At 42.7% G+C, this 57,671-nt stretch carries 50 protein-coding genes (2 of these 50 only partly in view); 44 read left to right on the top strand and 6 right to left on the bottom strand.

Annotated features, from left to right (window positions below):
• The 16 genes from AC0MXB_RS11010 to AC0MXB_RS10935 form a co-directional block, all read left to right on the top strand.
• Nucleotides 1-261, top strand: partial view of a 2-oxoacid:acceptor oxidoreductase family protein gene (locus AC0MXB_RS11010; RefSeq protein ID WP_474039727.1) — the end only. The gene continues 267 nt to the left of window position 1, outside the view; the window shows 261 of its 528 coding nt (coding positions 268-528); its start codon lies beyond the left edge, outside the window; the stop codon is at nucleotides 259-261.
• A gap of 125 nt (nucleotides 262-386) precedes the next feature.
• Nucleotides 387-1,547, top strand: a complete 1,161-nt coding sequence (locus tag AC0MXB_RS11005; protein WP_474039726.1) for an alpha/beta hydrolase — start codon at nucleotides 387-389, stop codon at nucleotides 1,545-1,547.
• Between the two features lie 27 nt (nucleotides 1,548-1,574).
• Nucleotides 1,575-3,014, top strand: coding sequence for an SLC13 family permease (locus tag AC0MXB_RS11000; protein WP_474039725.1), 1,440 nt, complete (start codon nucleotides 1,575-1,577; stop codon nucleotides 3,012-3,014).
• 93 nt (nucleotides 3,015-3,107) lie between these two features.
• Entirely contained in the window at nucleotides 3,108-4,238 is a 1,131-nt protein-coding gene (locus tag AC0MXB_RS10995; protein ID WP_474039724.1) for a metallo-dependent hydrolase, read from the top strand.
• A gap of 24 nt (nucleotides 4,239-4,262) precedes the next feature.
• Nucleotides 4,263-5,657 carry a DASS family sodium-coupled anion symporter gene (locus AC0MXB_RS10990; protein ID WP_474039723.1) on the top strand — a complete coding sequence of 465 codons (1,395 nt, stop codon included), beginning with the start codon at nucleotides 4,263-4,265 and terminating at the stop codon, nucleotides 5,655-5,657.
• 262 nt (nucleotides 5,658-5,919) lie between these two features.
• Complete coding sequence (locus tag AC0MXB_RS10985) at nucleotides 5,920-7,947, top strand: methyl-accepting chemotaxis protein (protein ID WP_474039722.1); 2,028 nt, start codon at nucleotides 5,920-5,922, stop codon at nucleotides 7,945-7,947.
• An 88-nt stretch (nucleotides 7,948-8,035) separates the two neighbouring features.
• Complete coding sequence (locus AC0MXB_RS10980) at nucleotides 8,036-8,236, top strand: ferritin-like domain-containing protein (protein ID WP_474039721.1); 201 nt, start codon at nucleotides 8,036-8,038, stop codon at nucleotides 8,234-8,236.
• Nucleotides 8,237-8,259: 23 nt separating this feature from the next.
• Nucleotides 8,260-8,574 carry a spore coat protein gene (locus AC0MXB_RS10975; RefSeq protein ID WP_474039720.1) on the top strand — a complete coding sequence of 105 codons (315 nt, stop codon included), beginning with the start codon at nucleotides 8,260-8,262 and terminating at the stop codon, nucleotides 8,572-8,574.
• A gap of 157 nt (nucleotides 8,575-8,731) precedes the next feature.
• On the top strand, nucleotides 8,732-9,157 hold the full coding sequence (gene perR / locus AC0MXB_RS10970) for a transcriptional regulator PerR (RefSeq protein WP_474039719.1): 426 nt from the start codon (nucleotides 8,732-8,734) through the stop codon (nucleotides 9,155-9,157).
• A gap of 151 nt (nucleotides 9,158-9,308) precedes the next feature.
• The gene (locus AC0MXB_RS10965) at nucleotides 9,309-10,187 is read left to right on the top strand and encodes a peptidase MA family metallohydrolase (RefSeq protein ID WP_474039718.1); all 879 of its coding nucleotides are present in this window, start codon (nucleotides 9,309-9,311) and stop codon (nucleotides 10,185-10,187) included.
• 113 nt (nucleotides 10,188-10,300) lie between these two features.
• Nucleotides 10,301-11,662, top strand: coding sequence for a phosphomannomutase/phosphoglucomutase (locus tag AC0MXB_RS10960; protein WP_474039717.1), 1,362 nt, complete (start codon nucleotides 10,301-10,303; stop codon nucleotides 11,660-11,662).
• Between the two features lie 51 nt (nucleotides 11,663-11,713).
• Nucleotides 11,714-12,487 (top strand): MBL fold metallo-hydrolase, encoded by a 774-nt coding sequence (locus tag AC0MXB_RS10955; RefSeq protein WP_474039716.1) that lies wholly within the window; start codon nucleotides 11,714-11,716, stop codon nucleotides 12,485-12,487.
• A gap of 25 nt (nucleotides 12,488-12,512) precedes the next feature.
• Nucleotides 12,513-13,613 (top strand): S1C family serine protease, encoded by a 1,101-nt coding sequence (locus AC0MXB_RS10950; protein ID WP_474039746.1) that lies wholly within the window; start codon nucleotides 12,513-12,515, stop codon nucleotides 13,611-13,613.
• Nucleotides 13,614-14,093, top strand: coding sequence for a 23S rRNA (pseudouridine(1915)-N(3))-methyltransferase RlmH (rlmH, locus tag AC0MXB_RS10945; RefSeq protein ID WP_474039715.1), 480 nt, complete (start codon nucleotides 13,614-13,616; stop codon nucleotides 14,091-14,093).
• Nucleotides 14,094-14,205: 112 nt separating this feature from the next.
• On the top strand, nucleotides 14,206-14,892 hold the full coding sequence (locus AC0MXB_RS10940) for a hypothetical protein (RefSeq protein ID WP_474039714.1): 687 nt from the start codon (nucleotides 14,206-14,208) through the stop codon (nucleotides 14,890-14,892).
• Nucleotides 14,893-15,253: 361 nt separating this feature from the next.
• Nucleotides 15,254-16,264, top strand: coding sequence for a serine hydrolase domain-containing protein (locus tag AC0MXB_RS10935; RefSeq protein WP_474039713.1), 1,011 nt, complete (start codon nucleotides 15,254-15,256; stop codon nucleotides 16,262-16,264).
• Nucleotides 16,265-16,825: 561 nt separating this feature from the next.
• Here AC0MXB_RS10935 and AC0MXB_RS10930 read toward each other — a convergent pair.
• Complete coding sequence (locus tag AC0MXB_RS10930; protein WP_474039712.1) at nucleotides 16,826-17,602, bottom strand: hypothetical protein; 777 nt, start codon at nucleotides 17,600-17,602, stop codon at nucleotides 16,826-16,828.
• Nucleotides 17,603-17,890: 288 nt separating this feature from the next.
• On the opposite strand from AC0MXB_RS10930, the gene AC0MXB_RS10925 reads away from it, so the two are divergent.
• The 6 genes from AC0MXB_RS10925 to catA all read left to right on the top strand — a co-directional run bounded on the left by AC0MXB_RS10925 (nucleotide 17,891) and on the right by catA (nucleotide 24,151).
• On the top strand, nucleotides 17,891-18,202 hold the full coding sequence (locus AC0MXB_RS10925) for a spore photoproduct lyase family protein (RefSeq protein ID WP_474039711.1): 312 nt from the start codon (nucleotides 17,891-17,893) through the stop codon (nucleotides 18,200-18,202).
• Nucleotides 18,203-18,538: 336 nt separating this feature from the next.
• Entirely contained in the window at nucleotides 18,539-18,967 is a 429-nt protein-coding gene (locus AC0MXB_RS10920; protein ID WP_474039709.1) for a pyridoxamine 5'-phosphate oxidase family protein, read from the top strand.
• A gap of 73 nt (nucleotides 18,968-19,040) precedes the next feature.
• Nucleotides 19,041-19,289 (top strand): TspO/MBR family protein, encoded by a 249-nt coding sequence (locus tag AC0MXB_RS10915; protein WP_474039708.1) that lies wholly within the window; start codon nucleotides 19,041-19,043, stop codon nucleotides 19,287-19,289.
• 738 nt (nucleotides 19,290-20,027) lie between these two features.
• On the top strand, nucleotides 20,028-21,845 hold the full coding sequence (locus AC0MXB_RS10910) for an AIPR family protein (protein WP_474039707.1): 1,818 nt from the start codon (nucleotides 20,028-20,030) through the stop codon (nucleotides 21,843-21,845).
• 307 nt (nucleotides 21,846-22,152) lie between these two features.
• Complete coding sequence (splB, locus tag AC0MXB_RS10905) at nucleotides 22,153-23,175, top strand: spore photoproduct lyase (RefSeq protein ID WP_474039706.1); 1,023 nt, start codon at nucleotides 22,153-22,155, stop codon at nucleotides 23,173-23,175.
• Between the two features lie 313 nt (nucleotides 23,176-23,488).
• Nucleotides 23,489-24,151 carry a type A chloramphenicol O-acetyltransferase gene (catA, locus tag AC0MXB_RS10900; RefSeq protein WP_474039704.1) on the top strand — a complete coding sequence of 221 codons (663 nt, stop codon included), beginning with the start codon at nucleotides 23,489-23,491 and terminating at the stop codon, nucleotides 24,149-24,151.
• A 130-nt stretch (nucleotides 24,152-24,281) separates the two neighbouring features.
• Here the strand turns inward: catA and AC0MXB_RS10895 are convergent, their stop codons facing one another.
• Both AC0MXB_RS10895 and AC0MXB_RS10890 read right to left on the bottom strand, forming a co-directional pair.
• Nucleotides 24,282-25,589 (bottom strand): SGNH/GDSL hydrolase family protein, encoded by a 1,308-nt coding sequence (locus AC0MXB_RS10895; RefSeq protein ID WP_474039703.1) that lies wholly within the window; start codon nucleotides 25,587-25,589, stop codon nucleotides 24,282-24,284.
• 163 nt (nucleotides 25,590-25,752) lie between these two features.
• The gene (locus AC0MXB_RS10890; RefSeq protein ID WP_474039702.1) at nucleotides 25,753-27,399 is read right to left on the bottom strand and encodes a Cache 3/Cache 2 fusion domain-containing protein; all 1,647 of its coding nucleotides are present in this window, start codon (nucleotides 27,397-27,399) and stop codon (nucleotides 25,753-25,755) included.
• A 214-nt stretch (nucleotides 27,400-27,613) separates the two neighbouring features.
• Here AC0MXB_RS10890 and AC0MXB_RS10885 point away from each other — a divergent pair, with 214 nt between their 5' ends.
• The 6 genes from AC0MXB_RS10885 to AC0MXB_RS10860 all read left to right on the top strand — a co-directional run bounded on the left by AC0MXB_RS10885 (nucleotide 27,614) and on the right by AC0MXB_RS10860 (nucleotide 34,836).
• Complete coding sequence (locus tag AC0MXB_RS10885; RefSeq protein ID WP_474039701.1) at nucleotides 27,614-28,960, top strand: sigma 54-interacting transcriptional regulator; 1,347 nt, start codon at nucleotides 27,614-27,616, stop codon at nucleotides 28,958-28,960.
• 287 nt (nucleotides 28,961-29,247) lie between these two features.
• Complete coding sequence (locus AC0MXB_RS10880; RefSeq protein WP_474039700.1) at nucleotides 29,248-30,495, top strand: hypothetical protein; 1,248 nt, start codon at nucleotides 29,248-29,250, stop codon at nucleotides 30,493-30,495.
• A gap of 104 nt (nucleotides 30,496-30,599) precedes the next feature.
• Entirely contained in the window at nucleotides 30,600-31,316 is a 717-nt protein-coding gene (locus AC0MXB_RS10875; protein ID WP_474039699.1) for a CoA transferase subunit A, read from the top strand.
• A gap of 38 nt (nucleotides 31,317-31,354) precedes the next feature.
• A complete protein-coding gene (locus tag AC0MXB_RS10870; protein WP_474039698.1) occupies nucleotides 31,355-32,047 on the top strand; it encodes a 3-oxoacid CoA-transferase subunit B in 693 nt (230 codons plus the stop codon).
• A gap of 172 nt (nucleotides 32,048-32,219) precedes the next feature.
• Nucleotides 32,220-33,224: a hypothetical protein gene (locus AC0MXB_RS10865; protein WP_474039697.1), complete on the top strand. Its 1,005-nt coding sequence runs from the start codon at nucleotides 32,220-32,222 to the stop codon at nucleotides 33,222-33,224.
• A gap of 334 nt (nucleotides 33,225-33,558) precedes the next feature.
• A complete protein-coding gene (locus AC0MXB_RS10860) occupies nucleotides 33,559-34,836 on the top strand; it encodes an MFS transporter (protein WP_474039696.1) in 1,278 nt (425 codons plus the stop codon).
• Between the two features lie 39 nt (nucleotides 34,837-34,875).
• Here the strand turns inward: AC0MXB_RS10860 and AC0MXB_RS10855 are convergent, their stop codons facing one another.
• Nucleotides 34,876-35,202 (bottom strand): hypothetical protein, encoded by a 327-nt coding sequence (locus tag AC0MXB_RS10855; protein ID WP_474039695.1) that lies wholly within the window; start codon nucleotides 35,200-35,202, stop codon nucleotides 34,876-34,878.
• Nucleotides 35,203-35,536: 334 nt separating this feature from the next.
• On the opposite strand from AC0MXB_RS10855, the gene AC0MXB_RS10850 reads away from it, so the two are divergent.
• From AC0MXB_RS10850 to AC0MXB_RS10840, 3 genes are all read left to right on the top strand, one after another.
• The gene (locus AC0MXB_RS10850) at nucleotides 35,537-36,826 is read left to right on the top strand and encodes an MFS transporter (RefSeq protein ID WP_474039694.1); all 1,290 of its coding nucleotides are present in this window, start codon (nucleotides 35,537-35,539) and stop codon (nucleotides 36,824-36,826) included.
• A gap of 697 nt (nucleotides 36,827-37,523) precedes the next feature.
• Nucleotides 37,524-39,503, top strand: coding sequence for a methyl-accepting chemotaxis protein (locus AC0MXB_RS10845; protein ID WP_474039693.1), 1,980 nt, complete (start codon nucleotides 37,524-37,526; stop codon nucleotides 39,501-39,503).
• Nucleotides 39,503-39,676 (top strand): hypothetical protein, encoded by a 174-nt coding sequence (locus AC0MXB_RS10840; RefSeq protein WP_474039692.1) that lies wholly within the window; start codon nucleotides 39,503-39,505, stop codon nucleotides 39,674-39,676. The genes AC0MXB_RS10845 and AC0MXB_RS10840 overlap by 1 nt, the downstream gene beginning before the upstream one ends.
• A gap of 185 nt (nucleotides 39,677-39,861) precedes the next feature.
• Here the strand turns inward: AC0MXB_RS10840 and AC0MXB_RS10835 are convergent, their stop codons facing one another.
• On the bottom strand, nucleotides 39,862-40,158 hold the full coding sequence (locus AC0MXB_RS10835) for a hypothetical protein (RefSeq protein ID WP_474039691.1): 297 nt from the start codon (nucleotides 40,156-40,158) through the stop codon (nucleotides 39,862-39,864).
• Nucleotides 40,159-40,480: 322 nt separating this feature from the next.
• On the opposite strand from AC0MXB_RS10835, the gene AC0MXB_RS10830 reads away from it, so the two are divergent.
• The 13 genes from AC0MXB_RS10830 (at nucleotide 40,481) to AC0MXB_RS10770 (ending at nucleotide 56,937) form a co-directional block, all read left to right on the top strand.
• Nucleotides 40,481-41,065, top strand: a complete 585-nt coding sequence (locus AC0MXB_RS10830) for a TetR/AcrR family transcriptional regulator (RefSeq protein ID WP_474039690.1) — start codon at nucleotides 40,481-40,483, stop codon at nucleotides 41,063-41,065.
• Between the two features lie 22 nt (nucleotides 41,066-41,087).
• Nucleotides 41,088-41,450, top strand: coding sequence for a response regulator (locus AC0MXB_RS10825; RefSeq protein WP_474039689.1), 363 nt, complete (start codon nucleotides 41,088-41,090; stop codon nucleotides 41,448-41,450).
• Between the two features lie 28 nt (nucleotides 41,451-41,478).
• Nucleotides 41,479-43,590 carry a chemotaxis protein CheW gene (locus tag AC0MXB_RS10820; protein ID WP_474039688.1) on the top strand — a complete coding sequence of 704 codons (2,112 nt, stop codon included), beginning with the start codon at nucleotides 41,479-41,481 and terminating at the stop codon, nucleotides 43,588-43,590.
• Between the two features lie 149 nt (nucleotides 43,591-43,739).
• Nucleotides 43,740-44,228 (top strand): chemotaxis protein CheW, encoded by a 489-nt coding sequence (locus tag AC0MXB_RS10815; protein ID WP_474039687.1) that lies wholly within the window; start codon nucleotides 43,740-43,742, stop codon nucleotides 44,226-44,228.
• Between the two features lie 57 nt (nucleotides 44,229-44,285).
• Nucleotides 44,286-46,538, top strand: coding sequence for a HAMP domain-containing methyl-accepting chemotaxis protein (locus AC0MXB_RS10810; protein ID WP_474039686.1), 2,253 nt, complete (start codon nucleotides 44,286-44,288; stop codon nucleotides 46,536-46,538).
• Nucleotides 46,539-46,588: 50 nt separating this feature from the next.
• Complete coding sequence (locus AC0MXB_RS10805) at nucleotides 46,589-48,301, top strand: methyl-accepting chemotaxis protein (protein WP_474039685.1); 1,713 nt, start codon at nucleotides 46,589-46,591, stop codon at nucleotides 48,299-48,301.
• A gap of 54 nt (nucleotides 48,302-48,355) precedes the next feature.
• Nucleotides 48,356-48,853: a chemotaxis protein CheW gene (locus AC0MXB_RS10800; protein ID WP_474039684.1), complete on the top strand. Its 498-nt coding sequence runs from the start codon at nucleotides 48,356-48,358 to the stop codon at nucleotides 48,851-48,853.
• A 15-nt stretch (nucleotides 48,854-48,868) separates the two neighbouring features.
• Complete coding sequence (locus AC0MXB_RS10795) at nucleotides 48,869-50,719, top strand: methyl-accepting chemotaxis protein (protein ID WP_474039683.1); 1,851 nt, start codon at nucleotides 48,869-48,871, stop codon at nucleotides 50,717-50,719.
• A gap of 14 nt (nucleotides 50,720-50,733) precedes the next feature.
• Nucleotides 50,734-51,549: a CheR family methyltransferase gene (locus AC0MXB_RS10790; RefSeq protein ID WP_474039682.1), complete on the top strand. Its 816-nt coding sequence runs from the start codon at nucleotides 50,734-50,736 to the stop codon at nucleotides 51,547-51,549.
• A 3-nt stretch (nucleotides 51,550-51,552) separates the two neighbouring features.
• On the top strand, nucleotides 51,553-52,590 hold the full coding sequence (locus AC0MXB_RS10785) for a protein-glutamate methylesterase/protein-glutamine glutaminase (RefSeq protein WP_474039680.1): 1,038 nt from the start codon (nucleotides 51,553-51,555) through the stop codon (nucleotides 52,588-52,590).
• A 42-nt stretch (nucleotides 52,591-52,632) separates the two neighbouring features.
• Nucleotides 52,633-55,329 (top strand): PAS domain S-box protein, encoded by a 2,697-nt coding sequence (locus AC0MXB_RS10780; protein ID WP_474039679.1) that lies wholly within the window; start codon nucleotides 52,633-52,635, stop codon nucleotides 55,327-55,329.
• 15 nt (nucleotides 55,330-55,344) lie between these two features.
• Nucleotides 55,345-55,749 carry a response regulator gene (locus AC0MXB_RS10775; protein ID WP_474039678.1) on the top strand — a complete coding sequence of 135 codons (405 nt, stop codon included), beginning with the start codon at nucleotides 55,345-55,347 and terminating at the stop codon, nucleotides 55,747-55,749.
• Nucleotides 55,750-55,833: 84 nt separating this feature from the next.
• Nucleotides 55,834-56,937: an HD-GYP domain-containing protein gene (locus AC0MXB_RS10770; RefSeq protein ID WP_474039677.1), complete on the top strand. Its 1,104-nt coding sequence runs from the start codon at nucleotides 55,834-55,836 to the stop codon at nucleotides 56,935-56,937.
• 86 nt (nucleotides 56,938-57,023) lie between these two features.
• Here AC0MXB_RS10770 and AC0MXB_RS10765 read toward each other — a convergent pair whose 3' ends face one another.
• Nucleotides 57,024-57,671, bottom strand: partial view of a substrate-binding domain-containing protein gene (locus AC0MXB_RS10765; RefSeq protein WP_474039676.1) — the 3' portion only. Its footprint extends 168 nt past the window's final position; only the last 648 of its 816 coding nucleotides appear in the window; its start codon lies off the right edge, out of view — the gene reads right to left on this strand; its stop codon occupies nucleotides 57,024-57,026.

The following is a 57,671-nucleotide window of genomic DNA, read 5'->3' as shown; positions in this document are numbered from 1 at the left end:
TTGATTACAGACAGCCTGTTTGTAACGGAATTACCGCAGAAACAGTATAAAAAAGTCTATGAACTTCCGATCACCCATACAGCCCAGGAAGGTTTAGGCAAAGTATTGTTTGCTAATATCGTTGCGCTTGGCGCTATGACGGCGATTACGAATGTCGTAACGAAAGAATCCTTAGTGAAAGCGGTTCTATCGCGTGTACCAAAAGGAACGGAAGCTCTGAATGAAAAAGCCATTGAACTTGGCTTTGCATTGATTAAATAAGAATGTATCCAGTTAAGGCTCATAACAGAAAAAGTAAGTATGGTTTTCTGGTATGAGCCTTTATAGGTGTATTTGTCTGCTGATAAAGTTTGTAAAGGCGTCTACGTAAGAGGAGGAAGGTAAATATGAATGTAAAAAAGATATTTTTCCCCTGTCTTGCCTTGGTGTTACTTGTTGTATTTGGAGGAAGTCTTGAAGCGAAGCAAAATGATTCTATTCCGCAGAACATTGCTGTTTATGAACAGAAAAATCTTAAGAGCCATGGGTACTTTTTTGTCGGAGGAGAGTACATTGGTCTGCCAGGAAAAGAAGTTATGGCAGGACAAATGTATGTAGAGACACTGGTGCCTAAAAAAGTAACGAAGCCATATCCTCTAGTTTTATTCCATGGAGCAGGACAGACGGCGCTAAATTGGATGAATACTCCCGATGGAAGAGAAGGATGGGCAGATTATTTTATTGAGCAGGGGTATATTGTTTATTTAGTTGATCAACCAGCGAGAGGGAGGTCTGCTTATCATCCTGAGGATGGAAAGCTAAAATGTTTCTCGGCACCTGTTATTGAAAAATTATTTACGGCAACTGAATCTTTAGGCGATTGGTCGCTAGCTAAAAAGCATACTCAATGGCCTGGAGAAGGCTCTGATAAAGGACATAAAGGCAATGCTGTTTTTGATTCTTTTTATGCAACTCAGGTTGAATTTTTAGCAAGTAATGCGGACACACAAAGACTAGTTCAAAAAGCTGGAGTGGCTCTTTTAGATCAAATTGGACCAGCGATACTCTTGACGCATTCGCAGGCAGGTGCATTCGGGTGGCTTTTGGCTGATATCAGACCGGATAAAGTAAAAGGAATTCTTGCTTTGGAGCCATTAGGGCCTCCTTTTCAAGATGCTGTTTTAGGAAATGGTAAGGCACGAGAATGGGGAGTTACGGATATTCCTATTACGTATGATCCTCCTGTAAAAGACGCTTCTGAATTAGTAAAAAAACGGGTTGAAGCAGATCGAACGGACTTAGTACCCGGCTGGTTACAGGAAGAGCCAGCGCGACAACTTCCTAATTTAAAAGGAATACCTATTCTTATTGTATCTACTGAATCGTCTTATCATGCTCCGTATGACCAATGGACAGCAAAGTATTTAGAACAAGCTGGTGTGAAAAACACTTATATCAGACTAGAGGATATTGGAATACGCGGAAACGGCCATATGATGATGTTGGAAAAAAATAATTTAGAAATTGCTGCTTTTTTAAACAAGTGGATGATCAAGAATATAAAATAAGTGATGTTTAAATAAGAGGAGGGGTCGATGATGAGTACAGTGCAAAAAGGGAAGATTGATGAGTTTCGTCATAGCTTTGGTGTTCCTATAGCAATTTTATGCACTTTGGTTGTTTGGTTTTTGCCAGGATTTGAAGGCCTTTCTCAAGTGGGGCATAGAGCCCTTGCGCTGTTTGCCGGGATTTTTATTTTATATCTGACAGAGGCATTGCCTCTGCCTGTTACAAGTATTTTAGTTGTGCCGTGTGCAGTACTGATGGGAATTGTGAATTTAAAAGGGGCGCTCGAAGGGTTTGCCTCGTCATCTGTATATTTACTGGTAGGCTCTTTCGTGTTAGCTGCTGCTATGGTTAAGACGAAATTGGCAGAACGAATTACGTATATGATTCTTTTAAAAATTGGCAGCTCTACGCGGCGAATTACATTAGGTGTTATGGTTGCCAATATCTGTCTTGCGTTTCTGGTTCCATCAAGTACAGCCCGTACGGCGATCCTACTTCCCGTTTGCTTGAGTATTATTCATATGCTTAAAGGGGAGGAGCAGGGACGGTCTAATTTTGCAGTCAATCTTTTGCTTACTTTAGCATTTACGAATGCAACGATTAGTGCCGGAATTATGACGGCGACTGTGCCAAACCCTGTTACAGTTGATTTCATTATAAAAGCAGGAGGGCCTGCAATTGGATATATGGACTGGCTGATCTACGGTTTTCCACCGGCATTGCTTATGACAATTGCGACATGGTGGCTAATTCAGATTCTCTTTAAACCGGAAAAAGAGGAACTGGCCGGAGGAAGTACGTTTGTCCAGGAACAAGTTGAAAAATTAGGTGCGATGAGCAGTGCGGAATGGCGGACTGCGGCCGTGTTTTTTCTGATTGTTGCTGCCTGGGCGACAGGGGCGGTCACAAAGATTGATGCGACAGTTGCTTGTTTAGCCGGGATCGTTCTTTTCTTTTTACCGAAGGTTGGTGTTTTAAACTGGAATGATGCTAATAAATCAATTTCTTGGCAGGTTGTTTTAATTTGTGGCGGAGGAATTTCGCTAGGTGATATTTTAATGAAAACAGGTGCAGCAAAATGGCTGGCAGTAACAGCGTTTCACTTTATGGGGTTGCAGGGAGCATCGACGGTTGTTATTTTAGTTATTGTGATGCTTGTCATTCAATATATGCATCTTGTTTTTGTCGGCACAACAGCCATGGCAACAGCGCTTCTGCCGATTGCACTGGGAATGGCGCAAACTGCTAACCTGAATCCTGCTGTCCTGGCTTTGCCTGTAGGGATGATTATTGGCGGATACCCATTACTCATGTTTTACAATACACTGCCTAATATTTTGGTATATGGTACAGGTGAACTGAAAATAGGCGATTTCCCTCGAATTGGTGTTGCCATTTGTACGTTGGCTTGCGTGATGTATTCGCTTTGTGCGATGACATATTGGCGTTGGCTGGGGATGTTTTAGAATCTGGCCGGATCTGAATAAAGAAGATTTTTGCTCATTAAATTCGAAATATTTGAAATTCGCTGAGAGGGTTGTGTTGGGATGTATGATCTTTTGATTAAAAATGGAACTGTTGTTGATCCTTATTCAGGATTGATGGCAATTCGTGATGTTGCAATTGAAAATAACAGGATTGCCTGTGTGGCAGAGTCAATAACAGAGAGTGCTTCAATGGAAATTGAAGCGGCGGGTTGTCTTGTGTTGCCAGGGCTGATTGATTTTCATGCACATACGTTTTATGGGGGAACAGATATCGGAGTTAATCCTGATGCGGCCTTTTTTCCCGTAGGTGTTACGTCAGCAGTAGATGCAGGCAGTGCCGGAAGTGCAAATTATGCTGCGTTTTCATCAAGCATTCTTTCTAAAAGTGCCGTTCGTATGAAAGCCTATTTAAATGTTTGTCCGGCAGGATTAGCAACAACGAAATACCATGAAGATGTGACCCCGAAATATTATGACGCAGCCAAAATGGCAAGAATTATAGATCGATATCACCATGAGATTCTTGGCCTGAAAATTCGTATGAGTAAAGAGATTGTCGGAAGTGAAGGTTTGGAGCCGTTAAAGCAGACGATTCTTCTTGCTGAAAGGTTTAACTTGCCGATTGCAGTCCATACGACAAATCCGCCGACGATCAGTAATGATATAGCCGGATTATTACGATCCGGAGACGTTTTTGCCCATATGTACCAAGGGACAGGGCAGAATATTATTAATGAGGAAGGCAAGGTCTATGACGAAATCAAGGCAGCACGTGAACGCGGTGTGGTTTTTGATGCGGCCAATGGCGGAAATCATTGGGTATTCTCTGTAGCTGAGGCTGCTATGGCCGATGATTTTTATCCTGATATTATTAGCACTGACATTACAACGAAAACACAATATAAGCCTCCTATTCACGGACTGCCTTATATTATGTCTAAGTATCTTAATATGGGAATGGCGCTGTCGGAAGTTGTTGCAGCGTGTACAAGCAAACCGGCAGAACTGATGAACATGAAAGGGAAGATTGGCACATTAGCTATTGGGGCTTTTGCTGATGTAGCTATATTTAAATTGATTCATAAGAAAACCGTTTTCACCGATACGAAAAAACAGACCAAGGAAGGAAAGCAGCTACTGGTTCCTCAGGCTACAATTCAAGACGGGCAGCTAGTGTATTCTTCTATAGAGTTTATGACTTAATTTAATTGAATGGGGAGATTTGTAATGTATTTACGTTGGTTAGTACTTGCTGCAGTTCCTGCACTGATTCTTGTATCTCCTATTCCAAACGGGCTTACCGATGAGGCATGGAGAATTTTTGCAGTTTATGTTGCGGCGATTTTAGGATTGATTCTCCGCCCGGCACAAGAAGCAGTTGTATTGTTAGCTGTGATTGCGTTTGGCTCCTTTATTCTGCCGATAGGCAAATTACTTGGCGGGTATTCGTCGACAACAGTCTGGCTTGTTTTTTCGGCTTTCTTAATCAGTCAGGCATTTTCTGATACGGGTTTAGGACAGCGGCTTGCTTATATTATGGTAGGGCGGTTTGGGAAAACGGCCCTGGGCTTAATTTATGGTCAGGCGATTACAGATTTAATCTTAAGTCCGGCGACCCCCTCCAATACAGCTCGGAGTGGCGGAATTGTATATCCGATTTTTCGCAGTGTTGCCGTTGCCCTTGGTTCGACGCCTGGTGTAACCGCCAGAAAACTTGGTGCTTATTTGACTCTATCAAGTTATGGGATCAGCATGTCAACTTCGGCACTTTTTATTACGGCTTGTGCTCCGAACGCGTTGATTGTTGGTTTTGCCAAGAGTATTTTTAAGGTGGAAGTGAGCTGGCTGCAATGGATGGTCGCTTTGCTTGTGCCAGGTATTCTGGTTTTAGTTGCAGTTCCTTATATTATTTATAAATTGTATCCGCCGGAAATGACACGTGTCGACGGTGCAGAGAAATTATCGCGAGAAGGTCTTGCTAAACAAGGTCCTCTTACCATAAAAGAAAAACTGTTGGCAGCCTTTTTTGTTTTAGCCGTCGCCGGTTGGGCCACAGGCAGTATGACAAAGTTGGATGCTACAGTGATTGCCCTCGTATTTTTCAGCTTGTGTGCTATTTTTAAATTGATTTCGTGGGACAATGTTTTAAATAATAAAGGTGCCTGGAGTACCCTGATGTGGTACGGTGGGATCATCGGCTTGGCAGACGCATTGTCTAAAGCGAACTTTTTTAACTGGTTGGCAAAACTGGCAGCAGCTAATTTGAACTTGGCAGGCTTCAATGTGTATCTTGTCTTGTTTATACTGCTTTTAGTCAGCTTGGTCGTCAGATATATTTTTGCATCTATGGGAGCGTATGTCGGTGCGTTTATTCCTGTACTATTTACAGTAGGTCTTGTTGCCCAAGCTCCTGTATTTCCACTTATACTGCTTATTGCATCTTCTGCTGCTTATGGCTGCTTACTGACGCATTATGGCGGTGCTGTCGGACCAATTTTATTTGGGACAGGCTATGTTGATCAAAAAACATGGTGGAAAATCGGTGCAATTCTGGCTGCTTTTAATGTTATTGTTTATATGATTATTGGACTGCCTTACTGGAAGCTGATTGGGCTTTGGTAGCCTTTTAAAAACTTAAGAAGGAATATATATGACAGCAGATAGGGCCCATCTATTAGTCGAGATGGGTCTTATCTTTTAATACATGATTTATGATTGTAGCGGCTGAGCTCATATAGCCGCCTTCGGCAGAGACTCGGCTACTAGACATCAGAAAAATTGCTCGATGTTTTTCTCGACAACCTTTATCTCGCGTGAGGTTGCTGAAAATTTACCACAATGTTCAATTTGCTATTTAGGATAATTATAAGGGGGAGTGACTAAAATGATCAGTATTAGAAAAAAGTTGTTTTTAATTATGCTCCCGCTCAGCTTTTTAGCTTTTAGCAGCTTAGTGGGAATTAGTTATCATTTTGCAAGTCAATCACTTTTCAATAGCATACAAAAAGAGGCAACTGCTATTAGTAGCGATTATGCACATCAAATTTCTGGTGATATAAATGAGAATATTTCTCGACTAGAGGAGATTGCTAAGAACCCTGCATTGCAAACACCAAATGATAAAGTTGCGCTTACTGCCGTACTAGCAGAGGCAAAACAACGCATTGGCAAATATGATAGTCTGTTTTTTATTTGGCCTGATGGGTCAGGAGTAAGGTCTGATGGTACAAGCAGTCAAAATAAAGGTGCTGATTACTTTGAAAAAGTTATGGAAACGAGAAAAACTTATATGGCGGATGTTCGAGTCGCTAAATCGACAGGAAAAATGTCTATTTTAATGGGAGTGCCTGTTATGCGTGACGGACAATTCGTTGGTGTGTTAGGTGTGTCTTATTCGTTAGATCGCTTTTCTGAAATGATTCAGCGACTTAAATTTAAAGAAAGCGGCTATGGCTTTGTTGTTGATCATACTGGACTTATTTTGACGCATCCGAACGAGGCCTCCTTTATTGGTAAATTGAATTTAAGAGAATCTACCGTGAATCAAGAATTAAAAGTGCAAAAAGCAGTGCTTGATGAACGGTTGATCAATTTAGTGAATCAGGCAATTGACGGTGATGTTGTGTCAGGCGGAGACTATACGTCTGTCCAGGGGATCGAACAAATTGGTGTATTTACGCCGATTCATCTTCCCGGCGGAGGACTCTGGCTTATGGGGGTTACCGCGCCAGAAATAGAGATGGTAAGCGTAATTAAAAAATTTGCAGTCATAATGTCTGGAATATCGGGTTTTTATATGATTTTATCGCTTTTTGTAATTTCGTTCTTAAGCAAACGGTTTGTACAACCGCTCAAGACAATTCGGGATTCTTGTGAGCTTTTAGCCCAAGGGAATTTGCAGGACCAGCAAATTTTAGCTTTGCCAAATGATGAAATTGGTCAAATGGCAGAATGTTTTAGGAAAATGCACAGCAATATGCGAGACCTTATCAGAAAAGTACAGACGCAGTCTGATCAAGTTGCTGCGGCAAGTGAAGAGCTTACTGCTAGTGCCGAACAGTCTTCGTTGGCATCAAATCAAGTTGCTGCATCTATTGGAAAGGTTGCTGAAGATACCGATTCTCAGCAAGCGGCGGCTGATCATACTTTAGTGGTTGCAAAGCAGATGGAAGGGCGTGTAACAGGCGCTTCAGAAATTATTCGACAAGTAACAGAGTACTCCAATTCGACGGCGGTTAAAGCTCACCAAGGGAATGAGTCGCTGGGGCAGGCGGTAAAGCAGATCGGTAAAATTGAAGCAGCGATCTATGGTCTAGCGGAGATTATTGAGAAATTAGGGGCTCGGTCGCAAGAAATTGGCGAGATTGTTCATGCCATATCAGCTATTGCTGGACAGACAAATTTATTAGCGTTAAATGCAGCGATTGAAGCTGCGCGAGCCGGGGAACAAGGAAGAGGATTTGCTGTTGTTGCAGAAGAGGTTCGTAAGTTGGCGGAGCAATCAGCGGCGGCTGCACAGAAAATAGTAGGCTTAGTTTCGATGATTCAGAAAGAAACGAAGGAAGCAATCCATTCGATGGAATTTGGTAAGATGGAAGTTAATGTTGGCTCAGAACTGGTAGTTATTTCAGGCGAGGCTTTTCGGGAGATTGCCGAGATGACAGAACTCGTATCAAGCCAAGTGCAAGAAGTTTCTGCAGTCGTAGATCATATTGGCGAAGGGAGCCGTTTTGTTGTAAAAGCTATTGAAGAAATTGACACTCTTTGCAAGAATACCGTTGATGGAGTCATGAGTGTTTCGTCAGCTACAGAAGAACAAATCGCTTCTTTAGCAGAAATTGCTTCAGCGGGACATTCTTTGGCTGATATGGCGCAGGAATTAAGGGAAGCAGTTGGCGTTTTTAAAGTATAAGAACAAAATAATATTATTGCTACAGTCGGCGCATAGATCTTTTTTATCTGATGCAAACTAGCTAAGTCGAAGCAGAAAGGAGGGATGAATGATGATGACAAGCAAGGAGTTAATGCATGTAGAAGACTTTCTTTCGATGACACAGACGAGCGCAAAAACCTTTCAGCATTTAGCGAGCGAAATGCAGGATTCGTCAGGCAAGCAGCTTTTGCAGCAATTAGCCCAGAAACAGCAGCAGCATACACAAACAATCGGAAAACATTTGAGCAATGCGCAGAGCTTGCAATAAGAAACAGCAAAGGAGGGATTCTTATGGCGCAAAATCAACAGCAGAATCAACAGCAAAATCAAATGCAGAGCGGCCAACAGGGGCAGTGCGGCGATCAAGAGCTTTTGAATCTGGCCTTGAATGAAATAAAATACACAACCCAGACGATTAACCTGTATATTACGGAAGCAAGCAGCAATCAGTTGCGGCAGGATTACATGACCGTTCTTGGCGATGTCTATGGTCAGCAAAAGCAGTTGTTTGACTTTATGCAGCAAAAAGGCTACTACCAAGTGAAGCAGGCCAATCCTCAGGAAGTGTCGCAGGTACAGTCAAAATTTAGTCAGCAAATGCAATAAAACATGATGAAATAAGAAGATTCCTGTCCGTTTATGGGGCGGGAATTTTCTTATTTTTTTATGCTTGACAGGGGCGGATTATTAGTTGTATTATTAATTTAAACTTAATCAATAAAAGTTATTAAGGAATAATTTCAATGTAAAGTAGGTGTTTTTTTTGGAAATCTGCGTCACGTCCATGCTCCGCGACAAAGGCTTCAAGGTAACCCCCCAACGATTGGCAATTTATAATGTGTTGGCTAACACGAAAGCTCATCCCAGTGCTGAAATGATTTTTGCTGAATTACAACCTTTATATCCCACGATGAGCTTAGCAACTGTATATAAGACGATCGAGATTCTAAAGGAAATCGGTTTGGTTCAAGTGTTGAACGCCGGTGAAGATAGTTTCCGCTATGATGCTCGTGTAGAATCACACAGCCATATTCGTTGTATGCAATGCGGTCGAGTAGACGACTTAGAAGATATTGATGCTAGCAAATTTATTGATGAAGTCAGTGCGTCTACCCCTTATAAAGTGACGGGACAGCAGTTCTATTTCTATGGAGTATGCCCTTCTTGCCGGGTACACGATATTAACTAATTCAAGCTTCATACAGTTCTTAAAGGACCCTTCTTGCGATAAGATATATCGTGAGAACGGTCCTTTTTGTTTACATAAAATAACGGTAGGCAGGAACTATGCCCTGTGCTATACTGAGAGTCCCTTAGTCTATAGAGAGGAGGGGACAGCCATGCAGACAGCAGGCAAAACAGAAATTACAGTAATCGCAGGGCTGCTGTTTATGGCAGTATGTTTTTTGCTTTTTACTCAGTTTTCCTTGCGGCCGCGGCTATGGCTTTACCCTCTGGCGAGGCAGGCGGCAGCCGCAAAGCTTTCCTATGAGGCTCGGCAATTTCAGCAGCAGGAAACAGAGCATTTTATTATTGTGTATCCGCTGGAGGATGCCGACCAGGTTCAACTTGTGGCAAAGGCGGCGGAAGCAGCTTATGAACCTGTTCGCAACTTATTAGCCTATAGTCGTTCGGAAAAATCCATTTTATATATTCAACCAGGACGCAGCGAGTTGCGTAAAGCGCTAGGGTGGTCTGGCGATGAAAGCGCTATGGGGGTTTATTACGGCGGATCCATTCAGATTCTGTCGCCTAAAGCCTGGATGCAGCCGGACGATGGTCCCGAGGTTTTCTGGCAAAACGGCCCTGTGGCTCATGAGTTTACCCATCTCTTGCTAGATTATCAAACAAACGGCAATTATACCCGCTGGTATACAGAAGGATTAGCGCAGTATGCGGAATATAAAATTACCCATTATGAATGGCTTACAGGCACCAACAAGCTTACTGGGCCGCTTTATTCCCTGAATGAACTTGATGATCATTTTGATGATTTAGACAATCAGTCACTGGCCTATCGGGAGGCTTTTGCCGCAGTTCGTTTTATTGCGGAACGACAGGGCGAGCAGGCGCTACAGGAAATCGACCGACAGTTAGCGCAAGGCGTAGCTTTTAAACAGGCCTTAACGGCAGTAACCGGTTTATCTTATAGCGACTACGAAACGGCCTGGAAAGCTTGGGCTGCGAAACTTGATGAAACCAGAGAGCGTCATTCTTGACAAAAGGGCTCTCTGGTTTTGTTTTTTCGGGACGAAACCGTGCATTGTCAGTGGATTCGGCGGCGCTTCTATGCTACAATAACAACGATAAACTGCCTAAAAGGAGACAAAAAATGGCTAATATTTTTCATGCCTGTGATATACGCGGTATTGCTGGAACCGATTTGACGCTGGATAAAGCAAGACAGATTGGACTGGCTGTCGGCACAAAATTAATGGGGAAAAAAGTAGTTGTCGGCGGTGATGTACGTCTGTCTACGCCAGAATTGCAGAGTGCGATGGTAGCGGCGTTAGCCGAGTCGGGGTGCGATGTCTTTAATATTGGAACCGTAGCCTCGCCTGCTTTTTATTATGCCTTGCAGGAACTAGAAGCCGAAGGCGGCGTTATGGTGACAGCTTCTCATAATCCAGCTGCCTATAATGGCTTTAAACTCGTCCTTGGCCCAGGGCCGGTGACGGAAGAAGAAGTGTCGGAAATTCGTGCAATCGTGGAAAGCGGCGAATTTTTGTCAGGGTTTGGCTGTCAGCGAGAATATCCGCTGCTAGCCGATTATATTGACCATACTGTAAGAAAGGCAGCTCCGGCGCAAGAACCGCTACGGGTTGTAGTGGATGCCGGCAATGGCGCCGCGGCCTTGACGGCGCCGAGGGTGTTACAATCGCTTGGATATGAAGTGATTCCGCTATTTTGCGAACCTGACGGCAATTTCCCCAATCGGGCGCCCAATCCCGCTCTCAGCGAAAATCTAACGGCGCTGGCGGCAAAAGTAGTAGAAACAGGCGCTGCTTTAGGCATTGCTTTTGACGGTGACGGCGATCGTTTAGGCGTTGTTGATGAAACAGGCCGCGTTATTTCAAATGATAAGATTATGGTTCTGTTGGCGCGGTATTATTTAGCGGCAAAACAGGGAAGGATTATTTATGATGCGAAGTGTTCTATGGTCGTGCCGGAAGAAATAAAAAAAGCTGGCGGCGAGCCAATTATGGGACGAGCTGGTCATACCTTTATAAAACAGGCTTTTCTAGAACAGCAAGCGCTCTTCGGCGGTGAATTGAGCGGACATTTCTTCTTTCAAGAGCTTGGCTATGATGACGGATTGTTCGCTGGATTAAAAGTATGCGAGCTCATTGCGGCTAATGGCAAGCTATCGCTGCAGGCTGACTCGGTGCCTGATTATCTCTTGACGCCAGATATTCGTGTTACCTATCATGGCTCCGATAAAGCGGCTGTAATTGACGAGATTGCCGCAAAATTGCAAACTTATCAGCCCAATCGAATTGATGGGGTACGCATTGAATTTGACGATGGCTGGGCCATGATTCGTTCCTCTGTGACGGAACCGCTGTTTACGCTGCGGTTTGAAGCGAAGACGCAAAGCCGCCTGAGAGAAATCGCCCAGATTTTGCTTGCGGCGCTGCCAGGGGAAGTTCGAGAGTCCGTGCAGACGAAGCTTACGGAAGTCGAAGGATTTTAGGAATCGGAAACGAACTACATAGGAAAAATGGATTAGTTAAAGGAGCTTTCTATGGATATACATGTTCTTGCCAGCGGTAGTACCGGCAATGCAACTTATATTGCCATGGGCGATGCCAAGATTTTGATTGATGCCGGTATCAGCACGCGGCGCATACAGCAAAGTTTAAAGAAGCTGGGGACAGATATTGCTGAGCTTGATGGTATTTTATTGACTCACGAGCACAGAGATCATATTTATGGACTGGAAACACTATTGAAACGCTATGAAATTCCTGTCTATGCTACAGTGAAAACCTGGGATGCTATGTATTTACGCGATAAGGTGCCGCAAACAGCTTTTCGCGAATTGATGCCGCAGGTTGCCGTAAAAGATATGCGGATCGAGCCGTTTCGTATTTCCCATGATGCAGCTGATCCTGTTGGCTACTGCTTATATGGCGAAGGCGCTAAATGCTCGATGGTGACAGACTTAGGCTTTGTCACAGAAGGCGTACAGCAGGCGCTCGCTTTATCGGATGTGCTCGTATTAGAATCGAATCACGATGTGGAAATGGTAGAAAAGGGTTCCTATCCGTGGCATTTGAAGCGGCGGATTTTAAGCAACCGCGGCCATTTATCCAATATGGATGCCGGTTGGCTCCTAACCCGTTTACAGCGAAAAACTCATACTCATGTTTTTCTCGCTCATATGAGCCAAGAGAACAATACGCCGGAACGAGCCAAAGAAACGGTAAAAAGTGTTTTGGAAAGCCAGAATATAGCTGGTGAATTTAGTCTTCATTTAACTTATCCTGATGCGATTTCTAGTTTAAATGCCGGGTGAACCGACAAAGGAGGAATGATCTGTGATGAATAAACGGATGACATCCTATGTCATTGTGGCTTTAATTGGAATTATTGTGGGAGCCAGCCTCATGGTGGGCTGTGGTAGCTTCTTTTCTAAACCGGGAGCGCAAAATAATGCGCCATCGTCGAATTTAAATGCTGTCAAAGCGGCCGATTTATCACCAGCCCGCAATACGGCCATCGTAAAAGCGGCGCAGATGGTGGCCCCTGCCGTGGTGGGGATCACGAATAAAGCCTATGCCCGCGATATCATCAATCGAAAAGTCCTGGTGGAACAGGGACAAGGCTCTGGCGTTATCATTGACGCCAACGGCTATATTGCGACGAATAACCATGTTGTGGAAGGCGCACAGGAAATCGTTGTATCTCTTGCGGATGGACGAACTTTTCCTGGCAAGGTCTTAGGCACCGATCCGGCGACGGATCTTGCTGTGGTGAAAATTGAGGCAACAAACCTGCCTGTTGCCGCTTTAGGTGACTCTGACAGTCTGCTTGTCGGCGAACCAGCGATTGCCATTGGCAATCCGCTAGGCCTTGAATTTCAGGGCAGCGTGACTGTCGGCGTAATCAGCGCGTTAAATCGATCTTTAGAAATCGGCGAAAGAAAGTTCAAGCTCATTCAGACTGATGCCGCCATCAATCCAGGGAATTCCGGCGGCGCACTCGTCAATGCGGACGGCGTTGTGATCGGGATTAACAGTGCGAAAATTTCCGTGTCAGGTGTAGAGGGAATTGGTTTTTCCATTCCAATTAATACAGCCAGACCGATTCTGCAGTCCTTGATTGAAAAAGGGCGCGTTATTCGTGCGTACTTAGGTGTAGGCGTACTTGATAAAAATACGGCACCACGCTATGGCTATACTCTCAACATTGATGCCGGAATTTATGTAGCTAATGTGACTCAGAACGGCCCAGCAGCCAAGGCTGGTATCCGTCAAGGCGATATTATTACGAAAGTTGCCGGGGCGCCTGTGAACAGTGTGCCTGACCTGCGGTCTGTTCTCGATAATCAAGCCATCGGTTCGACTGTCGATGTGGAAATCGTCCGCAATAATCAAACTAGAACCGTCAGTGTATTGATGGAAGAAATGCCGGTGCAATAGATGCATATTCAAATCGTTACAGTCGGAAAAATTAAAGAGAAATATTTGTCTGCCGGGATTGCTGAGTTTACCAAACGGTTGACGCCTTTTTGCAAGCTGCAGATCGTTGAGCTTGCCGAAGAGAAGATGCCTGATAATCCATCGGCAGCGGAAAAAGCGAAAACGTTAGAAAAAGAGGGCGAGCGCATTATTAAAGCGCTTCGCCCTGCTTCTTATGTGATTCTATTAGATGTAGTCGGCAAAGCTTTATCGAGTGAAGACCTAGCCGAAAAGCTGGAGCATCTTTCTGTGACCGGCCAAAGCGACGTTACCTTCATTATCGGCGGCGCCTTCGGCTTATCTGACGCGGTACGACAGGCGGCAGATGAGCGAATCAGCTTCTCGAAAATGACCTTTACCCACCAGATGATTCGCCTGCTGCTAGTAGAGCAGGTGTATCGGGCGTTTAAGATCAATCGAGGAGAGAAATATCATCTCTGAACCGTACCATTGGTAACGGATAAAATAGCCTCAACCCTTGTAGAATATAATGGTTGAGGCTATTTATTGTGGAGTTCTGAGAGGCAAAAGAGAGTATGGGAGTTGATTTTCAGTGATTTTGAATATTGTAAATGGTACAGAATTGAAACGATATTTAGTAGATAAACGTGCTGAGTATGGAGATATCATAGCTTTTAATGAGTCGATGATTACGGGAGAGTGCAGTAAAGAGATTTTTAGTGAAACCTTTTTTCAAATACGTGCAAAATCTTTAAATGTTACTTTTGAGCAATATCTCGAAATTACTGTTTCGGAATTAGATGAATTATTAAATAAACAATATTCTAAAATTATATTATGGTTTGATGAGGATATGTTTTGTCAGATTAATCTACTAACCTTACTTGCGTACTTAGACTATATTAACTATAAGGGAGTAATACAGTTAAATATTATTCGTCAGGATTATTGGAGTTACAATGATGTGCAAAGTATAGTAATTAAGTCTTATATATTGAACTCACAGGGTTATTATTTATTGTACCAAGATGTTATGTTGAGAAAGGTATTTGCAAAAAACGATTATCGTATATTCAAGGAACTCGAAGATGGCATTAAACTGTATGAGAACTATATTTCGGGCAATAATGAAATCATGTTATCCATAGCAGAATTGGTAAAAGCCAATATAAGTAAGGGAGATATAATTAAAGAAATTTGTAAAAGATATCGCAAATATGGTATAGGAGATTATAATATTGAACTACTTTATCATAAAGAAATGTCTAGACGTTCTTGAGTAATTTCGTTCAACTTTTATGCAAAAGCTTAATGGAAAACAAGGGATACTGATGAGTCTATTGGTGAGTTGGGGGAGGGTCCTTTTTGCCATAACAAAGTTGCTAAAAAAGGATTGTTCCAGTGTAGGCGACTTAAAGAAAGGGAAAAGATTACCTAGGAGGTGTAGGGGAATTGTTAAAGGCAGTTTAACATATTGATGAACCAATTAAATGGCAGTTAACGTTAACTAAAATGCAATAGGGGACAGGGAGCTGCTTCATGTGCAAGCTGAAACGTTGCCCTGTATCCTGTTTCATCCTAGACTAAAGTGGAACCGTCCCTTGTGAGTCTTAAGAAGTAGATAAATAGGAGGAACGAACATGGGAAGAATTTTGATGATTATTTGTTTACTAAGTAGTTTATCTATTTCGCAAATTGCTTTTGCCGAGGGATATTTTCCGGGAAGCACATGGGAAACTATCAGCCCTGAAGATGCAGGGTTTGATGCAGAAAAGTTTGAGGTAGCTCGCCAGTACGCCAATACACTTGACTCAATCGGCGGCATGGTATTATATGACGGCAAGGTTCTAATGGAATGGGGTGACATAAAACAAAAAGGTGAAATGCATTCTGTCAGGAAGAGTTTTATAAGTGCCCTATATGGAATTTATGTGGCTGAAGGTAAGATTAACTTGGATTTTACAATGGAACAGCTTGGAGTAGATGACAAGGGAGGGCTTAGTGAGCAAGAAAGACAAGCGAAAGTAATTGATTTGTTGAAAGCTCGATCGGGGATATATCATGATGCTGCATACGAGATTAATGCAATGCAAACATCACGTCCTGCTCGTGGTAGCTTTGCTCCGGGTGCCCATTGGTACTATAACAATTGGGATTTTAATGTGTTGGCGACCATATTAGATAAAAGTACTGGCCAAACAGTAGGGGAGTCTTTCTATAAACGTATTGCTACTCAAATTGGAATGGCAGATTTTATTCAAAGTGATGTCACATATCTTTATGAACCTGTATCAGTTCATCCAGCTTATTTGTTTAAAATGAGCGCCAGGGATATGGCAAGGTTCGGACTGTTGTATTTGCGCAATGGAGAATGGAAAGACAAACAAGTTATTCCCCAGTCGTGGATAGAGGAAAGTACGAAGGGTTATTCATCAGCGGGGCCAGATGCGGATTATGGATACTTATGGTGGGTTACCAAAAAGGGTACTGCATATCGCGCCGCTGGACTTGGCGGTCAACTTATCATAGTAATACCTAAAGCAAAGTTGGTTATTGTTCATGCGTCGAATTATGACAAGAGTAAGATTGACAGTAACAAAACATTTGGTAAATTCATTGATAATCTTTTAGCGGCAAAAACAAAGTGGTAACCATGGTCACTTGAAGTAAAATAATTTTGCACCGTTATACCTGATACGGAGAAAAATATCACCTCTAACGGTGCAAAATTCCCTCAAGTCCTGAAAATCAGGGTTTGATGGCTTGCTTTTTTATGGTTCCAAAGAGGGAGAATGATTGCTGACCTTATTGCCCTGCAAATTTGAGCAAGTGTGATAGAAGCTCTTCATCTTCTTCGGCGCTCAATGTTACGGCCCTCATTGCCCTCATTTCATAGATACACATATTAATTGGGGGCTAGTTCTGTTTGTCCCGCTAGTCTAATATACTTTTACATGACTGGTGGGGAAGTTTTGGTGTGAAAATAAAATATTTTCTAGTAAATCAAAGAAAACCGAGATGCTTGAAAGTGAAGTAAATCAATGGTTAAGCACTAATTAAGTTAAAGTCGTTAATATTTTATCATCCGCACATGCAGCAAACGGTGAGCTGGAATCTTTCTATTATGAGGAGTTAGATATTATAGTTGTTTACGATGATTGATAAATAGTAATGCCTGAGCGCTAAGTTCAGGCATTACTATTTATATTGCGCTATATGCTATATAATTTTGCAAGTAATTCGGTTACTGAAGGACGCAGCCATGCGTATGAAGATAGGGAAGTATCTTGGAGTTTCCCTGCGTTTAATAAATCTGAGGCCGACACATTAGGGTGTATTTCAGCAGCCATGAAGAATACTTGGTGGTGGGGGGCAGGAAGTGGCAGAGTCTCGACATATTCTATAAGATACTTTTCTAACTTGGGTCTATTTAGCAGCAAATCCGAGTTAGAGAGGTCTTCGCCGAGGAGTTGCTTTACATGATTATTATCCAGCCCGTTTATCATTGAGCTTACTAGAAAAAACACATTAGATTCTGGGATTTTCATGGAATTGGACTGAGAAAGTACAGCAATGATATTTTTTTGCCATTCCTCTCCCCTATGGAAACCGAGGTCACCGTAGAATTTAAGTAGTGCAATTGGATGATTATCACGTTCGAAGATTAGTAGTCCGTCACGGCTAACTACATCGAGATTAGGGAGATTTTTACTAAAAAAGTTTTTTAGCTCGAAGCCTAGGTTTCGAGAAACTCGCTTGGATGATTTACGTTCCATCTGTCTCACTCGTTTTAATTTTTCTTCTTCTAAGTATACATTAGTCACTTTAGCAAACAATTCATGTTCGTGTGTAAGGTGGGATGGTGCTATGGGTATAGGATTTTGAGCATGGGGGTGAAAATTGTCATTGGAAGAACTCCAAATTCGCACAAGGTTTTCAAGGGCATCGGCAATACGTTCGAGATTTTTGGAATCACACTGGTTAAGCATTGGATATCCCCCTTTTTTGTTTGCTTGACTTACAAGCTCTGCTTATGCAAATATAATAACATGCATTTTGCTGCTTTGCAAACATTATCTGGTTATACGTGAGCTAATAAAGTATATACCAGTGACAATGGATTTGATTTCTTTGTTTTTTCAGCAATTGAAACTATCATCTAGTTTCACGATAACAGCATTAGGATAAATTAATTGAACTATATTAGGTCGAGCTTGTACATGCATTTCTAAGACGGTACTATATCTATAGGTCAGAAAGACCGGAGTTGTCCGGGAATGTGTGAATATTGTTATTTGGCTACAACGTTGGGCAAAAAAACATATTTGCGTGTTTATGTCAATAACGAGCAAATATTAGAACAGGTAGACCAATATATTGCCGAACGTGCGCCAGTTGTCACCATCTTTGAAGGGGAGGCCACTTCTGTCCCTATTCCTACGGAATATTTAACGGGAGTATTGAGGCAATCAATTGACTTCTTTGCTAAGCGAACGTTAGGGCGATTTCGATTTGTAACTAAGTATACGGATGTTGACTCATTATTGACTGTCAGGCATAATGGCCGGACTCGGTTCAGATTTATCTAGTATTTCTACACCGTTTGAATTAGTACGGAGGAGACTTTCACCCGTATCATTGGTAATGGCGAAAGATGAAGAACTCCTGCCCAGTTCCTTTTAATTTGGCAGGAGTTTTATGTTTTTGAGGGAATTTTCAAATTATAAAGTGGTACTTAGAGAGCGAATTTGTAGAACGTCCCCGAGAGTCCTTTAGTTTGTTAGGGAAGTTATGAGGGTGGAGAAATGGCCGAGTTGTTGAAACTAGCGGATGAATGGTTATTTGATGTAAAGAGAAACGGGAGAAACCGAGTTGTCTCAGCTTGTAATTTGTATTCATAAGAATTCGTTAAAAAGGAGAAAGCTATGCTGAACGATGAGATTATTTTGATATTGAAGACCCAAGTGTGTTTCTTGGGTACTTCGCATGAAAACGTGCCGCGAGTGAGACCGATGCGTCCGTTTGTTAGCGAAGAGGGAACCATTTGGCTTATTAGCTATACGGACACTGAAAAAACAAGAGAAATAGAAGCTAATAATGTAGTTGAGCTATGTGCGGTTGATGAAAATAGCAATGTTCTTCGGCTGCAGGGCAAGTTAATGGGGGAAGAGAAGCTTCTTTTAGAAGAAAAAGAAAAGGTGCGTCGTAAAATTATTGAAGAGCTGCCAGGCGCTGAGAACTTTTTTTCTGGATTTAGAGATTCTGCAATGGCGATTTATAAATTTGAGATTTCCAATTTAGTCTTCCGAACTTTGGAGAATGTTGCTCGCGCCGAACTTCATTTTCGCAGGTAAGCGCAGAGCCATTTATTTAAGGTAGGAGGGATTTTGGTGAAGATCATGCCGGTTTTTATCGGTTTGTTGCTCAGTGGTTTTGGCGCTAACGCTGTTTGCCGCACAATGGTTGCTCAACATAACCTGGTCGGCGGTATTTTTTGGACTTCGCTCACCAGGGGGGCGGGCTCGTATAATTGCCTTTTTAGTCTTGGCCATAGGGGCGACTATGTTTTGGAGCCGTCGCGTTTCTAAAGTGGCGGCGTTGCTATTAGTTCCGTATCTGGGGTGGGTTTGTTTTGCTGGGTATTTGAATTATCATTTTTGGCGGTTGAATCAATAAATAAGTATGATAAAGGGTTTATATAGTTAGAATTAGTAACGTTAGGTAATATGTTGTTTTTATTTATAGAGTATGTGAGGTAAATCAGGTGTTACGTGTAATCAAACAGCCAATTCAACAAAGAAGAACAGGCGTAATATTACGTACCTGTTCTTCTTTTATCTCAATGATACTGTATTTTATGATCTTACAAGAAAAAGAGTAAGGAACATAAAATTCGGTATCGGATTGTATTAAGACAAGTCCGCAAGAATTCTTGGATGCAGAATTGGAAGCATCAACGAAACTACTTGAATTACGGATGGGTCTAGAGAAGTAGCAGGATGTTCATATCAACGAAGTGGAGCTTTGATAGCGAGTCGATATCAAAGTGTCGCTGTTGGAGCACCATCACTGATTTCGCCGTTATATATAATACGAAGAGGAGCATCATCTTTAGTGTGTCTTTTGATTTTGTCAACTAGAAAACTCAGCACTGTTATACATGATACGGAGACCGCACCCACTAGTGCAGTACGTGAGTCTTTCTCTTAAAGTTGGTGTAGCTTTTTTGCGGGGGATTGAGAGAGGGGGGCAATATCCTTTTCTGTACTGTTTGAACTCATACAGAAGAATCTATTTATTGCAGAAGCATTAATAATTATACAGATTTTTAAAGAAATTGGTATAATATAGATGAAAAGTGAAAAAAGCATGACTATTTTTTGTTTAAGATATAGAGAAAATGGGGGAAGAGTAGTGAACTTTTATGAAAAGATAAAGGAACAAGTTACTGATATTAAAATGCAATATGGATATAAGGATGATGGTACTGCTTTTGGGCACTTTGCAATTAAAGAGTGCTTTAGTAAAATAGTGGATTTTGATTATGACGGAACAGCTTTTGATGAATTTATTAGAAATCATATTGTAGACATGACTAGAGATTTGGGGAATGATGCTGTTTTTGTAAATAAATCCCTGAATAAAGTATTAGTATTTCAGTTTAAATATTCTAATAGTAGCTTGTTGAATACTGAGGAGATAAAGAAGAATAAAAAATTTTTAGATTGGATTTTAAAAATTAATGATGAAGAATTAGCTCCTAATTATAAATTAAAGACAATTATTGATAATGAAATAGTGGAAATTATCAATGAAGAAAGCTTAAAAAGCGGAATGTACAACATTACATTTTACTATATAGATAATGATTTTGACAATAAACTAAAAACTGATGTAAAGGCACTTTTTAATAATTACAGGGATAAAAATATTAATTTTCAAGTTAAATTTTATGATTACCAAAATTTAAATGATTTATATGATGACATAGAAATACCTCGTAATAAAGTCAACTTAAAGGTTGTTGATAGAGAGTATTTTATTAAAAAAGTGAACTATTATGAAACAGAGAAGTATATACCATTAGAAACAATAGTTACAAGTATATATGCTAATAGCTTAAAAGAACTGGTTGAAGAGCATAAAGAAATGCTTTTTACGCTAAATGTTAGATACTATAAAGGAGAAAATGATATTAATTTAAAGATTAAGGAAGAATACTCAAAGGGAAAAAGATCTAATTTTTGGATACTAAATAATGGAATTAATGCTATTTGTGAGGATTTTGAAGTTAGTAATGGTAATATTACAATTACTAATTTGCAAATAGTAAATGGGGGCCAAACTACAAAAACTTTAACAAGAATTGTTAATGATTTGCCAGATGACGTTCAGATTTTAATGAGATTGACTAAAATAGCGGATAAGAGTAAGGTTAGCAAAATTTCCAAAGAAATAGCAATTGCTAGTAACAGTCAGAATGCTATTACGACGAGGGACCTTCATTCGGGGGATAGGTTGCAAAATAAAATATTTGACAAGTTAGATTCAGTAGGTATTTTCTATGATAAAAAAGATGGGGAATGGGGTACTGTTGTTAAGAAAAAATATAAAAATCCCAATGGGAAAAGCCCCTTATATTTAAAAATATCGAATATTGATTTAGGCAAAGCTTATTTATCATACTTTTTGCAACTGCCTGTATCTACAAAAGGTCGTGATAAGCTTGTGTTTTCAGAAGTGTATTATAACGATATATTTAATTCGGAATGCAATGAAGATGAGCAATTTGCAAAGCTAATTTTTGCATATCGTATAGCAGAAAAAATCAATCAAATTAAAAATGATAATGAGCCTAAATACGAAATTTTACAAAATACATATATAAATGATATTTTGTTAGCATTGTCAGTGCTATATCATTTACAAAATGATTTATCTTTAATTCAATCACCAGAGGAAATTAAAAGTCAATTAGTAATCAGAAATTTTGATTGGGGTAGTTTTACTGATCCTTTAAATAGATATGAACTTACTTTAGAGGGGGATATTGATAGTTTTATTATAAAAATAATAGAAGCTATTCAATATGTATTAGATGTGAAAAAAGCGGCGAAATTAGAATTCCTAAATGAGCCTTGGTTACTTAAGGATACAGGAAATTGGTTAAAGAAAGATGGTACATACAAAGATATCTTACAAAAGGTTTGTAAAAAGCTAAAGACAATATAGAGTAGTTCTCTTTTGGTAGTGTGAGGGCAAAGAGAGTGGATATTTTATTGGACTTTGCACCGTTATACTTGATATGTAGAAAAGTACAAGTATAACAGGTCAAACAGCGAAATCGCAGTTATCTTTCCATTTTCAGCTTACTAGCGCAGCTTATTGCTATTGCAGCAGGTCAAATGCTGATATACTAAATTATACTTATTAGGCTATTTCAGGTACTCATGTTCAAGAAGTCAATTTACTTTTCTTGAATTACTAGATGATGTTATGATAGCGCATACTAGACTCAAATATTATGGGAGTGAAGCATATGCGCTTTGTACCTAAACGAGCATTCTTTGAGCCTCAGGCGCTGGAATTTCCGCTTGGCAAGAAAATTTATGATAAGCTGATGAACTTGGCAGTGGACATTAAGTTCACAGGGTCTCACAACCGTGTTACCGGAATTCCGGGCGATAACCAACAGCAGGCATTTAGTGAAGCCAAGCGTACTCTTGTTGTAGGCGTACGTCGAGGCACTGAATTTGCGACTTGCAAGCCTTCGGCTCATTATCAGCTTCCCTTGAATACTAGTTGTCCGGGAATGTGTGAATATTGTTATTTGGCTACAACGTTGGGCAAAAAGCCATATTTGCGTGTTTATGTCAATAACGAGCAAATATTAGAACAGGCAGACAAGTATATGGTCGAACGTGCGCCAGATGTCACCCTCTTTGAGGGGGCGGCTACTTCTGATCCTATTCCCACGGAATATTTAACGGGAGTATTGAGGCAATCGATTGAATTCTTTGCGAATCGAACGTTGGGGCGATTTCGGTTTGTAACTAAGTATACGGATGTTGACTCACTACTGACTGTTAGGCATAATGGCCGGACTCGGTTCAGATTTAGTATTAACGCCCCAACTGTTATACGGGAATATGAGCATCTGACCCCGGCGGCAGCAGAACGGGTGGCAGCTGCGGTCAAAGTAGCTGATGCTGGTTATCCGTTGGGTTTTATAATTGCTCCTATTTTGTACTTCGAAGGTTGGGAGGCAGAGTATAACTGGTTATTTCAATCTCTAAATGATCAGTTGTCCAAAACATCTCGTCGGGATATTACCTTTGAATTTATCAGTCATCGTTTTACAAAACGAGCAAAAAATCAGATACTAGATCTGTTTCCGCAAACCACTCTTCCCATGGACGAGGGAATGCGACGATTTAAATATGGACAATTCGGTTATGGCAAATATCTTTATCAAGAGGATACAATGACCCAATTAAGGGAGTATATGTTTGCTCAGGCAAAGCAATATTTTCCAGAAGCAAAAGTGGAGTACTTTGTCTAATCCTCAAGACAGTCCGACGCCCCTCGATAACAATTACTTGATACGGAGAAAAATATTACTAATGATTTCTATTTTATACTGTAAGTCCAAAAGCTGGAGTGGGAAGAAATGGTATAGTGTTTGGGATCGATCAAACAGAATCCTCAAATATTGTCCTAATAGTCCGATTCCATATATAATGGAATAAAGGCAGCTGTTGATATAGTGAGAAAAATAGTTGGCTGATTTTTATATGATAAGGTGAGAACATGAAAAAGACAGAGAAATAGCCTCCTAAAAGAAGAATTCATTTAATCTTTTAGGAGGGTAAACAATGAATTTTAATAAGATTGATATGGAAAAATGGGAACGTAAGCAACATTTTGAGCATTATTTAAGGAGTGTAAAATGCGGCTTTAGCATCACATCCAATATAGATATTACAGCGTTAGTGCCAGCGGTCAAAGCAAAATCATTAAAGCTTTACCCCGTATTTCTTTATATGATATCCAGTGTAGTCAACACACGTCAGGAATTCAGGGTATGTTTCAATGAGGATAAGGAATTGGGATATTGGGATAGGATGAATCCTTCTTATACGATATTTCATAAGAATACAAATACTTTTTCGAGTCTTTGGACGGAATATATGAATGATTTTAGTGAATTTTATCAAAATATTCAGGTTGATATGGAGAAGTACTCGAATAGCAAGGACCTTTTTCCGAAACCTGATTGTCCACCTAATTGCTTCCCCGTTTCCTGTATTCCATGGATGAGTTTTACTGGTTTTAACCTAAATTTATTTGACGATACCGAGTTTCTTTTGCCTATTATTACAATAGGTAAGTACTTTGAACAGGGTGATAGCTTACAATTGCCAGTATGTTTACAAGTTCATCATGCTATAGCAGATGGTTATCATGCATCGCAATTTATGAATGATTTGCAACAGCTTGCTTCAACGTCTGAGAACTGGATGATCATAAACGACTAGTAGTTTGATAATCATATTTTAAGATAAAGTGTAAAAGCAGTCAGCAAACTATCTTATTGTATGGGAATCCGAAAATAATTGAAGCCCGCGAAGTTCGCGGGCTTTTTGCTATGCATTTTTTTTTGAGGTTTCAGATTGCTTCATCAAGTTGCATTTCAACTTTATCAAAAGTACGAAGAAGCTTAATTACCGCGTCGGCGATTACTTTTTTGCCAGAGATATCAGGATGTAACCCATCTTGAGAATACCTGACAGGCAAAATGCCGTTATTGTCGCTTAACAAAGGAGTGATATCAATTACATATTGCTGCTTTTTTAGGAATGCATTTACGATGTTAGTTTGATATTGCCAGTCATCAACAGATGGCTTATGAAAAACTTGTTCAATTCTGGCCGGATTGATGGGGGGGATGGTTAAGAAAATGGGTGTTATGTCATTTTTCTCACATTTCTTTATTAGCTTTTGGAATTGGTCAATGACATCCTCTGCTTTTGTTCCGCCTCTTATACCGTTAGCGCTCGCGAGGATCAACAGATATTTGGGATGGAAGGGCAAAACGTCATTGTTGAAACGCTTGACTAACAATTCCACACTGTCACCGCTTCTTCCCAAGTTTTTCATTTCATAAGGTAGGTAGGATGAGTAATCAAATCTAATATCTGAAGGCGGGTTGGATACAGCTCCGCCGCCATGGGTAATGCTGTCGCCTAAAACGGCCCATGTGTAATGTTTTAAAGTAACATGAAAAGGAATGGCATCCGAATAAGTACCTATAGGTTGATCGTCACTATTTAGCGCAAGTACTCTCCAGTAATAGGTACCTTCTTCTACGTAGGCATGTTGGTCATAACAATCAGCCTCTCCATCTACGTCATAACTACGCACTCGGTTTTTTGAGGGGGTGATTCCATTGGGGGTTTCCGGAGCTTCTTTCGTAATCTCAATCGTATAATGGGTAGCTCCGAGTACTGGAATCCAAGAATAGGTCGGGTAAAGCGGTACGGGACGATTCGTATTAAAAAGAGCTGTGGGCTGCGGTTTTGTCGGATTTAATTGACCGTTAGATAGTGGCATAGGTTTAGAAAAAGGACCAATAGGCTTACGGTCTAAATCTAAGGGTCTAATTCGATAGTAAGTTTTATCAAGATCAATCTGTGCAAGAGCAGGCTCATTTAAATCTAGTTCAATACCTGGCGCAAAAATAGCTGTTGTATGGTAGAGGATATTTTCTTTTGGTACGGATTCATTTGGTTGATAAGGCTTTGACATGATCTCCAGTTCATACATCACAACATCTTCACCATTATTCCAGGCAAGATAAAGCTTGTTGGTTTGAAGCGTGGGGGTACTTGCGGGGCGGGAGAAATTAGAGGCTGAGGCATAACCGCATAGTAAGGCAATAATAATAAGCAAGATGGCAAATTTAATCACTTTCATAGGGACTCCAATCTAAAATAACGAGCATGTAGCAACCCGCCAAAGCGGAATGTTCATTGTATTCTTAGTTATATTATAGCAATTTCAAGGAGCAATTTGGCAAAAATTGCAGAACTTGATGTAAAAAACGCCAGCCGTGGTTACGGTGGCGTTTTTGTGTTGGTTATTCATCTTTCTCAATTTTAAAAGAATTCACATGGCGATCCAGTGATAAGGCAATATCGTCAAGGCTTGAGGCTGAGGATGAAATATTCTTTAATAAAAGTTTCAGCTTTTCCACTTCCACTTCTAAATGAGATATTTGATTCATCGGGTGAATCGCTGCCTCAGGTGTTTTCTGGTAGTCACTCGGAGAAGCTATGGGGTTTGCTTGGCACAGGGTTGATATTTTCTTTAGAAGCTGTAAGGCTTCTTCGGTTTTGTCTAATTGCTTATTCAGTATGATTTGTTCAAGCAGATGATTTAATTGGTGAACCGTTTCTTGAAACTCAGTATGTAAGGCTTTGTTGGAAGCAAAGGCGTAGCTTTGTAATAAAGGGATAGAATCCCCTTGTAAATCCTTCACGCCCTTTTCAATTCCCTGTAAGGCGTTTTTGGATTCGGTGATGTCGATGAGTAAGCGTTGTGAGGCTTCTTTTAGTTTGGTGGAATTCGAAAGGATTCTCCCGATGAGTAGTGAGATATTGTTAAGCATGACATTGAAAGCATTGCCTAGCACGCTAAATTCATCATCAGAGAAATGCTTCAGTCTTACCGTTAGGTTCCCGCTTTGACATTGGCGCATTACTATCATCAGTTCATTAATTGGTTTAAAAAAAGTATTGGATAATAGTAATGCAATCGATGCGGAGATAGCGACAACGACCAGTATAGCCAGAATCAGCATTTTAGATAATTGATGGGTCGTATTAAATATTTCAGATTCATAACTTCCCGTGACGATATACCAGTTCCAAGGCTCATAGTACATAAAATAAGCAATCTTGGTTCGACCATTAAACTCATAAGTAACGGAACCATTTTTCTTCTGAATGATTTCTTTCACCCAGGGATACTCTAAGGCGTTTTTGCCTTGTAAAGTAGGATGGATAATCATCATTCCTGATGGGTCAAGAATAAAAGCATAGCCAGTTTCACCAACTACAATGTTTTTTATTGCAGCAATCATTTCGTACTCCTGTTCGCGACGTCCGAGGACGAAAGCGCCAATGAGTTTTCCACTACTATCCCAGATTGGCTGATAAATGGTAGCATGCATAATTCCTTCGACGCTGGCTCTGCCCAGATATTGCTGGCCGTTTATTAGCCTTTCGTAAACATTACCTGAATCAATATATGTTCCAGAAATTCTAGAACCGTCTGGCTGTCTGACATTTGTACTGACTCTGATAAATTTGTTATTATGTAATTGAAAGATCGTAGCTGGCAGTTTTTCCTTTCCGATTAAACTATCAACTAAAGTAGAATCGTCGGTTATTTTTTGATTCCCAATATACCAAGTGGGTAGACGATAACCACCGATATCCACCATATTATCATAATCAAAACGACTATTTCCCAAAGAATTTAGTCTTTCTACAAAAGATGCGTCGGCGCTCTCTAACCAACGTGACAATACCTTTTGCTGCGTATCAACCATATTATAAATACCTGTATTAATATTGGTGATCGTTTCTTCATTCTGTTTTGCAATCTTTTGAGAGATCAGGTAATAACTGAATCCACCTATGACGATCATTGGAATTACGGCGGCAAGAATGAACCAAATAAATAAACGTGATTTAATGCTCGATTTAATGCTTGGCTTCATAGGTGAACCTCCCTTTTACAAACAGGTAATAAATATGCTAACATTATACTATCTTGTTACTTATTGTACAATTTGATAAAATCAAAGTATACTAATTTTTTTGAAATATCTTAATTTTAGAAAAAATAATTTAGATAAAGCTCAACTATGGAACTTAGTGGAATTCCCTACTTATAAGTGCGAATGAAATGGTAAGTTAAGGAGGAGGATATCCTTGAAGATAAGGCAAATTATGGATCATTTTTTTACGATATGTTCCTCCTCTGACACTATTTCAGCAATTGCCGAAAGAATGGCAATCTCTAAAGTCTCTTTTGTTATAGTTGTTGATCATAGAAATATGTATAAAGGTGTTATTAGGGCTTCCTCATTATTGGTTAGAAATTGGCAGGAGCATTCATTAGGGGATTTCTTACAGGAAATTCCTCCCCTGGTGGAAAGTGATCATATAACTTCGCTGAAGAAGGTTGTCTTAGACATTGTACCGGTAATCAATGAGGAACGGAATGTTGTGGGGGTTATCAGTTTTAGAAGCTTGGTGGATTATCTACCTGAAGTGATGGCTGGCTGTGGGGAGCGAAATCTGAGTATTGTCAGAAAGGATAAGCAGCATAAATCCAAGTATACGATTGACGACATTATTGGCAAAAGTCATACTATATTGTCACTAAAGGAACGGATTATAGCGGCTGCGAAAACAAAGTCAAACGTCCTCATCTTAGGCGAGACAGGCACAGGAAAAGAGTTGGTGGCTCACGCCATACATAGGCTGAATAGCAGAAGGCACCAAGCCTTTGTTCGAGTAAATTGTGCTGCTATTCCAGATAACCTGCTTGAGTCAGAGTTATTTGGTTATGAGCAGGGGGCTTTTACCGGTGCTGGTAAAGGCGGCCACCCAGGAAAATTCCAAATGGCTGATGGGGGAACCATTTTTTTGGATGAAATCGGCGATATGCCTCTATCGCTACAATCGAAGATACTGCGGGTTTTACAAGAACGGGAAATTGAAAAGGTTGGTGGCCATTTTCCAGTTCCCATTGATGTTCGAGTGATTGCTGCTACTCATCATGATTTGCACCAGTTGATCAAGGAAGACAAATTCCGTCAGGATTTATTCTTTAGGTTGCATGTTATACCTATCCATATGCCGGCGCTAAGAACACATCCCGAGGATATTCCTTTATTAGTAGAGCTGTTTTTAGAGAAAACAGCAGATGAATTAGGGATTGAAAAGCCAAAAGTAGAACATGATTTTATGAAGGCGCTATTTGAGTACCATTGGCCTGGAAACGTACGAGAATTGGCCAATATCATAGAGGCAGCTGTATCTTTGTCAGCGAATGGAATTATCACTTGTGAGTATATACCGGATTATATCTATGCCGCTAGAATTCCCAATAGTGGCGAGGCTTTGCGAGCCCAGGCGGATGAGGCGGAACGGGACGCCATTTTGAAAGCAAGCAAGACTTACAAGGGTGATAAGCTAAAGATTGCGGAAGCTCTGGGAATTTCACGTAGCAGTCTCTACAATAAAATGAAAAAATTTAATATCGATATTTGACGGGATAAACCGTAAAGTGTTAGTTGCTGTGCCTGGTAAGAAGTGGTATAGCTAGTAAAGGTGATTGAGGGTTACTTAACCTCAATCACCTTTTAAATTTATGTACAGAGTAAATAAACCATAGGAGCATTGAAATTATAACAAGCTGAAAATCCAAGAAATTGGACGAATTTTCAGAAAAGTAAATGCTGTATTGGAATGGGCCGCAATAAAGCAAGGGTTCTTGCTTGGCACAAGAATTGCAATAGTATGATATTGGCAAATAAAATATGAAAAGAGGGTGGCGTATGACAGAGTATCTAGTCAAAAGGCGTTTTGAGAGTCCTCTTACCACAGGTGTCGTATTAACAGTTATATGTTTTATGGTAGCACTGATTTATTGGCCAATTTGGGGATTAATTGTCAAATCAATAGCGATTAGTTTAGCTGGTCCGGGTCTAGCAGCCGTTGATGCTAAGGTGGCTGCAAAGTATATTGGCGTTTTAGGCGAAGGGACCTTTTTTTGGATGGTTATTAATGCTTGGATTTGGCAAACATTACTCTTTGGTAATTACGGCAAGTATCATGTAACTGAATTGCAGCCCAAGGCTGGTATTCGGTATAGCTTGATTGGGCTGCTCACAGGGATTGTTGGATTTTTTATCTTAATTGGGTTTATCGGCATATGGTGGAAACCCTTCAGTCTGGGAATTTTATTCATACCTAAGACCGCGGCAGAAGTTCAACTAGCAATCGAAGGCTGGGAAGTTGGTAATTTTTATTGCTTAGCCGTTATTATTACGCAAATTAGTTATGTCGCGCTCTTTCAAAAGTGGCCGTTTGCTGGCAAAGCTGCTGCGCCGATCGATAGTGTTGGGGCAATGGCGATCAGTACGGTTCTCGCATTAATCGTTTGGTTCGCCATGTTTTTCCCCAGCTTGATGAGTGGTTTATCCTTGGGCGGACATGGAATTGTTGATAAGCCATTTGGGTCGTGGGCCGCATTTTTAGCTTTCTGCCAGGCTTTTATCTTCTTCTTTTTAATCCCTGCTGAGGGGGGCGAGCGTTACCCACAGAAATTGTTTGCAAAAACCCAACCTTATGCTGGTTTGGTGGGGCTAGCCATTGCATTGGCAGCAGCACTGATTGTTCCGCCGACCTTGCGTGCGATAGTAGAACCGTTGAATCTCGTGCCTGGAGTACCAGCTGATTTAGTGGTTGCTTCACTAGAATTATCGACAATCTGTTTCCAATTGACCTGGCATCACTTGTTTGATGATTATCCCAGCGCCGAAATCGTTTCTAACGATTTAAATAGGGCACTGATTCGTTTTGGAATTTGGCTAGGCGGCGGGATGATTTTTGGTCTTCTCTGGTTGCAAACGTTTAAGCTTTTATCTTATGGCGGTAATGACTTGGGACTTGGCTATCCGGTCATGGGTCTTCTTGCTGGTCAATTTGCCTTGTTGATGGTGATTTTGTATTGTAATACCTTCTTCGACAAATGGCCATTAGTTTATAAAGTACCTGTTAAAGTTTCAAATAAAAAAAGCTAGTTCAATTTCTGATTAAAGATGACTTCTAAAGCATAAGCAAGCTAGAAGAAGCTACGCAAGCTTATCAGAGCTTTAAGGTGATAATCATAGAAGGGGGAAAATATATGAACAAAGTTATGAATTTAGACGAAGTTATAGAAAAAGTTTGCGATGGGGCTACCATTATGATTGGCGGGTTTCTTGGTATTGGGTCACCGTTAAAGTGTATTGAAAAATTGGTCGAGAAAAAAGTAAAAGATTTAACGGTTATTGCTGTAGTGTGTTCGTATCCTGGCGGTGATTTTGATTTGGCGCCGCTATTCAAAAATAAGCAGGTTAAAAAATTTATTACCGCTCATGCTGGTACTTGTCCAGAAGCCTTGGAGGTCTTTAAAAATGGCGAGCTTGAAATAGAATATTACCCAATGGGTTCATTTATTGAAAAAATTAGAGCAGGCGGTTCTGGTCTTGGCGGTGTGCTAACGCCAACTGGCAATGGCACTTTAGTAGCAGAAGGGAAAGAGAAGCTCACGATCAATGGCAAAGAGTATCTGCTAGAATTGCCGCTTACAGCCGATTTTGCTTTTATTAAGGGATATCGTGCTGACAAACTAGGCAATGTCCAATATCGCGGCGTATCACTTAACAGCAATCCAGTAATGGCAACGGCTGCAACCTTTACTGTTGCTGAAGTAAACGAGATCGTAGAAGTTGGTGGAATTAACCCAGAACTTGTGGGTACTCCCGGGATATTTGTAAAGGCTGTTATCCAAGGGGACTCCTTACAGGAACAGCAGGATGTTCTTAAAGAATTATGGGTGCGGACTGGTCGACTGGCTTAACAGAAAGATTGACGAAATTGGGTAGGGAGGTATATAACATGGATTTTAGAGAAATGATCGCCCGCCGGGCTGCTTTAGAGCTTAATGATGGTGAAGTGGTAAATCTCGGTTTTGGTATGCCAACGGCGGCCGCTAATTATATTCCACCTGGTGTCAATGTAATTTTACAGTCGGAGAATGGGTGCCTGATGTTTGGACCGACTCCCAAGCTGGGAGCGCAAGATGCTGACGTGGCTAATGCCGGCGGGCAGCCGATTACGTTACTGCCAGGCGCGTGCATATTTGATCTGTCAACATCTTTTTCGATTATCAGAGGGGGGCATGTAGATTCCACGATTCTCGGGGCATTAGAAGTAGACCAGGAAGGGAGTATTGCGAACTGGGCGATGCCAATTGCTCCCGGTAAATATTCTCCTGGTATGGGAGGGGCCATGGATCTCGTTGTTGGGGCTCGTAAAGTGGTTGCTACGTTGCAACATAATGACAAAAAGGGGAATTCTAAAATCTTAAAAAAATGTCTCCTTCCCTTGACTGGTAAAGGCGTAGTCGATGTTATCATAACCGACAAAGCCGTATTTAGCGTGACTCCGCAAGGCTTGATACTGAAGGAAGTGGCTCCAGGTTTCTCGGTGGAAGATATCATACAGATGACCGAGGCTGAGTTCACAGTCGCGGATGACCTGTGTGAGTATCGATTATATCCAGGCAGTGCTAAGCTGATCGAGCGATAATCGTAGAAACAAGGAAATCGAAGCAAAAAGATGTCTTAAGCGCTCGTCAGATACTTGACGGGCGCTTCTACTGCAATTGCTGAGAAAAAATAATGGCGACACTTAAAAAGTCTCTAATAGAATACGATGTATAGTATGTGAAAGTAATTTTATCAAGAAAGAGGGGGACTCTATGCCGATAAGAATGTTAAGTCCATTTTCGCTGACTAATGTAAGCACGCAACTTTCGCCGCAAATCGAAACAAGTATCCAGCTGGATCCTGAGGCTGTAAAAGAGATGATGGCCAAAACTGCTGAGAATCCACTACCATCAGTTGTGATAAGTCAGGACCAATACAACTCAATCGCACAAAAGTGCGTTTCATCTGAGATGCAGAATGATGACTTTGCTTTTTCGGTTTCTGATTGCACTTCACCCCAAGATGCGCAAAATTGGCAGGACTATTTCAAAAAAACGGCACTGACATCGCAAAGCATTCGGCAGGATTTGGCTGCGACTAATCCTGATAGTATTGACGGTAATGTATATTACCAAGACTTTAATGGGCCGCGTATTACTTCTGTTACTGACAATGGTACAGACTATCTTAATAATCTTATAGTCAGGACAAGTTTCTACAAGAGTGAGCTGCAAAGCAATTTCCAAGGTGATGATCTGCAAGCACGGGTAAACAGCTTGGATGATTACGTTAATAATCTTGTCGGGAATTTTGCTCAGAAAACAGCCGATAAAATCTATAATAAGCTACAAACCACCGATCCCACGAGTAGCCTCACTAACGAAAAAATAAAAACAGACATTCTAAATATTTTCCAAGATAATTCGCGGCAAATGCAAGAAATTATAAGTAATAACCCGGACAAATGGCAAACGGTTTTAAAAACAGGGGGCGATTATTTAAATTATTTTAGAAGCAAGTTGGAAACAGCTACGACAACTGCCCCTACTACAAACATAGCCGAGAGTAATACCGGCGATGCATTAAATTATTCTGGTCTAAAGAATTTGATTCAAACTACGGCAGGTATAGTCGCTCCTCAAGAAGTTAGTCCAATAAACTTAACTACCAATAATCTTGATGGTATTATCTCTAAAGACATAGATTCTATTATAAGAAAAACGTATCTTTCCAATTACTCTGAAAATCAGCCGTATATACTTTATATAACTGCATAATAAGTTACTTATCTTTGTGGATGAAATGACCTTTTTTCTTCGCAGCTTCATTTTTATTCTTAAATAATGCCTGTGTAGTCAATATCGGTTTTTTGCGGCTTTACTTGATGTGGGGAAAATTAGTATTGACAAGCTTAGAGGCTCCTTCCGAGTTATTGAGTAATTGGGAAGGGGCTTTTAATTTCAATGGAAAAAAGAATGAAGTGTAAGATTTTTGCAAAATATTCTTCCAGGCAGTTAAAAAAACTGAACAGGGAGGTTTTGCCTACTAAGGTTTACTTTGGAGCGGTTTTACGATATATTGGGTGATATAATGCAGCTACAGGGAGACGTTATGTTACCAAGAAAAAGTAACAGATCGGGAATTACTGTTGAGATTATTGAAACAAGAAAACCGTGGTGGCAAGAGATTACTATTTCGCAGTGGAAGGCTTTGGCTGCGGCTTTTTTTGGTTATACGCTTGATTCATTTGATGTGATGGTATATGCATTTGCTCTGACTACGATTGTGCAGGAAATGCAGTTGACTACAATTAGTGCTGGCTTTTTGGCGTCGCTTACTTTATTTGCTTCGTCCTTTGGTGGTGTTCTTTTTGGTATTGTGTCAGACCGCTTTGGCCGGAAAAAGGGGATTATGCTGACTGTCTCTATATTTGCTGTGTTTTCCTTTTTGAGTGGTATTTCACAAAATGTTATACAGTTGGCTTTAGCCAGAACTTGTTTGGGGATTGGTATGGGCGGTCAATGGACTGCAGGCGTTCTTCTACTGGCAGAAACATGGCCTCCCGGGCATCGGGCGAAAGCGATGGGACTGATGCAAAGTGGCTGGGCATTAGGCTATGTACTGGCTGCCTTGGCGACAATTATGCTGTTGCCGTCTTATGGTTGGCGTGCTTTATTTATGATTGGTCTGCTGCCGGCGACTTGTATTTTATGGCTTGTCTACTACATTGATGAAACAGTACACTGGAAGAAGGCACAGGCGCAAAGCAAAGAAAGTCGTATGGACTTTTTCCAGATTTTCCGGCCTGCTTTACGGCGGTATACGGTTGTGATTACGTTGATTAGCACCTTGCTGATGCTGGGGTACTGGGGACTGTTTTCCTGGCTGCCAAGCTATCTGAGTATGCCTGCAGAAAAAGGCGGGGCAGGACTCAGTATTGTTCAATCATCACAGTTTATGATTCCTGTGATGATTGGTGCATGGCTTGGCTATGTGACGTATGGTTTTTTTGCGGATCGTATGGGACGACGACCGGTTTTCTCTTTCTATCTTATGGTTGCTGCTTGTCTCGTTTATTTTTACGGAACTTCACGCGATCCGGAAATGCTCTTTCTTTTAGGCCCATTTGTCGGTTTTTTCGGTTCTGGCGCTTTTAGTGGTTTTGGTGCATTCGCCTCCGAGATATTTCCTACTCAGGCTCGGGGATTTGGAACCGGATTTACGTATAATATGGGACGGATATTCAGTGCAGGAGCGCCTCTGTTTATTGGTTATCTGGCTTTGTTTTACGGACTTGGCTCAGCTCTTTTGTTTACCGGAGCCGCTTACTTCTTAGCTGCCGCAGCGATCTTTCTGCTTCCGGAAACGAAGGGACGTGAATTAGAATAAGTTTTTACAAAAAATAAACTCCTGACATGTGTCAGGAGTTTATTTTTGTTTTTTCTTAATGACAAGCTGAATGATTGCCTTAATATCAGCTCGTGCTTCTTCGCTGAGCGGTTGTCCATCAACAGTTAACTCTTGTTGATCAAGAATATCGATGAGATCAGGAATATGAGGCGTGTTTAAACAGAAAAAATCAATCAAAGCATTTTGGAGTTTTGTTGTTAAATTGGTTCGCTCGTTTCGCTCAATCATACTCAAATAGGCACCAGAAAGACGCACGTTATAGCGATTGCGGATCAGCTCAGCAGCTTCATCTAAAGTTATATGTGTATGGAGTCTTGCTGTACGGACTTGTTCACCAAGATTCATAATCATCACCACGTTATTAGTTTTTTATTCGTATGCCTATTGACAATGGATTTAACTAGCAGTTAAAATAAAACTACCTGTAAAAATGTCACATTTCAAATAATAGGATATTACTAAAAATATATCATATTTCATCTTCTATGGCTAGAAGTGAAAAGCAGTTCCTTAAAACAGATCAAAGAAGTGTTTTCTTTTTTTATTTGAAAAATTTACTGGCAGTTAATATTTGAATGACTGAGTAATCAATGAAATCAATTATGAGGAGCTCTATGTAAAAAATATAAACTATCAGTTAATATAGGTGAAATCAGCAAAAATAATGAGGAGGTTTGGAATGGAAGCTGTAAAGCAAGGTGTTGAAGAGGAACTGGATAGGGAAAGAAAGAAGGAAGACGTGGCGCAATCCTGGTGGCGAGGCGTTACAAAGAAAGAATGGAATGCCCTAATTGCCGGCTTCTTCGGGTATGCACTAGATGCATTTGATGTCATGGTATATGCATTTGCTCTTACAACACTGCTGGGAGAGTGGGGACTTAGTGCCGTGGAGGCAGGTTTTCTTGCCACAGTTACTTTGTTTTCCTCGGCAGTAGGTGGTATTGGTGCAGGGCTGTTTTCTGATAAGCTGGGGCGAAAAAAAGCCATTATGACAACAATTCTTTTGTTTTCTATTTTTACAGGACTGAGTGGTTTGGCGCAAAATCTGGTGCAGCTGGCAATTGCTAGAACGATTTTAGGCCTTGGCATGGGAGGACAATGGACTGCCGGTGTTCTTTTGATTTCAGAGACATGGTCAACTAAAAATCGTGCAAAAGCAATTGGCATTATGCAAAGTGGCTGGGCATTTGGCTACGTTATGGCTGCGATTGCTTCCATGGTTATTCTTCCTGTCTGGGGTTGGAGAACATTATTTATGATTGGAATTATCCCGGGAGCACTGCTTTTGGTCTGGCTTGCAGTTGCTGTAGAGGAAACTGATATGTGGAAATCGATGAAGCAGGGAGAAACTGCACAAAGGGTCAGTGTATGGCAGATCTTTAGTCCGCAGCTCATTCGTTATACCCTGGTGATTACGCTTTCGAGTACTTTTATGATGTTTGCTTACTGGGGGCTATTTACCTGGCTGCCCGGTTATTTGAGCACTCCCGTTGAAAAAGGCGGTGCAGGACTTAGTATTCTTAAGTCTTCCGGCTTTATGATTCCGACGATGCTGGGGGCTTGGGTCGGCTATGTTACATATGGTTTTTTTGCTGATAAGTTTGGTCGTCGCCCTGTATTTGCTATTTATTTAATGATTGCGGCTGTTTTAGTCTATTTCTATGGTTCGGTACGCGATGTTACTACCCTGATGATCTTAGGGCCGCTTGTAGGGATCTTTGGCTCCGGCTCTTTCAGCGGATTTGGTGCGATTTGCTCAGAGTCTTTTCCCACAGCTGTTCGTGGTGTAGGAACGGGCTTTACTTATAATGTTGGGCGGATGATTAGTGCTGTATCGCCAATGGTGATTGGTTATTTTGCCGGTCTGTACGGAATGGGATCTGCACTAGGGCTTACTTCCTTTGCTTATTTTTTGGCCGGAGTCAGTATTTTTCTGATTCCTGAATCCAAAGGAAAAAGTTTGGAATAGGAAAGTGGTCAGCTAAGATTTTTCTTTACACCAGCAAACTCCTTGTGTCATATATAACGAAATTGCACAGGTAGCTTCAGCAGGAATTCATATTAACAATGGAAGTAAGAGTGACATTGATATAGTAATTCAAAATGTTAAGGAGCTTATAAAGCAGCTCATATTCATTGCCAATAATCAGCAATAACTTTGGCACTAGGTAAATATGAAAATATGGAAATATGGAAAATAAAGAAACCCTAGTGTATGATATTAGTATTGTAATCTTTATAATGTAAGGAGCGGACTATGAAAACAATTGGGTTAGGTGGTATGAGTTCCATAATATTATTTACAATGAATTATGCAGCTGTTGAATATGCACTAAAATAGCTTTATTTATTGGGGTTGAAACAAAACGAACGGGCCTGCATCAGTGCTGATACAGGTCCGTTCGTTTTGTAAATAGGGAGTGCGCGTACCGATGAATATCAAGCTGATAATAATGAGTCTTGTGTTTTTTTGTATTTTTGATAAACTAGTTAATAATTAACAGGTTATTTATTGAAAAAAAACTGTTCTTAAGCGAATACATAAGAAAAAAAGTATGCTTATGAGATCAATAACATGATAGCGTTTAATAATGAAAATGAGTGTAGCTATGCTGTAATTATCTCAATCAAAACGAATGATGGCAAAGAGGGGTGTGAGATTACGAATGAAATTGAAAGCAAAAATAGTAACGGGACTTTTTTTATTAATTACATTGCCCTGTCTGACTTTAGGAATCCTTTCATATCGACAAACTGCGGATTCTTTAAAGGTTAAGAGCGAAGAACAGACCGTAAGTATAGCGGAAAAAATGGGCTTGGTGCTAGAGGCAAATATGGAAAGTGCAGATATTTTAGCATATACAGCAGCGATGGATGGTGTTTTTCGCGAGTCGGTATTGTCCGGTAATGGTGAAATGGCCAGAACGACACTGCAAAATTTACAACAACAGAATCAAGAATTATTAGATGGAATATTCATTGTCGACGCCAAGGGAACCATTATTATGTCAAGTCAGGATGGTTCGGCAGGCTATTCTGTAAAAGAACGTGATTATTTTAAACAAACTATGGCAGGCCAAAAAGTTACCAGTGAAGTATTGGTATCAAAAACGAATCATAAATCGATCATTCTTATTACCCAGCCTATTAAGGACAATGGGAAAATCGTCGGTGTATTGGCGGCTAGTGTCAATTTTGACTATCTTGTCCGCCAGGCAGATAGTTTAAAAATTGGCGAAACGGGCTATGCTTATTTGCTCAATAACAAGGGGCAGTTTGTGTCTCATCCCAATAAGGAGCTTGTTTTAAAGGACTCCTTGCTTGAAAGTAAAGATCAGGGGACCGCGGAACTGGCTAAAGCGATGACTACTGGAAGAAGTGGGCAGGGATTTTATGTAGAGCAAGGCCAAACGATGTTAGCTGCATATGTGCCTGTTAAGCAATTTTCATTGGCTGTGACACTTCCTGTTAAAGAGTATATGAAAACGGCTGATCGAATTTTGTATAATACGGTAGCGATACTAGTTATAGCCTTGGCGTTGGCTTTAGCGATCGCGTATATACAGGCTAATTCCCTTGTCAAACCAATTGAACATTTGCGCAGTTTAATGCGCAAAGTGGAGCAGGGGGATTTGACCCAAGGAGTTACAAGTACCAGAAAAGATGAAATTGGTGATTTATTTCGCTCCTTTGACGCTATGCTGCGAGGGCAGGCGGGCATCGTAAAAAACGTGAGAAGCAGTAGTGACCATTTATTTGCTAGTTCGTCACAAATGGCGGCTTCTATCGAACAGGTCGTAGCAGCAGGGAATGATATTACGGAAAATACGCAGGATGTAGCAGAAGATGCTAGGGTTGGCAATGAAGATTTGCAAAAAACCAGACAGATACTGGCGGAATTAGCGCAACTCATCGGGGATGCGAAAATAAAGGTTGATACGGCGGTAGAAAAGTCGCATGCTACAAGCTTAGCCGGTGAAGCGGGGCGCCGTAAAGTTAGCGAAACTGTGAGCTGTATGCAGGATATTAAAGCTGAAACACAAAGTACGGGGAAAGCTATTGAAGAACTGAATCAGTATGCTCAGCAGGCTGGACAGATTATTGAAATGATTACGGCTCTAGCTAAGCAGACTAATTTGCTTGCTCTAAATGCTAGTATTGAAGCGGCGCGAGCTGGTGAACACGGCAAGGGGTTTAGCGTTGTGGCCGAAGAGGTGCGCAAATTAGCGGAGCAATCCGATAGCGGAGCGCGTGATATTAGTGCTTTGATCTATAAAATTACGGAAAACACCAGTAAGGTTGTGGAAGCAATCGATAAAAATGCTCATCAGGTTGCCAAGGGAGTTTTGGCAGCACAGAGCACAGACGATTCCTTGGCACAGATTGATCAGGCTGTAGCGGATACGGTTTTGGCGATTGCAGAGATTAATCAACTCGCCGATCAGGAATTGGCTAATTCAGAAGAGATCGTAGGTCAAATTGAAAAAGTATCTGCTGTCATGGAAAAGGTAGTAGCGAGTTCGCAGCAGGTAGCTGCAGCCATGGAAGAACAAGCTGCAGGCATGCAGACACTGGCTGCCGGTGCAGAAGGAAATAAAGAGATGGCAGGAAATTTGCAAGCGCTGACTTCTCGGTTTGACGTATAATGATGGAGTTTCGTACCTATCCGTTATTAAAGTTTGAGGAAAATATAATTTTATATCATCAAGAAAAGCTCGATGGAAAGGGATTTTTTGGCGTGGTAGAGGATGAAATTCCGCTAAAATCGCAGATTATTAGTTTTGCCGACTATATTGATGGTGGCAGGCGGGTTTATTGATAGATAAATTGTACAAGACATAAATCACGTTTTTGACTGATATATGAGATGAGTCTCGTCGTTTTTTATGCATCATTTGTAGTGAAAAAGACAAGAACGTCTGCCAAATTAACAAAAATTTGGCGGGCGTTCTTGTCTTTTGGGGGATTTCCTCCATGTCCCCACTTTGCTATTTCCTTCGGCCGTTACTGTTGCGGCGTATATGCTGAGTTAATCGTATTTTGTATCATTTGGACGGTAATTCCTTCTGTCCATTTATCAAAATAGCATGGATAGTAGGTTCCGCAGCTCTTGCATTCTATATATTGCTTACCATCCTTTTGTTCTCGCCTATCATACATATAGGGAAGAAGCTCTTGGGTATTATTAACTCCTGGGGCATTTGCATCTATTCTATAAGAATATTCATAGGTAGCTTGGTATTTTAACATCAATTTATCAGAGTTGCAAACTGGACATACAACTCGATTATTATGATGCATATTCGTTCACCTCTATTGTAATGTGCTGATATAATTTTGGCTTCGTGAGGAACTAACGTCATAAGAACTAGAGTTATTCAGTGATATTATGTCCATAAGATAATAGACTAATGCTGACATAAAACTTTTGGGAAAATATCATCGAAATGAAAAAAATACTATCAAAGCATCTTTGTTCGACAATTTTCCTGCTTGTTTTACCATAATTGTTAAATTTATGTAAACGAGTAAAAAATTATATTGAAAAATGTTGACAAGCAGTTAGGCGAACTTATAAAATGAAATAAAAAAGCGAGTGATCACTCGCTCGGGTGGTAAAGTTATGAACAGTTTTTTACATCGAAAAGAGAGAGTTATACTTTCGGCAATCGAAATCATTGACGAGTTGGGCATCCAGGGCTTATCAACACGTGCGATTGCAACACGACAGGGGATTTCGGAGGGAACGCTTTTTCGGCATTTCAAGTCAAAGAACGAGATTATTCTGGCAGTCCTGGACCATTTTTCTCAATATGACGCTGATATTTTTCAATCGGTCAGGTTGAAGGGGTTGCGGACGAAAGAAGCTATCACTTTTTTGATTGATTCTTATGCTATTTACTATGAAAACTATCCAGCGATTACCGCTTTGACACAAATTTACGGCGTACTATCATCAGAGCCTGAATTTGAAGATAAGGTACATAACATTCTGTTCAGTCGCAAGAACTTTCTCACGGAAGTTATTGAGAGGGGACAAAAGCTGGGAGAAATAAAAGAAGACCTAGACAGTGCAATACTAGCTGATATTATTTGGGGCGCTTTTAGTAGTATCTGTTTATCCTGGCGGATGAACGATCGTAATTTTTCTCTAAGAGAAAAGATCATTACCGCCCTGGATATGTTGCTTGAAGCATTTTGTTTATAAAAAACATAACTGGAGGAAGAAGATGAAAAGAGTATTAGTAGTTGATGATATGGTTTTTATGCGGTTAGCTCTGAAGGGAATGCTTGAGAAACATGATTATGAGGTAGTAGGAGAAGCGGAGGATGGTGCCCAAGCGATTGAAAAATACAAGATTTTAAAGCCTGATATCGTGACAATGGATATTACCATGCCTGTGAAGACTGGAATCGAAGCGCTGAAAGAGATTATGGCCTTGGATCCTCAGGCTAAGGTTGTTATGGTTTCGGCCATGGGGCAGGAACGTTTCGTCAAAGAGTCCATTATGAACGGTGCCAAATATTTCGTGGTGAAGCCATTTAAAGAACCACAGGTGCTAGAAACGCTTAACAAGGTCGCGGCGTTGTAATAGAGTACATTGAAGGGGTAGATGGGCGATGTCGGATCAGAATACTTTGGAACCAATGCTTGATCTATATCTGTTTGAAACAGCGCAACTGCTAGAACAGTTGGAACAAACGGTAATTGTCAGTGAAGAGTCGGGCTGCTATGGCGCAACAGAGATTAATGAAATATTCCGGGTGATGCATTCCATTAAAGGCGCGTCGGCTATGATGCTGTTTGATAACATGGCGACTCTCGCCCATTCTCTTGAAGATGTGTTTTTCTATCTTCGCGAGGCGAAACCGGAAAAGGTAGATTGCTCACAATTGTCGGATCTTATTCTCAGTGGCGCTGATTTTATTAAGAACGAGCTAGAGAAGATCCGAAACGTCGGTAGTTCCGATGGGGACGCGAACTCTCTTATCAGCGCCATAAAAAGTTTTTTGGATCAGCTGAAGGCTGCTAATCCCGATTCTACAAAAGCCAAAACCGAATCGTCCCCAGCCGAGATTAAGACTGAGGCTCCTGTAAGCAAGCAGCAGTATTATATTAGTCAGGACAAACCCAGCAGGGCATTTGATAAACGATTTTTTTCGGCGACGATATTCTTTGAGGATAATTGCGAGATGGAGAATATTCGGGCCTATACCATTATCCCCACACTGAGGGAGACGGCCGAAGATATTTCTTACATACCGGACAATATTATGGAAGACGATTCTACGGCCGCGATTATCCGTAAGGACGGATTCAAGCTATTTTTCGCCACAGAACGAACGTACGACGAAATCTATGAGCTTTTGGATAAAACGATTTTTCTTAAAAGCCTTGAACTGATCGAAATCAGTGAACCAGCCCCAGGCAAGATTACGCCGGTCGCTCAGATTGTTCTGGACGAGCCTGAGGTAAAGATACCGATTCCCAGAGAAAAGAACATTGCCGAAAAACGCACTAGCGAAAAAAATGCTGGTGTAGCTGCGGCAAGCAATCAGAGCATGATCAGTGTCAATGTCGCAAAACTGGACATGCTGATGGATTTGGTGGGCGAACTAGTGATCGCAGAGGCTCTGGTCACGCAAAACCCTGATCTGAAAGGGCTTTCCCTGGATAACTTCACCAAAGCGGCGCGGCAGCTAGAGAAAATAACGAGCGAGCTACAGGATACGGTAATGTCGGTTCGAATGCTGCCGCTTGCGGCAACCTTTCATAAAATGCACCGGATTGTCCGCGACATGAGTAAAAAGCTCGGCAAGGAAGTCCGGCTGAATCTAGTAGGAGAAGAAACAGAGGTCGATAAAAATATTATCGAACATGTCTCCGATCCGTTGATGCATTTAATCAGAAACTCCATTGATCATGGAATCGAGTCTGGTGAGGAGCGGGTGGCGGCAGGCAAACCGGCCGCTGGGAGTATTACGCTAGAGGCGAAGAACGACGGCAGTGACGTTGTAATCGTCATTAAGGATGACGGCAAGGGTTTGAATAAAGACAAGATATTGAAGCGCGCTAGGGAGAATGACCTCATTCACAAGCCTGAGAATGAATTGACCGACAAGGAAATCTTTTCCTTCATTTTCTCACCAGGATTTTCCACGAAGGATAAAGTGACGGAGTTTTCTGGCCGCGGCGTGGGCATGGATGTAGTAACCAAAAATATCAACAGTATTGGCGGGGCAGTGCTGATTGACAGCTCTCCTGGCGCTGGAACGACTATTTCGCTGCGGATTCCCCTCACTCTGGCGATTATTGACGGTATGACGATAGGCGTGGGAAACGCCCGTTACACGATTCCGATCGCTGTGATAAAAGAATCGTTTAGACCTAAAGAACAGGAAATTATCATTGATCCTGACGGCAACGAAATGATAATGGTTCGCGGCGAATGCTATCCGATTCTGCGTATCAGTCGGGTTTTTAAGGTGGATCAGGCTGTCACGCGTATTTCGGAGGGCATCATTATTATGGTGGAAAATGAGAACAAAGCGACTTGCCTGTTTGCGGACGAACTGATCGGCGAGCAGCAGGTGGTTGTAAAAGCGTTGCCGACCTATATCAAAAATATTAGGCAAGTGGAAGGTTTGGCGGGATGCACTCTCCTGGGAGATGGTGGCATCAGCCTAATACTTGATATTGGCGGGTTGATGAATCGAAAATACGCCGAGTAGGCGGTAAAGCATGTTCGCCAAGTATTTATTGATGACAGTAAATTCGGAAAATAGTGGTGTCTTCTGGCGCTAGCTAAAAAGGCGAGCAAGAGCGAATAAAGGGATCAAGAGCGGTTAAAAGTGATGGGATGAATATGGGAGGAGTGCTTGTGTCCGAAAAAGTGGAAATGGAGCTAGAATTCGAGGAAGATACCCAGAAGGACAAATTCTTGACATTTCCTATGGGTGCAGAAGTTTATGGCTTGGAAATCAAGTTTGTTACGGAGATCATTGGACTGCAGCCTATTACTAAGGTACCGGACTTGCCGGAATACGTAAAAGGCATTATCAACCTCAGGGGAAAGATCATTCCGGTTATTGATGTACGGCTTCGGTTTAAGAAACCCGCGATGGAGTACAATGATCGGACATGCATTGTCGTAGTTGATATCAGCGGGATTACCGTCGGCCTTATTGTCGATACTGTCGCCGAAGTATTGACAATCGGCGAGTCGGATATTGTTCCACCACCGGAATTGAATCATGGGAGTTATCAGCAGCGATTTACCAAGGCGATCGGTAAGGTGAGCGGCGCAGTGATACTGATTCTGGATTGTGACAGATTGCTCGGCGATGATGCGATGCCGGAGATCGATTAATCAAGATGCAGCGAAACATTGTCTTAGGTCAACTCAATGAAGTAGGAGGAGTACTAAATGTCTTGGTACAATGATCTGAATATCAGCAAAAAATTAATTCTCGGCTTCGTTCTCGTCAGCCTGATCACCGGGTTTGTGGGACTCTTTGGTATCTATAATCTACGCCATATTACTGCGGAGGACAAAGTACTTTACGAAAAATTCACGGTGCCTGTTGGGGAACTGGTGGATATGACGGAACAGTACTGGATTGTCCGGGTGGAGTTCAGAAATATGCTGTTGGAGAAAGATCCGAGCAAGCGAGGCGCATCGGCAGCGAAGATAAAGGAAGCCATGCAGAAACTGAAGGGTTTACTGCAGAACGTCGAACAAACCACTTATACTGATGAGGGCCGCAGGATAATTACTGCGTTTCGGGCTGCTATCGGTGAATATGAAGCTTATCTCGACAAGTTGATCGCTCTAGCTCAGGCGAACCAATTGGATGCGGCAACGCAGCTTATGGAAGCTGACGGACCTAGGATTAATAAAGCGATGGATGAAGGCTTGAGTGGACTTCAGACCCTCAAGATTACACTAGCCAAGCAAAAGGCCGAAGCCAACCAGGAAACCGCTGATAAGGACACAATCGCTGTTGCTGTAATTATAGCGATCGCGATTGCTCTGGCGATATTCCTGGGACTGATGATATCGCGTATTATCAGCAGGCCGATTGGCAAGTTAGTCGAGGCGGCGGATAAGCTTGCCGTAGGCGATGTGAATGTTACTGTTACTGCCACATCAAAAGACGAAATAGGAACTCTGATGCACTCTTTTGCCAGAATGATCGAAAGCATTCACGAGCAGGCGCTTGTCGCCGAGAAGATCGCTGCTGGCGATATGACCGCTCAGGTAAAAATAAAATCGGAGAATGATCTGTTAGGAAAAAACTTACATAAATGCATTAATAATATTAATCAGATGGTTACAGATGTCAATATGCTGGCTTCGGCAGCCGTGGAGGGCCAACTGGCAACCCGGGCCGACGCCGCAAAACATGGCGGTGAGTTCCGAAAAATAGTCGAGGGGATTAATTCTACTCTAGACGCTATTGTTAGGCCGCTCCAGGAAACCACGGAAGTTTTGAAGGAAATGTCAGTTGGCAATCTCCATGTCGCCGTTAAGGGCGATTATAAAGGAGATTATACCATTATCAAGGATGCTCTCAACGGCACTATCGACTCTCTTCTGGGCTATATAAGTGAAATATCGCAGGTGCTGAGCGAAATGGCCAGGGGCAATATGAATGTCGATATTACCAGAGATTATCGGGGCGATTTTGTCGAAATCAAAAATGCGCTCAACCAAATTATCATCTCCCTAAATGAAATTCTGGGAAATATTAATGAAGCCTCGGAACAAGTGGCTTCGGGAGCCCAACAGATTGCTGAATCCGGCGAGGTTTTATCGCAAGGGTCTACTGAGCAAGCTAGCTCGATCGAAGAAATCACGGTTTCCATGGAGCAAGTTGCCGCCCAAACGAAAGAAAATGCGATGAACGCTAGTGAGGCCAACGAACTGGCTACCGCCGCTAAGGATAATGCAGTTCAAGGAAATCGGCAAATGCAAGAAATGGTTCACGCCATGGCCGAGATCAATGAATCTTCCGCCAGTATTTCTAAAATCATCAAAGTAATTGAAGAGATTGCTTTCCAGACCAATATACTGGCGCTCAACGCTGCTGTTGAAGCCGCTAGGGCCGGTCAGCACGGCAAAGGCTTCGCCGTGGTGGCGGAGGAAGTTCGGAATCTGGCTGCTCGCAGCGCCAATGCCGCGAAGGAAACGACCGCAATGATCGAAGGCTCGATCAAAAAAGTCGATATCGGAACAACGATTGCCAATGAAACGGCTGAAGCCCTCAATGGCATCGTGGATGGGGTGGCAAAAGCGGCCACTCTGGTTGGCGAGATTGCGGCAGCTTCAAACGAACAGGCTACGGCGATTGCTCAGATCAATCAGGCGATCACCCAAGTTTCCCAAGTGGTGCAGACCAATTCAGCCACGGCAGAGGAAAGCGCCTCGGCCAGCGAAGAACTGGCAAGCCAGGCTGATCTGCTGAAAAAGAATATAGCTAAGTTCACTTTAAAGCAGTCTTTCGCGAGATTTTCAGATATGGGAAATTTGAATCCAGATATGTTGCGGACGATTGAAACGATGATGAGGAATAAAAAAGAAAGTCACAGGCAAGGGGAACGGATCGATAAATACGAGCCTGCGCTGGCAGCAAAGGGGAAAATCGTCCTTGACGACAGCGAATTCGGTAAGTACTAGTAGGTGGGGTCAGAACAATGAGGCTAACGTTGAAGGGAGACGAATAACGAATGAATTGGTTTCAGAATCTCAAAATCGCTAAAAAGCTGATTGTCGCTTTTCTCGGCGTAGCTCTAGTGGCTGGCGTCGTCGGGGCGGTCGGCATAAATAACCTTTATAGACTAGCTGAGGAAGATACCAGTCTGTTCGAGAATTATACTGTGCCGATCGAGCAAATCGGGAGTATGTCCGATGCCTATCAAAGAAGCCGCATCAATATAAGGGATCTAGTGTTAGATAGGGACCCCGCCCACCAGGCGGAAAACGTAAAGAAAACGGCCGAACGCATCGCCGAAATGAAGGGGGCGACAGCCAGGCTGGCCAATGCCATGAGCAGCGAGGAAGACAGGAAACTTTACAAAACAATAGCAACTGCTGTTCCCGAATACGAGGCATATAGTAAGAGACTCACTAGTTTGATTCAGGCGGGTCAGTACGAGCAGGTCAGTCAGCTGATGGCGACTGAGGGGATCCGCTATGCCGATACTTTCCGGGACTCGCTCGGTAAAATTACCGAGCTGAAAATTCAGCAAGCCCAGCAAAAAGCGGCTAAAAATAAGCAAGACGCTAACGCAGCTATCACCATAATGATTGCTTTCGTTATCGCTGGTATTACCTTGGCGATGGTGCTCGGTATCTACATAGCCCGGGCGATTTCTCGGCCAGTGAACAAGCTGCTTCAGGTAGCCGATAAGATTGCCGAGGGGGATTTGAACGTCGAGGTGGAGGTCAAGACCAAGGATGAAATCGGTGAATTGTCCCAGGCTTTCAATGTGATGGCCAACAATGTAAACAAGACGATGTTTAATATTAATTCGGCTGCGGAGCAAGTGGCGGCAGGCGCTCAGCAGATTGCCGCCTCGGGCGAGGCGCTCTCGCAGGGATCGACCGAGCAGGCCAGTTCTATTGAAGAAATTACGGCATCGATGGAGCAGGTGGCGGTTCAGACGAAAGAGAACGCCATGAATGCTAGTCAGGCCAATGAATTGGCCACTGTCGCCAAAGACAACGCGATCCAGGGGAATCATCAAATGAAGGAAATGGTCCAAGCCATGGCTGAGATCAACGAATCCTCGACTAATATTAACAAGATCATCAAAGTTATCGACGAGATTGCTTTCCAGACGAATATCCTGGCCCTCAATGCTGCTGTGGAAGCAGCTCGGGCGGGACAGCACGGCAAAGGATTCGCGGTGGTCGCCGAGGAGGTTCGCAATCTCGCCGCCCGCAGCGCCAATGCCGCCAAGGAAACAACAGCCATGATTGAAGGCTCCATTAAAAAGGTAGATGCCGGTACAAAAATTGCCAATGAAACGGCAGAAGCTTTGAATGGTATCGTAGACGGGGTAGCGAAAGCCGCCACCCTGGTCAGTGATATCGCCGCCGCATCCAATGAACAGGCTACAGCCATATCCCAGGTAAATCAGGCGATCGCCCAAGTTTCTCAAGTGGTGCAGACCAACTCGGCTACAGCAGAGGAAAGCGCATCTGCCAGTGAGGAACTGGCCGGTCAGGCTGAGATGATGAAAGACAATGTCGCTAAATTTAAACTCAAGTCCACAGGCTTTAATTCACTAGGGGATGATGGCTTGAACCCTGACGTATTGCGGGCGCTAGAGGACATGATGGATAAAAAGCGGCAAAAACAGTCTAAGTCTGAACCTACGCTGGCTCAGACAAAAGCCAGAATCGTTTTGGATGACAACGAGTTTGGTAAGTATTAACAAACAGGTGCTGGAGTGTGTTGATGCGTTAAAACGCTTGGGAGGGGAAAAGTCATGACTGAAGAATTTGCAGCAGAGCTGGAAGCAGAAGATACCCAGAAAGACAAATATCTTACTTTTTCCTTGGGCGCTGAGGCCTATGGCATCGAGATTCAGTATGTCACAGAGATTGTCGGCATGCAGACCATCACTGGACTTCCTGATCTGCCGGATTATGCCAAGGGGATCATCAACCTCAGGGGGAACATCATCCCGGTTATCGACATGCGATTGCGGTTTAAAAAATCTTCTGTCGAAATTAATGACCGAACCTGCGTGATTATAGTGGATATCAAAGGAATTGCCGTAGGCTTGCTTGTCGACACGGTGGCCGAGGTCCTAAATATCGCTGAAACGGATATTGTACCGCCACCGCAACTGAACAATGGCTATCAGCAGCGGTTCATCAAGGCCATCGGCAAGGTGGGCGATGCCGCCAAACTGATTCTTGATTGTGACCGTATTCTGACAGCTGATGAGGTAAACAACCTAAGTGAATTGAACGATAAATAGGGGAGGGCGATGAAAATGCAATGGTTTTACGACAAGAAAATTGGGACAAAACTTATTATCGCTTTCGTTGTTGTTGCCGTTATGGCTGGCATTGTTGGGGCGGTTGGCGTAATCAATCTTTATAAACTGGCTGAAGAAGATACGAGTCTTTTTGAAAATTATACGGTGCCGCTTGAGGAAATAGCGAATGTAAAAGAGGCTTATCAAAGAAGCCGCGTGAATATAAGGGATTTGGTACTGGATAGAGAACCTAGCCATCAGTCGGATAATATAAAAAAGGCGGAGGAGCGCATCGCTGAGATGAAGGGGGAGACAGCCAAGGTGGCCAGAACCCTAGTCAGTGATGAAGGTGGTCGACTACACAAGACGATTGAGACCGCCATTCCCGGATATGAAGCGTATACTAAAAAGCTGTTTGGAATCATTCAGAATGGCCAATATGACCAAGCCAATCAATTGATGGCGACTGAGGGCGCCCGGTATGCCGATCTTTTTCGGGACACACTTGATAAGCTGACGGATAGCAAAGTCGAGTTGGCCAAAGAAAAAGCAGCAAAGAATAGGCAAGATGCTAATAGGACGATCACCATTATGATTATTGTTGTCCTTGCTGCAATGCTGGCGGGTATCGGTCTAGGTATATTCATTGCCCGGATCATTAGTAATCCGGTGAAGAACCTTATGGCAGCAGCGAATAAACTGGCGCTTGGCGATGTCAACGTTAGCGTGACTGCTACTAGCAAAGATGAGATCGGAGCTTTGGTGCAGTCTTTTGAAAAAATGGTCGAAAGCATTCGGGAGCAGGCGCTGGCCGTGGAACGGATCGCCGCTGGCGATCTTACGGTAGATGTCAAGGTGAGGTCGGAACAAGACCTTCTGGGCCAGAAGCTTAGCGAGATGGTCGAAAAAACGAATGAAGTGCTCAATACAATCCAGACGGCATCCGAACAGGTAGCCGCAGGTTCCCAGCAAATTGCCGCTTCTGGTGAGGCGCTGTCTCAAGGTTCTACCGAGCAGGCTAGTTCCATCGAAGAGATTACTGCCTCCATGGAGCAGGTGGCCGCCCAGACAAGGGAGAATGCTATTAATGCTAACCAGGCCAATGAACTGGCTACTGCAGCCAAGGACAAGGCCCAAGAAGGCAATGATCAGATGCGAGAGATGGTTCAAGCCATGGTCGAGATCAATGACTCTTCTGCTAATATTTCCAAAATCATCAAAGTGATTGACGAGATCGCCTTTCAAACAAATATTCTTGCTCTCAACGCAGCAGTGGAGGCCGCTCGGGCTGGACAGCATGGCAAAGGTTTTGCCGTTGTGGCCGAAGAAGTAAGGAACCTTGCCGCCCGTAGCGCTAACGCGGCCAAGGAAACCACCGCGATGATTGAGGGATCCATCAAAAAAGTCGAGGCAGGCAGCAAAATTGCTGATCATACTGCAGAAGCGCTGGATTCCATTGTTGATGGCATCACAAAAGCGGCTGTCCTTGTCGGTGACATTGCCGCCGCATCTAATGAGCAGGCTACAGCTATTTCGCAGGTGAATCAAGCCATCAACCAGGTATCTCAGGTTGTACAGACCAATTCTTCCACAGCGGAGGAAAGCGCTTCAGCCAGCGAGGAATTGTCCGGCCAGGCCGAAGTACTAAGAGAAAATGTGCGTAAATTCAAGCTCAAGCGAACCCATCGCCTAGTAAGCGGCGGCGAAGGTATGAGTGACGAGGTTTTACGGGCGATTGAAATGGTGATGGAAAAGACGAGAGCAAATCAGGCCAAGACCGAAAATGGGAACGGAATACGAGGGTTAACCCTGGCTCAGGCTAATGGGAAAATTGTGCTGGATGACAGCGAATTCGGAAAGTACTAGGTGGCGGATGACTGATGGAACAAATAACTACACAGGAATTTAATGATCTTGTCCAATTTATTAAGAAAAATTACGGCATTAATCTGTCACAAAAGCGGACCCTGGTAGTGGGCCGATTGCACAATTATATCACCCAGAGCGGTTTTGACAGCTTTTCTGAGTACTTTCAGCATGTGGTCCGTGATTCGACTGGTAAGATGGGGATCACCCTTGTCAACAAACTGACAACTAACCATACTTATTTCTTGCGGGAACCAAAACACTTTGAGTTTTTGGAGCAAACAGTACTTCCTCATTTCGCCAAGACGGAGGGGCAAACCAAAGACCTCCGTCTGTGGAGTGCAGGTTGTTCAACAGGAGAAGAACCATATACTCTTGCGATGGTTATTGACACCTACTTTGGCGCTGAAAAGTGGCGTTGGGACACGAAAATTTTGGCTACCGACATATCAACCGCCGTCTTGGAAAAAGCTGGTCAGGGGGTATATCCCAGAAGTCAGATGGATACTCTGTCAGGCAACTGGCAGAAGAAATATTTTCGTAATATAGATGATGAGTCATGTGTTATCAATGAGAAGATCCGGCAGGAAGTAATATTCCGCCGGTTCAATCTTATGAATGAAGTATTTCCCTTCAAAAAGAAGTTTCATATCATTTTTTGTCGCAATGTTATGATTTATTTTGACGCTAAGACAAGACGGGATCTTATCAATCGGTTTTACGAGCATACGGAACCAGGAGGATATTTGTTTATTGGCCATTCCGAATCCGTCAACCGCCAGGAGAGCAAGTACGAATTTATAGCCCCTGCCGTCTACAGAAAGGAATAAAATATGAGCACTGCTAAAAGACGGATCAGGGTGCTAGTGGTTGATGATTCCATTGTATTTCGGGAAACTTTGGCCAGGAAAATAGCCTCCGATCCATTTATTGAAGTCGTGGCGACCGCGTCCGACCCCTATATGGCTAGAGATAAAATACTTGAGTTTCAGCCTGATGTGATGACACTGGATGTTGAGATGCCAAGGATGAATGGTATTGAATTCTTGCGTAAGCTCATACCGCAGTATCCTATTCCGGTGGTTGTTGTCAGTGCGACCAGCGAGAATATCTTTGATGCACTTAATGCGGGGGCTGTGGATTTTGTTACGAAGCCGGATACAAAGTCATTTAATCAGGAAGTATTCGTTCGTGAGTTGATTATTAAGATCAAGATTGCATCGACCGCTAAGGTCGAACAGCCGAAAAGGGAACTCGGTGGCGATCTGCCTGTCTCCGGCGGTGTTGAGCGGGGCGGCCGCGAAAGAATCATCGCTATCGGCGCATCTACAGGCGGTACGGAGGCAATCTATGAAGTTTTGCGGGCTTTGCCGCGGGAAGTGCCTGGCATTGTTATAGTTCAACACATGCCGCCTGTTTTTACTGCCATGTATGCTAAGCGACTGAACGGATCCTGCTGCATCGAAGTAAAAGAAGCGCAAACAGGCGATGCTGTCGTGCCAGGAAGAGCGTTGTTGGCGCCAGGCGGCTATCATATGCGTCTTGACCGCAAGGGCGGCAAATATGTTGTGGAAGTTTTTAAGGGCGATAATGTAAATGGACATTGCCCGTCAGTAGATGTTCTGTTCAATTCGGTGGCGGACAAAGCCGGATCGGCGGGACTTGGCGTTATTTTGACTGGTATGGGTTACGATGGGGCCAAGGGATTATTAAAAATGAAGCAAGCAGGTGCGATTACCTTCGGACAGGATCAACAATCTTGCATTGTTTATGGAATGCCTAAAGTTGCCTATGAGATAGGAGCTGTGGAGAGACAAGCGCCGCTAGCCAATATTCCGCGGCTTATTTGCTCAGCAATTAATAGACGGTAAAAGAGGCGACGAAGGCTTAAAGCTTTAGTGCAGGTGATGATGATGGATAAACGATTGATGGCTCAGTTATTGACTTCCATCGGAGATGGAGTCATCGCCGTCGACTCGGCGGAGAAAATCATATTTATGAATGAGGCTGCCGAGCGGATTACTGGTTGGGAAAGCGCCAAAGCGCATGGGCAGCCCTTCGATGTTGTATTCAATTTATATCATGCCCAAACCAAGAAGCGACTGGCTAGTCCTGTCGCCGAGGTTCGGCAAAGCGGCCTTGCCACCGGTCTTCACGATCAGACCGTTCTGATTACCAAGGATGGGGCGATGAAATACTTGTCGGCAAGTTGTGCGCCTATCGGTCCTCAAGGCAAGTATTTTTCTGGCGTGGTGGTCGTTTTCCGCGATATCTCCCGCTACAAGGTGATGGAGAAAACAATCGAGAATGAAAAAAACAATCTACGGACAATACTCAATTCCGCTCCAGTGGGAATGTATATTGTTGATGAGTCTAGAGCGATAAGGCAGATCAATGGCGCTGCCCTTAAACTTCTGGGCAGGAATCTTGGCGAGGTTATCGGACGTACTTTCGGCGACGCCTTTTGCTGCAGAAATAGTCTGGAGAAGGAAAAAGGTTGCGGCTATAGCGACTCATGCCAGTACTGCGAATTTCAGCGGGCTGTGTCGCTGGCTTTTGAAGGTTTGGCAGTATCCGGCATTGAGTGCAGCAAAACAATTGTGCATAATGGTAGAGAGGTGCTGTTCTGGTTTCGAGCTAGTGCATCTCCGATCGTTGTTGATGGGAAACCCATGGTAATGGTTGCTCTTGTTGATATTACCGACCAAAAACAGAAGGAAAGTTCCATCATCAAAACCAGGGATTATTACCTGCGTATTTTCGAAAGCTTCCCAACAATTATCTGGAGAATCAATATAACAGGTGAAATGGAATCCATCAACGAAACATGGCAGACTTTGACCGGTCAGACTATTAGTCAAGCGGCAGGGCATGGTTGGCTAGAGCGGGTTCATCCTGAAGATCGAAGAAAATGCTTTGATCCAAATTACAGCAGAATTAATGAGAAAGGCTTGTTTGAAGGCGAGATTCGAGTATTGGACTTGAGCGGGCAATATCGCTGGCTGTATTGTGTTCATAAGTTGTACTCCAATATGACCGGTATTGCCGAAGGGTATATCGGTATGGGGATTGACATTACCGACAGGAAAATCGCTGAAGAACAGCTCAAGGGAGCCAGGGATAAAGCCGAGGCGGTCAATAAGGCCAAAAGCGAGTTTCTCGCCAATATGAGCCATGAAATCAGGACTCCCATCAATGGAATTATGGGTATGATTGATTTAACACTCTTGACGGGGCTAAACACCGAGCAGAAGGAGAATCTGGCGACAGCCAAGTCTTGCGCCCGATCCTTATTAGGCATTATTAACGATATTCTTGATTTCTCCAAAATGGAGGCAGGAAAACTTTTGTTGCAGAGCCATAATTTCAAGCTGAGAACGCTGTTGGATGAGGTGATCAAAGCCCACTCGCATCGAGCTAAGAGAAAGGGGCTTGACCTGGACTACACTTTTTCGACCGCTATTCCAGAGATCTTGAGCGGCGATTCTAACAGGCTGCGCCAAGTACTAAACAATTTGATCGACAATGCGATAAAATTCACTGAACATGGCGGAGTAGCTCTGGCCATTAAAGCCAGCGAGACGGGAAAGGGCTCAGTCGAAATCGTTTTTGTCGTCAGGGATACGGGTATTGGGATTGCGCCGCATGAGATGGACAAGTTGTTTAAGACTTTCAGCCAGGTGGATGGATCTACTACTAGACGCTACGGCGGAACCGGATTGGGTCTGGTTATTTCCAAGCAACTCGTTGAAATGATGGGTGGGAAGATGTGGGTAGAGAGTGAGAAAGACCTGGGAAGTACTTTTTACTTCACAATTCCGTTTCAGGTTGGCAGGGAGTTACCGGACAGCCAACAGAAAAAAAGAAATGTGGTCAAAGCCGAATCGCCAATGAATTTGTTGTTGGTCGAGGATGATCCCCTCAACAGGATTGTGATTCAAAGACAGTTAATAACGGCAGGCCACGCCGTTGATTTAGCTGAAAATGGCTCGGTGGCGCTAGAACTTTGGCGAAAGAAAAAATACGATGCCATTCTGATGGATATTCAAATGCCTGAAATGGATGGAATAGAGGCGACGAAAAAGATAAGGGAAGCCGAGGCTGATACAAAAGCGCATATACCCATCCTGGCTCTTACCGCCCATGCGCTTGTCGGAGATAGGGAAAGGTTTCTGGCGGCAGGAATGGACGAATATATGGCGAAACCGGTGCAAATGGAGGATCTGTCAGAAATGCTAGAATCGTTTTCACCGCGTAAACAAAGTTACCGGCTGGCTACTAGCGGCAGCGTTCAACTTAATGAAAGTGGTGATATCGTCATCGCCCCTAGCACCACAAACTCTCTCACAGCAGACCTTCCTGTTCTGGTCGATATTGAGTCTTTAGCAGCCAGCATTGCCGACGAAGTCCCCTCCGACATGGAACTGATTGAAGGAATTGCCCATAAGATTAAGGGCTTGGCAAACAAAATTGGTTCCGATGAAATGAAAAGTGTCGCTTTTAAGGCGGAGCTGGCCGCGAGACGGGGAAATCAGGAAGAAGCGTTGGAACATATCTGCCACATCAGGAGGATGAGTGAAGCCTTTCAGAAAAACGGGTTTATTTCATAGAAGGAGGCGGGGAAAATGAGAATATTGATAGCTGAAGATGACATGATCAGCAGAAAGTTTCTTTTTAAATTCATGTCTCAATATGGGGAATGTGATTTGACCGTAGACGGGCTGGAGGCTGTCGACGCATTTCTGATGGCGCTGAAAGAAAACAAGTGTTATGATTTAATCTGTCTGGACATCATGATGCCTAAGGTAGACGGGGTAAAGGTACTGAAAACCATCAGAGACCTGGAAAATGAAAATGGCATTGCTCCGGAAAATAGAGCCAAGGTGATTATGACAACGGCTCTGGGAGAGACATCCTATGTTCAGCAGGCTTTCGACATTGGCTGTGAGGCTTATGCGTCGAAGCCTATCGATGTCGAAAAACTGGTAAAAGTTATGGAAAAACTGGGGCTGATTGGTCAGCCCACTTGAGTAGAAGGTTATGCTGTGTCAATTTTGTTATAAGCAGCGACAGCCGTTCTGAGTTTGTTTAATTGGTATTTCAGGGGGATAATTATGCTTCGTTTGACAGTGGATCAGCTTCAACCCGGGATGGTGACTGCCCGAAATATTTTCAGCGCGAACGGAAAGCTCTTGCTGGCGCAGAATATTATACTGGACGGACCGATGATTTCCAGGTTGGAGACCATGGGTATCGATTCGGTTTTCGTCAATCATCCATTCTTGGAGATTGAGCCGCAAGAGATCATTAACGAGGCGACTCGGATAGAGACCATCAAATTGACTCACCGAGCCTTTGAACATTTTGAAAAAAAGCAAACTCTCAATTTGATGGGGATACACCAGGTGATGCGTAAGGTCATTGAAGATGTCCTGGAAAATCGCTATGCTCTGGTACATCTTACTGATATCCGGATTCACGGCGATTACACTTTTGGCCATGCTATCAATGTTTGTCTGCTCTCGGTAATGATGGGGGTAAAGATGCAACTTGGCCAGCAGGAACTGTATGAACTGGCTATGGGGGCGATTTTGCATGATCTGGGGATGATGCTGGTTCCGGCCGACATTCGGGACAAAGACGGCCCGCTTTCGTCTGATGAACAGAAAATAGTGAAGGGGCATACGGAAGACGGGTTCAATATTCTTCGCAAGGTAGGTCCGATTCCGCTGGTATCAGCCCATGTGGCCTATCAGCACCATGAAAGCGCCGATGGCTCGGGGTATCCACGAGGACTGTCAGGAGAAAGCATTCATCTGTACGCAAGAATTGCTGCAGTTGCCGATCTTTACGACGCCATTACTTCCGACAGGCCTTATCGCAAAGCGTTTCCGCAGCATGAAGCCTATGAAATCATGCAAGCTTCCCGCGGTTCCAGGCTTGATGCCCAGTTGGTTAGTTTTTTCTTGGAAAGCGTGGCGCTCTATCCGATGGGAGCTACTGTTCTCCTGGATACCGGCGAAATCGGCGTGGTTGTGGAAGTTTTCCCGAAATTACAGGCGCGACCACGGGTGAAGGTTATCGCTGATAAGGCCGGTCGTCCGTGGACCGGCCCGGAAAAAGTTGTTGACCTCACTAAAGATCTGATTAGGTCGATTGTCAAGGTATTATCGCCGGAAGAAATTTTTCAAGCGCGCAACATGGGAAAGCTGTCTTGAAATAGGAATACCTCGTATCTATTGGATGATGTTTTAACCAATGATACGAGGTATTTTACTTGTGGTATGAGAAGTTGGATACTTAATTAATGAGTAGCTGCTTCTAAACCTTGTTTTTTGATGATTGGTAGGGCGTCAGAAGAAGTAAGGAATTCAATCAGTTTATTTCCTTCAACGGATTGTTGTGATACAGCAGCGATCCCTGCCGAAAATATCGTGACTTTTTGAATGTCATCAGGAATGGTTCCTACAAAGTCAATACCAGGAATGGGGAGTATTTCGCTTACTTGCTGAAAGCCAATTTCAAATTCTCCGGCAGCAACGCGTGAGGCAACACGATCCTTTACAACCATTTTGGTCTTATCTTTGATTTCGTTCCATATACCAAGACGTGGAAAGAGTTCCTTGGAAAGATATGTACCGCTTGCGCTTGCTGAGTAGCCTATTGATTTTGCATTCCGTAAGGTTTGTATAAAAGCTTCGGTAGTGCTGATATCCGGTTTAGGCGCACCTGCCGGAACACACATTCCTATTTTTGAAAGAACAAGATCTACATGGCTTCCTGAGACAACAAGTCCTTCTTCGGTTAACTTATCAAGCTCCGTACCTGCCATGATTATGACATCCGCTTTCTCTCCACGCTGAAGTCGAGCGGGAATCGCTGTTGGCGAGGATCCCATCGAAGAACCTGATATTAAGATAACTTTTTTGCCGGTCTTTTTTTCATAAATGGG

This window comes from Pelorhabdus sp. sgz311001 (assembly GCF_055901755.1).
The sequence above is the reverse complement of the archived record's forward strand: the minus strand, read 5'-3'. Positions and strand labels throughout refer to the sequence as shown.

Coding starts and splice junctions, on each gene's coding strand:
- AC0MXB_RS10800 (WP_474039684.1), top strand. CDS start 48,356: ATGACTGAAGAATTTGCAGCAGAGCTGGAAGCAGAAGATACCCAGAAA.
- AC0MXB_RS10920 (WP_474039709.1), top strand. CDS start 18,539: ATGCTGAACGATGAGATTATTTTGATATTGAAGACCCAAGTGTGTTTC.
- AC0MXB_RS10855 (WP_474039695.1), bottom strand. CDS start 35,202: ATGAATCTTGGTGAACAAGTCCGTACAGCAAGACTCCATACACATATA.
- AC0MXB_RS10825 (WP_474039689.1), top strand. CDS start 41,088: ATGAAAAGAGTATTAGTAGTTGATGATATGGTTTTTATGCGGTTAGCT.
- AC0MXB_RS10890 (WP_474039702.1), bottom strand. CDS start 27,399: ATGAAGCCAAGCATTAAATCGAGCATTAAATCACGTTTATTTATTTGG.
- AC0MXB_RS10960 (WP_474039717.1), top strand. CDS start 10,301: ATGGCTAATATTTTTCATGCCTGTGATATACGCGGTATTGCTGGAACC.
- AC0MXB_RS10775 (WP_474039678.1), top strand. CDS start 55,345: ATGAGAATATTGATAGCTGAAGATGACATGATCAGCAGAAAGTTTCTT.
- AC0MXB_RS10805 (WP_474039685.1), top strand. CDS start 46,589: ATGAATTGGTTTCAGAATCTCAAAATCGCTAAAAAGCTGATTGTCGCT.
- AC0MXB_RS10770 (WP_474039677.1), top strand. CDS start 55,834: ATGCTTCGTTTGACAGTGGATCAGCTTCAACCCGGGATGGTGACTGCC.
- AC0MXB_RS10780 (WP_474039679.1), top strand. CDS start 52,633: ATGGATAAACGATTGATGGCTCAGTTATTGACTTCCATCGGAGATGGA.
- AC0MXB_RS10895 (WP_474039703.1), bottom strand. CDS start 25,589: ATGAAAGTGATTAAATTTGCCATCTTGCTTATTATTATTGCCTTACTA.
- AC0MXB_RS10865 (WP_474039697.1), top strand. CDS start 32,220: ATGCCGATAAGAATGTTAAGTCCATTTTCGCTGACTAATGTAAGCACG.
- splB (WP_474039706.1), top strand. CDS start 22,153: ATGCGCTTTGTACCTAAACGAGCATTCTTTGAGCCTCAGGCGCTGGAA.
- AC0MXB_RS10965 (WP_474039718.1), top strand. CDS start 9,309: ATGCAGACAGCAGGCAAAACAGAAATTACAGTAATCGCAGGGCTGCTG.
- AC0MXB_RS10935 (WP_474039713.1), top strand. CDS start 15,254: ATGGGAAGAATTTTGATGATTATTTGTTTACTAAGTAGTTTATCTATT.
- AC0MXB_RS10870 (WP_474039698.1), top strand. CDS start 31,355: ATGGATTTTAGAGAAATGATCGCCCGCCGGGCTGCTTTAGAGCTTAAT.
- AC0MXB_RS11000 (WP_474039725.1), top strand. CDS start 1,575: ATGATGAGTACAGTGCAAAAAGGGAAGATTGATGAGTTTCGTCATAGC.
- AC0MXB_RS10845 (WP_474039693.1), top strand. CDS start 37,524: ATGAAATTGAAAGCAAAAATAGTAACGGGACTTTTTTTATTAATTACA.
- AC0MXB_RS10795 (WP_474039683.1), top strand. CDS start 48,869: ATGCAATGGTTTTACGACAAGAAAATTGGGACAAAACTTATTATCGCT.
- AC0MXB_RS10840 (WP_474039692.1), top strand. CDS start 39,503: ATGATGGAGTTTCGTACCTATCCGTTATTAAAGTTTGAGGAAAATATA.
- AC0MXB_RS10980 (WP_474039721.1), top strand. CDS start 8,036: ATGATGATGACAAGCAAGGAGTTAATGCATGTAGAAGACTTTCTTTCG.
- AC0MXB_RS10875 (WP_474039699.1), top strand. CDS start 30,600: ATGAACAAAGTTATGAATTTAGACGAAGTTATAGAAAAAGTTTGCGAT.
- AC0MXB_RS10950 (WP_474039746.1), top strand. CDS start 12,513: ATGAATAAACGGATGACATCCTATGTCATTGTGGCTTTAATTGGAATT.
- AC0MXB_RS11005 (WP_474039726.1), top strand. CDS start 387: ATGAATGTAAAAAAGATATTTTTCCCCTGTCTTGCCTTGGTGTTACTT.
- rlmH (WP_474039715.1), top strand. CDS start 13,614: ATGCATATTCAAATCGTTACAGTCGGAAAAATTAAAGAGAAATATTTG.
- AC0MXB_RS10860 (WP_474039696.1), top strand. CDS start 33,559: ATGTTACCAAGAAAAAGTAACAGATCGGGAATTACTGTTGAGATTATT.
- AC0MXB_RS10790 (WP_474039682.1), top strand. CDS start 50,734: ATGGAACAAATAACTACACAGGAATTTAATGATCTTGTCCAATTTATT.
- AC0MXB_RS10975 (WP_474039720.1), top strand. CDS start 8,260: ATGGCGCAAAATCAACAGCAGAATCAACAGCAAAATCAAATGCAGAGC.
- AC0MXB_RS10810 (WP_474039686.1), top strand. CDS start 44,286: ATGTCTTGGTACAATGATCTGAATATCAGCAAAAAATTAATTCTCGGC.
- AC0MXB_RS10850 (WP_474039694.1), top strand. CDS start 35,537: ATGGAAGCTGTAAAGCAAGGTGTTGAAGAGGAACTGGATAGGGAAAGA.
- catA (WP_474039704.1), top strand. CDS start 23,489: ATGAATTTTAATAAGATTGATATGGAAAAATGGGAACGTAAGCAACAT.
- AC0MXB_RS10955 (WP_474039716.1), top strand. CDS start 11,714: ATGGATATACATGTTCTTGCCAGCGGTAGTACCGGCAATGCAACTTAT.
- AC0MXB_RS10990 (WP_474039723.1), top strand. CDS start 4,263: ATGTATTTACGTTGGTTAGTACTTGCTGCAGTTCCTGCACTGATTCTT.
- AC0MXB_RS10930 (WP_474039712.1), bottom strand. CDS start 17,602: ATGCTTAACCAGTGTGATTCCAAAAATCTCGAACGTATTGCCGATGCC.
- AC0MXB_RS10925 (WP_474039711.1), top strand. CDS start 17,891: ATGTGTGAATATTGTTATTTGGCTACAACGTTGGGCAAAAAAACATAT.
- AC0MXB_RS10820 (WP_474039688.1), top strand. CDS start 41,479: ATGTCGGATCAGAATACTTTGGAACCAATGCTTGATCTATATCTGTTT.
- AC0MXB_RS10880 (WP_474039700.1), top strand. CDS start 29,248: ATGACAGAGTATCTAGTCAAAAGGCGTTTTGAGAGTCCTCTTACCACA.
- AC0MXB_RS10985 (WP_474039722.1), top strand. CDS start 5,920: ATGATCAGTATTAGAAAAAAGTTGTTTTTAATTATGCTCCCGCTCAGC.
- AC0MXB_RS10835 (WP_474039691.1), bottom strand. CDS start 40,158: ATGCATCATAATAATCGAGTTGTATGTCCAGTTTGCAACTCTGATAAA.
- AC0MXB_RS10785 (WP_474039680.1), top strand. CDS start 51,553: ATGAGCACTGCTAAAAGACGGATCAGGGTGCTAGTGGTTGATGATTCC.
- AC0MXB_RS10830 (WP_474039690.1), top strand. CDS start 40,481: ATGAACAGTTTTTTACATCGAAAAGAGAGAGTTATACTTTCGGCAATC.